General features: G+C 64.6%; 46 protein-coding genes. 26 read left to right on the plus strand and 20 right to left on the minus strand.

Going from position 1 to position 41,814, the window contains the following annotated elements; genetic code table 11:
- The 6 genes from BV95_RS24465 to BV95_RS24610 all read left to right on the plus strand — a co-directional run.
- Nucleotides 1-377 (plus strand): helix-turn-helix domain-containing protein (locus tag BV95_RS24465; protein WP_234703227.1); only part of this gene is annotated, 377 nt, incomplete at its 5' end.
- Nucleotides 378-389: 12 nt separating this feature from the next.
- Nucleotides 390-758, plus strand: coding sequence for a type II toxin-antitoxin system RelE/ParE family toxin (locus BV95_RS17345; protein ID WP_037454889.1), 369 nt, complete (start codon nt 390-392; stop codon nt 756-758).
- Between the two features lies 1 nt (nt 759).
- A complete protein-coding gene (locus tag BV95_RS17350) occupies nt 760-1,128 on the plus strand; it encodes an XRE family transcriptional regulator (protein ID WP_081873418.1) in 369 nt (122 codons plus the stop codon).
- Between the two features lie 46 nt (nt 1,129-1,174).
- Nucleotides 1,175-1,516 carry a hypothetical protein gene (locus BV95_RS17355; protein WP_037454892.1) on the plus strand — a complete coding sequence of 114 codons (342 nt, stop codon included), beginning with the start codon at nt 1,175-1,177 and terminating at the stop codon, nt 1,514-1,516.
- Entirely contained in the window at nt 1,513-2,010 is a 498-nt protein-coding gene (locus BV95_RS17360) for a hypothetical protein (protein WP_037454894.1), read from the plus strand. Before BV95_RS17355 ends, BV95_RS17360 begins: the two co-directional genes overlap by 4 nt.
- A gap of 190 nt (nt 2,011-2,200) precedes the next feature.
- Nucleotides 2,201-2,458 (plus strand): hypothetical protein, encoded by a 258-nt coding sequence (locus tag BV95_RS24610; protein ID WP_037454897.1) that lies wholly within the window; start codon nt 2,201-2,203, stop codon nt 2,456-2,458.
- Nucleotides 2,459-2,574: 116 nt separating this feature from the next.
- On the opposite strand, the gene BV95_RS17370 is transcribed toward BV95_RS24610, so the two are convergent.
- From BV95_RS17370 to BV95_RS17400, 7 genes are all read right to left on the minus strand, one after another.
- Nucleotides 2,575-3,108 carry an energy transducer TonB family protein gene (locus tag BV95_RS17370; RefSeq protein WP_037454955.1) on the minus strand — a complete coding sequence of 178 codons (534 nt, stop codon included), beginning with the start codon at nt 3,106-3,108 and terminating at the stop codon, nt 2,575-2,577.
- Between the two features lie 152 nt (nt 3,109-3,260).
- On the minus strand, nt 3,261-3,683 hold the full coding sequence (gene exbD, locus BV95_RS17375) for a TonB system transport protein ExbD (RefSeq protein WP_037454898.1): 423 nt from the start codon (nt 3,681-3,683) through the stop codon (nt 3,261-3,263).
- Nucleotides 3,684-3,687: 4 nt separating this feature from the next.
- The gene (gene exbB / locus BV95_RS17380; protein ID WP_081873419.1) at nt 3,688-4,476 is read right to left on the minus strand and encodes a tonB-system energizer ExbB; all 789 of its coding nucleotides are present in this window, start codon (nt 4,474-4,476) and stop codon (nt 3,688-3,690) included.
- A gap of 4 nt (nt 4,477-4,480) precedes the next feature.
- Nucleotides 4,481-5,716, minus strand: a complete 1,236-nt coding sequence (locus BV95_RS17385) for a PepSY-associated TM helix domain-containing protein (RefSeq protein WP_051749842.1) — start codon at nt 5,714-5,716, stop codon at nt 4,481-4,483.
- An 8-nt stretch (nt 5,717-5,724) separates the two neighbouring features.
- Nucleotides 5,725-8,193 carry a TonB-dependent siderophore receptor gene (locus BV95_RS17390; protein ID WP_051749843.1) on the minus strand — a complete coding sequence of 823 codons (2,469 nt, stop codon included), beginning with the start codon at nt 8,191-8,193 and terminating at the stop codon, nt 5,725-5,727.
- A 156-nt stretch (nt 8,194-8,349) separates the two neighbouring features.
- Nucleotides 8,350-9,342 (minus strand): FecR family protein, encoded by a 993-nt coding sequence (locus BV95_RS17395; RefSeq protein WP_162179761.1) that lies wholly within the window; start codon nt 9,340-9,342, stop codon nt 8,350-8,352.
- A 108-nt stretch (nt 9,343-9,450) separates the two neighbouring features.
- Nucleotides 9,451-10,020 (minus strand): sigma-70 family RNA polymerase sigma factor, encoded by a 570-nt coding sequence (locus BV95_RS17400; protein WP_081873421.1) that lies wholly within the window; start codon nt 10,018-10,020, stop codon nt 9,451-9,453.
- Between the two features lie 251 nt (nt 10,021-10,271).
- Here BV95_RS17400 and BV95_RS23260 point away from each other — a divergent pair, with 251 nt between their 5' ends.
- Genes BV95_RS23260 through BV95_RS17415 form a run of 3 tightly spaced genes read left to right on the plus strand, consistent with a single transcriptional unit; the run spans nt 10,272 to nt 15,701 of the window.
- Nucleotides 10,272-10,997 carry an ImuA family protein gene (locus BV95_RS23260; RefSeq protein WP_214442614.1) on the plus strand — a complete coding sequence of 242 codons (726 nt, stop codon included), beginning with the start codon at nt 10,272-10,274 and terminating at the stop codon, nt 10,995-10,997.
- On the plus strand, nt 10,912-12,432 hold the full coding sequence (locus BV95_RS17410) for a Y-family DNA polymerase (RefSeq protein ID WP_037454904.1): 1,521 nt from the start codon (nt 10,912-10,914) through the stop codon (nt 12,430-12,432). The genes BV95_RS23260 and BV95_RS17410 overlap by 86 nt, the downstream gene beginning before the upstream one ends.
- A complete protein-coding gene (locus tag BV95_RS17415; protein ID WP_037454906.1) occupies nt 12,429-15,701 on the plus strand; it encodes an error-prone DNA polymerase in 3,273 nt (1,090 codons plus the stop codon). Before BV95_RS17410 ends, BV95_RS17415 begins: the two co-directional genes overlap by 4 nt.
- A gap of 45 nt (nt 15,702-15,746) precedes the next feature.
- On the opposite strand, the gene BV95_RS17420 is transcribed toward BV95_RS17415, so the two are convergent.
- The 4 genes from BV95_RS17420 to BV95_RS17435 are packed head-to-tail and all read right to left on the minus strand — an operon-like array spanning nt 15,747 to nt 18,936.
- Entirely contained in the window at nt 15,747-16,523 is a 777-nt protein-coding gene (locus BV95_RS17420; protein ID WP_037454909.1) for an anti-sigma factor family protein, read from the minus strand.
- Entirely contained in the window at nt 16,520-17,050 is a 531-nt protein-coding gene (locus BV95_RS17425) for an RNA polymerase sigma factor (RefSeq protein WP_037454912.1), read from the minus strand. Before BV95_RS17425 ends, BV95_RS17420 begins: the two co-directional genes overlap by 4 nt.
- 18 nt (nt 17,051-17,068) lie before the next feature.
- Entirely contained in the window at nt 17,069-18,532 is a 1,464-nt protein-coding gene (locus tag BV95_RS17430; RefSeq protein WP_174544492.1) for a YncE family protein, read from the minus strand.
- 11 nt (nt 18,533-18,543) lie between these two features.
- Nucleotides 18,544-18,936, minus strand: a complete 393-nt coding sequence (locus tag BV95_RS17435) for a DUF305 domain-containing protein (RefSeq protein ID WP_081873423.1) — start codon at nt 18,934-18,936, stop codon at nt 18,544-18,546.
- Between the two features lie 167 nt (nt 18,937-19,103).
- Here BV95_RS17435 and BV95_RS17440 point away from each other — a divergent pair, with 167 nt between their 5' ends.
- Entirely contained in the window at nt 19,104-19,484 is a 381-nt protein-coding gene (locus tag BV95_RS17440; protein WP_234703228.1) for a COG4315 family predicted lipoprotein, read from the plus strand.
- Nucleotides 19,485-19,547: 63 nt separating this feature from the next.
- Here BV95_RS17440 and BV95_RS17445 read toward each other — a convergent pair whose 3' ends face one another.
- Both BV95_RS17445 and BV95_RS17450 read right to left on the minus strand, forming a co-directional pair.
- On the minus strand, nt 19,548-19,961 hold the full coding sequence (locus tag BV95_RS17445; RefSeq protein ID WP_062792097.1) for a DUF2177 family protein: 414 nt from the start codon (nt 19,959-19,961) through the stop codon (nt 19,548-19,550).
- 54 nt (nt 19,962-20,015) lie between these two features.
- Nucleotides 20,016-21,887 carry a putative bifunctional diguanylate cyclase/phosphodiesterase gene (locus BV95_RS17450; protein ID WP_081873424.1) on the minus strand — a complete coding sequence of 624 codons (1,872 nt, stop codon included), beginning with the start codon at nt 21,885-21,887 and terminating at the stop codon, nt 20,016-20,018.
- Nucleotides 21,888-22,187: 300 nt separating this feature from the next.
- Here BV95_RS17450 and BV95_RS17455 point away from each other — a divergent pair, with 300 nt between their 5' ends.
- Genes BV95_RS17455 through BV95_RS17465 form a run of 3 tightly spaced genes read left to right on the plus strand, consistent with a single transcriptional unit; the run spans nt 22,188 to nt 24,243 of the window.
- Nucleotides 22,188-23,150: an ArdC family protein gene (locus BV95_RS17455; RefSeq protein ID WP_037454916.1), complete on the plus strand. Its 963-nt coding sequence runs from the start codon at nt 22,188-22,190 to the stop codon at nt 23,148-23,150.
- Entirely contained in the window at nt 23,147-23,464 is a 318-nt protein-coding gene (locus BV95_RS17460) for a DUF5983 family protein (protein WP_051749847.1), read from the plus strand. The genes BV95_RS17455 and BV95_RS17460 overlap by 4 nt, the downstream gene beginning before the upstream one ends.
- Nucleotides 23,464-24,243, plus strand: coding sequence for a hypothetical protein (locus BV95_RS17465; protein WP_037454918.1), 780 nt, complete (start codon nt 23,464-23,466; stop codon nt 24,241-24,243). Before BV95_RS17460 ends, BV95_RS17465 begins: the two co-directional genes overlap by 1 nt.
- Nucleotides 24,244-24,292: 49 nt before the next feature.
- Here the strand turns inward: BV95_RS17465 and BV95_RS17470 are convergent, their stop codons facing one another.
- A complete protein-coding gene (locus BV95_RS17470) occupies nt 24,293-24,607 on the minus strand; it encodes a hypothetical protein (protein ID WP_051749848.1) in 315 nt (104 codons plus the stop codon).
- Nucleotides 24,608-24,860: 253 nt separating this feature from the next.
- Here BV95_RS17470 and BV95_RS17475 point away from each other — a divergent pair, with 253 nt between their 5' ends.
- From BV95_RS17475 to BV95_RS17490, 4 genes are all read left to right on the plus strand, one after another.
- Nucleotides 24,861-26,987, plus strand: coding sequence for a ParB/RepB/Spo0J family partition protein (locus BV95_RS17475; protein ID WP_037454920.1), 2,127 nt, complete (start codon nt 24,861-24,863; stop codon nt 26,985-26,987).
- Between the two features lie 59 nt (nt 26,988-27,046).
- Nucleotides 27,047-27,265, plus strand: a complete 219-nt coding sequence (locus BV95_RS17480; protein ID WP_037454922.1) for a hypothetical protein — start codon at nt 27,047-27,049, stop codon at nt 27,263-27,265.
- Between the two features lie 65 nt (nt 27,266-27,330).
- Nucleotides 27,331-27,744 (plus strand): hypothetical protein, encoded by a 414-nt coding sequence (locus tag BV95_RS17485; protein ID WP_037454924.1) that lies wholly within the window; start codon nt 27,331-27,333, stop codon nt 27,742-27,744.
- Nucleotides 27,741-27,965, plus strand: a complete 225-nt coding sequence (locus tag BV95_RS17490) for a DUF6117 family protein (protein WP_037454926.1) — start codon at nt 27,741-27,743, stop codon at nt 27,963-27,965. Before BV95_RS17485 ends, BV95_RS17490 begins: the two co-directional genes overlap by 4 nt.
- On the opposite strand, the gene BV95_RS22785 is transcribed toward BV95_RS17490, so the two are convergent.
- The 5 genes from BV95_RS22785 to BV95_RS17510 form a co-directional block, all read right to left on the minus strand.
- The gene (locus BV95_RS22785; protein WP_051749849.1) at nt 27,938-28,360 is read right to left on the minus strand and encodes a hypothetical protein; all 423 of its coding nucleotides are present in this window, start codon (nt 28,358-28,360) and stop codon (nt 27,938-27,940) included. The two genes, BV95_RS17490 and BV95_RS22785, sit on opposite strands and share 28 nt — an antisense overlap.
- A 91-nt stretch (nt 28,361-28,451) precedes the next feature.
- The gene (locus tag BV95_RS17500) at nt 28,452-29,102 is read right to left on the minus strand and encodes an imm11 family protein (RefSeq protein WP_156028700.1); all 651 of its coding nucleotides are present in this window, start codon (nt 29,100-29,102) and stop codon (nt 28,452-28,454) included.
- Entirely contained in the window at nt 29,099-29,365 is a 267-nt protein-coding gene (locus BV95_RS23855) for a hypothetical protein (RefSeq protein ID WP_156028701.1), read from the minus strand. The genes BV95_RS17500 and BV95_RS23855 overlap by 4 nt, the downstream gene beginning before the upstream one ends.
- Before the next feature lie 135 nt (nt 29,366-29,500).
- Nucleotides 29,501-29,860, minus strand: a complete 360-nt coding sequence (locus BV95_RS17505) for a hypothetical protein (protein WP_037454932.1) — start codon at nt 29,858-29,860, stop codon at nt 29,501-29,503.
- A gap of 153 nt (nt 29,861-30,013) precedes the next feature.
- Entirely contained in the window at nt 30,014-31,117 is a 1,104-nt protein-coding gene (locus BV95_RS17510) for a PAS domain S-box protein (protein ID WP_234703229.1), read from the minus strand.
- A 201-nt stretch (nt 31,118-31,318) separates the two neighbouring features.
- Here BV95_RS17510 and BV95_RS17515 point away from each other — a divergent pair, with 201 nt between their 5' ends.
- From BV95_RS17515 to BV95_RS17525, 3 genes are all read left to right on the plus strand, one after another.
- Nucleotides 31,319-35,641: a strawberry notch family protein gene (locus BV95_RS17515; protein ID WP_037454934.1), complete on the plus strand. Its 4,323-nt coding sequence runs from the start codon at nt 31,319-31,321 to the stop codon at nt 35,639-35,641.
- Nucleotides 35,641-36,678 carry a DUF7146 domain-containing protein gene (locus BV95_RS17520; RefSeq protein ID WP_037454937.1) on the plus strand — a complete coding sequence of 346 codons (1,038 nt, stop codon included), beginning with the start codon at nt 35,641-35,643 and terminating at the stop codon, nt 36,676-36,678. The genes BV95_RS17515 and BV95_RS17520 overlap by 1 nt, the downstream gene beginning before the upstream one ends.
- Before the next feature lie 314 nt (nt 36,679-36,992).
- Entirely contained in the window at nt 36,993-37,928 is a 936-nt protein-coding gene (locus BV95_RS17525) for a DUF2493 domain-containing protein (protein WP_037454991.1), read from the plus strand.
- Nucleotides 37,929-37,988: 60 nt separating this feature from the next.
- On the opposite strand, the gene BV95_RS17530 is transcribed toward BV95_RS17525, so the two are convergent.
- Entirely contained in the window at nt 37,989-38,594 is a 606-nt protein-coding gene (locus tag BV95_RS17530) for a class I SAM-dependent methyltransferase (protein WP_037454941.1), read from the minus strand.
- Between the two features lie 408 nt (nt 38,595-39,002).
- Between BV95_RS17530 and BV95_RS24385 the strand changes: the two genes are divergently transcribed.
- The 6 genes from BV95_RS24385 (at nt 39,003) to BV95_RS24615 (ending at nt 41,726) form a co-directional block, all read left to right on the plus strand.
- Complete coding sequence (locus tag BV95_RS24385) at nt 39,003-39,170, plus strand: hypothetical protein (RefSeq protein WP_169804668.1); 168 nt, start codon at nt 39,003-39,005, stop codon at nt 39,168-39,170.
- 139 nt (nt 39,171-39,309) lie between these two features.
- Nucleotides 39,310-39,753, plus strand: coding sequence for a hypothetical protein (locus BV95_RS17535; RefSeq protein ID WP_037454943.1), 444 nt, complete (start codon nt 39,310-39,312; stop codon nt 39,751-39,753).
- A gap of 563 nt (nt 39,754-40,316) precedes the next feature.
- A complete protein-coding gene (locus BV95_RS17540; RefSeq protein ID WP_037454946.1) occupies nt 40,317-40,643 on the plus strand; it encodes a DUF736 domain-containing protein in 327 nt (108 codons plus the stop codon).
- A 182-nt stretch (nt 40,644-40,825) separates the two neighbouring features.
- Nucleotides 40,826-41,068 (plus strand): helix-turn-helix domain-containing protein, encoded by a 243-nt coding sequence (locus BV95_RS17545; protein WP_037454949.1) that lies wholly within the window; start codon nt 40,826-40,828, stop codon nt 41,066-41,068.
- A 120-nt stretch (nt 41,069-41,188) separates the two neighbouring features.
- The gene (locus tag BV95_RS17550) at nt 41,189-41,452 is read left to right on the plus strand and encodes a DUF2285 domain-containing protein (RefSeq protein ID WP_037454993.1); all 264 of its coding nucleotides are present in this window, start codon (nt 41,189-41,191) and stop codon (nt 41,450-41,452) included.
- Between the two features lie 118 nt (nt 41,453-41,570).
- Nucleotides 41,571-41,726, plus strand: a complete 156-nt coding sequence (locus tag BV95_RS24615) for a transcriptional regulator domain-containing protein (protein WP_234703230.1) — start codon at nt 41,571-41,573, stop codon at nt 41,724-41,726.
- Nucleotides 41,727-41,814: the final 88 nt, after the last annotated feature.

Genomic DNA, 41,814 nt, shown 5'->3' on the forward strand with positions numbered 1-41,814 from the left:
GGAAAATACGGCTCGATCCGGCGCATCTGCGCCTCACTCAGCAGAAACGGAACATCCATCGGCAGCGCCTCCTAACGCTGCTATTGAATCAACCCATCACCCAATGCGCAAGCAATTTAACAGGTCCTGACCCTAGGTTTGTCGATGACGCTGGACCGATCCGGTTCGTCGATACCGAGGCGGCGGCCCGCTATCTCGCCCTCGAAGCACATACGCTGGAGTGCTACCGCTCCCTCGGCGGTGGACCCATTTTCCACAAGTTCGGAAAATGGGTCCGCTATGCGGTCGATGATCTCGATGCCTGGGCGGAAAGTTGTCGGCGCGCCACTACCGCATCACCGGCAGCTCCCCGCGTCCTTCCCCTTGACCCAACATAGCTCGGAGGCTATATGACTTGGGAAGTCATTTTGTACGCTGCCTTCGAGGACGAGCTACGGACTTTCGAGCCTAGCGTGCAAGACGCTTTGATCGTGGTCGCCAAGTTGCTCGCCGATTTCGGCCCGCAGCTCGGTCGCCCGCATGTCGATACGCTCAAGGGGTCGAAGCACGCCAACATGAAAGAGCTGCGCTTCGAAGCCGCCGATGGCGAATGGCGAGCAGCCTTCGCCTTCGATCCCGAAAGGCGAGCGGTGGTGTTGGTGGCCGGCGACAAGTCGGGCGGGAGCGAGAAGCGCTTTTACAAGCGGCTCATCGCAAAGGCGGATCTCAGGTTTTCCGACCATGTGGAAACCCTGAAATCAGGAAAGAAGGATAGCTAGCATGGCCCGCAACCTGAACGATTTCATTGCCGAGTTGCCGCCCGAGCGCCAAGCCGAGATCGAGGCCCGCTATCAGGTGCTGAAGCAGGAAGTCGAGGGCCTGCGCGAAATGCGTCAGATCGCAGGAAAGGCCCAAGAGGACATCGCCACGGCGCTGAACATCAAGCAGCCTTCGGTCTCGAAGATCGAAAAGCAGGCCGACATGTATCTGTCGACCCTGCGCAGCTATGTCGAGGCGATCGGCGGCAAACTCGAACTGACCGTGAAGCTGCCCGGGCGGCCAGCCCTTCGGCTCCAAGGCCTCAGCGATGGAACTGTCTCGGATGACAGGACGACGCGTACCGTCGCGCGGCGTCGCAAGCATGCCTAGCACTGCGCGTGGACGCGGATGTTGATCCGCGAAGATAGGGGGAAGAATGGCGATTACGGCTAAGGACGTCGAAGAACTGCACACCTATGCCGAGGGCGTCATGGGCCGCGCGGATCATCATGCAGGCAAGGTGAAGGGAATCGCTCTTGCCTTGCTCGGCGGCATTATCTGGCGTGGAGAACCGGACACAATCCGGATAAGGCGCTTCGCGGGCAGCCCCGCGAACATGCTCTGGGTGAATATCGGTGGGAAGACCTACGTCTTCGCCTACAACCACACGGCCGAGAAAATCGAGATCCGGGACCGCACGCAAACCGGAGCCGTCTTGCACAGCTTCGACGACGCCAACACTGCCGCCGACATCGAGGCGGCGTTTCGCGCGCTATGACCATGCTTGTGGCACGCGCGCAACTCAACTTCGTGACTGATCTTGTCGCTCGGTTTGAGCGCTACGACAGCATGATGCGGCCGGTAGCCGAATATCAGTCACAGTACATCGCGATCATCGCTTTGCTTAGGTCCATCGGGCACGTGTTCGACAAGGTCGATTGCGCGGATGACCAGCGCCGATCCTGGAGCGCAGCGAAATGGCGGGAGTGGAAGCAAGCTCCGATTTTCCGGGACTTTATTGAGCCCGCCCGCAATGTACTGCTCAAGGAGTTTCAGGGCGGACTCCAGCTTCGCAACAATGCCTTCGACACCATCGCAGTGGTAGCTGACCCCGGCGTGCCCGATGGCGTCTCGCATGTCGCTGCCTTCAACTCCGTTAAGCTGCGCGATGCCGAGGGACGACCAATCCTCCCGAAAATCCGCGAGGCCCTGACGTTTTGGGATCGCTGCCTGAAGGAAGCGGAAGCTCATCTGCCCGAAGCGACAGCCTAGTGACCGCTCGATGGACCCCTGTGTTCGTATTGCCGAATATCCCGCTCGAGGCGGCGATTGGCTGCGACATCGCCGCACTACCCCCGGCGAATGACCCGCGTTGCCGCAATCAAGCGCGCGCAGTCCATGTTCCGCCGCTTCCTCAATCGGTTCTCCGACAAATTTCGGGCAGAAGTTCGAGCCCTCCGTTTTGTTGGTGCATCCAGCAGCACCGCCGGCCTTTCTCGACATCTCCGCGCTGGCGAGCTTCCGTGATCTCATCGCGATCGCGACAACGACCTATGGTCGGGCGCTCGAACTGCGTCATCGTCGCGGACATCGGGTCATCTTCGGCGAGGCTTTCGCGATGAATCTAGGGCTCGATCTCGGCGAGAAGCTGACCCTTGGTGACGACATCGCCGGGCTGGACAAGCAGTCGCGTGAGCGGACCGGAATCTCGACCGTCTGATAGGCCGCGGGCGCGGCCACCGCCAGCCGGCGACGCCGATAGCGAGAACCGCCAGAGCGATGATGCAAACGCGGGTAAGCCTCACGGGCCGGACGGCAAGGCTGCGCGTTGCCGGCCTAGCGCAGGTAGAACTCGACGGGCACGACCAGCTCGATCGTGTCGCCGGTGACGTCCGCAGGCGGCTTGGGCAGCGGCTGCGCCCGGCGCGGCAGATTGACCGCCTCATTGTCGAGCATGGCGAAGCCCGAGCTGCGCTCGAGACGCGAGGAGACCACGCGACCGTTCCGGTCCATGACGAAGCGGATATAAGGGACGCCCTGCTGGCGGCGGGACTGCGCCGCAAAGGGATAGCGCTTCACCTTGTTGAGCGCGCCGAGCACCAGCCCCTGCCATGTCGGCACGCCGCTGGAGAGGACCGGCGCTGGCGGTGCTGGCCGTGCTGGCGGTGCGGTGGTCTGCGGCGCGGCCTGCTTCGCCTCCTCGCGCGGCGGCTCCGGTGGCTGCACGGGCAGCGCGACGGTTGGATTGGGAAGCGGCGGCGTCTTGACCGGATCGCGCACCAGCTTGGGCTGCGGCGTCTCGGCCTTGACTTGCTTCGGCCCCGGCGGCTGCTCGGAGGGCGGGACCGGCGGCGCAGCCGGGGGCGCCATGTCGATGAAGATGGCGGTCTCCTCGGCCGGAGTGCTGATGGTCGGCCCCAGCCAGTAGGCTGCGACCAGCGCCGGCACGGCATGGAATCCGAGTACCAGGGCCAAGGCACCGCCCCAACGGCGGGCCGCGCCTGGCTCGCCTTGATCGAGGGTCATTGGACCGTGCCGGCTTCGAGCCCGACCAGCGCCACCTTGAGATAGCCGGCCGCGCGAAGGTCGTTCATCGCCTTCATCAGCGTGTCGTAGTCGACTGTCTTGTCGGCGCGCAGGAAGATGCGCTGCTCCTTGTCGCCGCGCGTGCGCTGATCGAGTGCGCTTCCCAGCGCCTCGTGGGTCACGGGCTGGTTGTCGACCACGAGGCCGTGGTCCGCCTTGATGGTCAGGAACAACGGCTTGTCGGGCTTGGGCTGCGGCTGCGCCGTCGAGCTGGGCAGGTCGACCTTCACGTCCACAGTCGCGAGCGGAGCGGCGACCATGAAAATGATGAGCAAGACCAGCATCACGTCGATGAACGGCGTGACGTTGATCTCATGGTTCTCGACCAGCTCGTCATCGTGCTGGAGACGGGCGGCCATCGTCCTACTCCGCTACGCGCAGGTCGGCCTTGCCGACCACGCCGCGCGAAAGGTCGCGCGAGACCAGCCGCAGCACGGCCGCCGAGGTATCGCCGAGCAGAGCCTTGTAGGCTGCAATCTGGCGCGCGAAGTGGTTGTAGATAACCACAGCCGGGATCGCGGCGACGAGGCCGATCGCCGTCGCCAGCAGCGCCTCTGCGATGCCGGGGGCGACCACCGCGAGGTTGGTGGTCTGCTTGGCCGAGATGCCGATGAAGCTGTTCATGATACCCCAGACGGTGCCGAATAGGCCGACGAAGGGCGCGGTCGCGCCGATCGTCGCCAGCACGCTGGTCCCACGCGTCATGCGTCGGCCCAAGGCCGCTTCGATGCGATCGAAGCGGGAGACGATGCGCTCCTTGACGCCTTCGCGATCGTCCAGCGCATCGGCAGAAAGCTTCAGTTCCGCTACCGCCGCTGCAATCAGGATGGAATCTTTCGCGTCGGCTGCGATTCCCGCCTCAGCGAGCGTGCGTGCGGCATCGACCGCGCGAAACTCCGCCCGCTGCGCGGCTGTCCTCTTAGACAGCTCCAGCGATTTGGCGACCAGCACCGTCCAAGTGATGATCGATGCTATTGCCAGGCCGATGATAACGGCTTTGACCACCCAGTCGGCCGACACGAACATGCCCCAAGCAGTCAGATTGTCGGGCAACAAAGCAATGTCCTCCGCATGGGCAGGCGATGCAGCTGTGATCCCGATGCCAAACCATGCTGCTGGGGACCGTTTCAAAAAGTGTCTTTCCAAATGCATGTCGCTAACCCAATTCCGTTGGTAACCGGTGGGGCGAGACGGCCACGGGAAAGCGCTTGCGGGCGGTGCGACCGCGGCGTTTGACCCACCAAATGTAGATACCCGTGATGGACAACATAGCGACCACCAACCCCGAAATTGCGATCAGCAGCCGGTAACCAAAGCCGAAAACTGTGGCGGTGTGCAGTGCTCGAAGCCATTCGCTAACAACATCGCCCGCCGCACCCTTTCGTTCAAACTGAGCGCGGATCAGCCTGCCGGTCTGTGCATCGATCCAAAGATCGGTCCCTCCACCGGTTTCGCGAATATCAAGACTGGTATGTGTACGATAGAGGTAGGCGCCAAGTGCTGGCCGATACCAAAGGCTGTCTTCGTAGCGGATCGAGAAGTTTTCCCGAGCGGAAAGACCGGAGATCTCGCGACGACCTGCCGTAAGTGCAGCGCGCCAGTCGATCTTAGGATTATAATCCGGCGTCGGCAGTCGATCCGGCTGGCTGTCCTCGAATGGAAGCGCGATCGACATGATCGGCCGATAGATTACATCCCGGAGGTTCAGCATCACGCTTGACCAAGCCAGCACGAGAAGAAGCGCCCAAAGCCAGAGCCCGAAGGCGCGGTGCAGGTCGAGATACCGTCGGTACGGGGCGGCGCGAGCTTTGATCTGCCACGCCGGCTTCCACTTCTGAAGCAGGGGTCGTCCGCGTGGAAGGGTAAGGACAAATCCAATAAAGCAGTCGAATGTCCAAAGCAGCGCAATCAAGCCGAAGAAGATCTTGCCGTACGGATGCGGCAGGGCAAGCGCCTCATGCAGACGCCAGATGAAAGGCACGATATTGGCGCGCTGGAAGTGCCAGCCGTCGAAAAGCGCGCCCCATCGCCGCCCACCCAATATCGCCCCAGTCTGGGGATCGATGAAAACCTGATCGAATACGAGGGGTGGCGCCTTCCCGGTCGAGCGGTTTGGCTGCGGCATCAGATAGAACATTGCGGAGCGGCCTGGCCGCGGAAAAGGCATGTAATCGACCCGAGCCTGCGGAAACGCACGCTGGACGCGATCGCGAAGGGCTACCGGGTCCACCGCCGCGCCCGGTTGCCAGCCGACGACGAACAGTCGCGGATTGATTAAGGCCTCAAGCTCGTCGCGAAACGTAAGCGCGGTGCCGGTCAGTCCCGCCACTGCCAAGAAAAGCGCGGTGGCGAGACCTGTCCAGCGGTGCAGCAGGACGATGGTAGATCGCATCTTGCCGACTACCAGCTGTAGCCCAACGTCGCGATTATCGAGCGTGGAGCACCGTAGTCGCAACCGCCAGCAAAGGTCGTTCGGCAATTGTTGGGTATATAAACCTTGTCGGTGAGATTGCGAACGTTGACGGCCAATCTCCATGGTCCGGTCGAATAGCTCGCTACTGCATCAAACAGGGTATAAGCGGGAGCCGGCAGGCCGCCGGTCAGATCGCCTGGGCGCTCGGCGACGTAACGCACGCCGCCCCCAACGTTGAACCCTGCCAGCCCAACATCTCGGAAGTCATAATCAGCCCATAGCGAGGCCATATGGCGGGGCACGCCCAAGAATCGTGTGCCAAGTTGAGCGGGATTGTTGCTCTTAGTGACTTTGGTGTCAGTGTATGTGTATGCTGCGACCGCCTTCAGCCCCGGTAGCAGCTCTCCCTTGGCTTCCAATTCGAGGCCGCGGGAACGCACCTCACCGGTCTGAACCGAGAAGCTTGGATCAACTGGGTCGGGAGTTTGCACGTTAGTGCGGGTGAGTTGGTAGAGCGCGCCGGATAGCGAGATATCGCTACCGGGCGGCTGGTAGCGAAGGCCAGCCTCATATTGTTCGCCTTCGCTCGGGTCGTAGCGATTGCTCAACCGATCCCGGCCCGATGTCGGCTCGAACGACTGGCTGAAACTCAGGTAGGGAGCAAGGCCGTTGTCGGCGAGATAGACAAGTCCCGCCCGCCCTGTGAATGCGCGCTCCTTTTCTTGAACGCGCGCCGCCGGAGTATAGGGGGTCTGCGAGTCAATCGAAAACCAGTCGTAGCGCCCCCCAAGCAAGACAACGAGCTTGTCGCTGAGCTTCATCTGGTCCTGCAAATAAACGCCTGTGCGCTTGTCGGTATCGATGAACCAACGCCACGGCGGCGTAGACCAGGCCGCTCCGTAGACGGGCGCGAATATGTCAATCGACGGCAACGTGCCGCGATCCCGGACGCTGTTGTAACGCGTGCGGGAATAATCAATGCCAGCGAGCACAGTGTGGCTGAGCGGCCCGGTGTCGACCGTCCAAGTGAGATTGTTGTCGACCGTGAAAAGGTTCGTCTTTTCGACGAAGTGCCGGGGTTCGCGGCCAGCCCGCCGCTGAGTGGCGTCGAGCACGCCGCTCAGCAACGTGTATTCGTAGTCGAGATCGATGCGCATATAGCGCAGTTTCTGATTGAACGTCAGTGTATCGGTGAAGCTCTGGCGGAACTCGTAGCCGATCGACTTCGTCTCGCTGTCGTAATCGTTATGATCTGGCTCCCCGAGGTAACGGCTGCGCGGCAAGCGTCCGTTGGCGTTCGACCGGAGTGTTCCTACGACCGGCAGTGAACCGGGATCGCTGGCAAGTTGATGCTGATAATGCGCAAGCAGCGTCAGCGACGTATTGGCGGTCGGATTCCAGCTCAGCGACGGGGCAACGTAGATGCGATCGTCGCGCCCGTAGTCGATGAAAGTATCGCTATCACGGCCGAGCACCGTTAAGCGATATGCCCAGCGGCCGTCTGCGTCGAACGGGCCACTGAAGTCCGCCGACACCTGCTTTCGATTGAAGCTCCCATACTCCAGATTCACTTCTCGGATGGGCGTCAGCGTCGGACGTTTCGAAACCGTGTTGACAATGCCGCCCGGCGCAGTCGCTCCATAGAGGATTGAGGATGGTCCCTTGAGCACCTCGATGCGCTCCAGGCCGTAAGGCTCCTGCTTCCCGTTGAAGATCCGAGCACCAAAGCGAAGGCCGTCACGATAGAAGCTCGCAAACTGCGGATCGGCCTGGAAGCCCCGTATCCAGAAGCTGTCGGCGAGCGCCGGGTTCATGCCCGTCGTGCTCACCATCACGCCAGCGGTGTAGCCGAGCGCGTCCTGAAGAGTTTGAGCCTTTTGATCTCTAACTTGTTCGGCAGTCACGATAGAGATCGACTGTGGCGTCTCTTGGATCGGCGTGTCTGTTTTGGTCGCCGTCGCACTTCTGCGCGCAGCATATCCGGCTACCGGGCTCGTCGCGCTCTGCTCGACACCTCCTAAATCGCCGGCACTTGTGCCATTCGCTTCCACTCGGACCGGCCCGAGTTGCATGGCTCCATCCGAGACCTGCGGGGCGGCCTCGATTTGAACGCCGCCGTTCCCGACGAACCGATAGGTGAGACCCGTTCCTTGCAGAATACGGCTGAGCGCCTCGGCCGGCGAGAAATCGCCATTGATCGCCGCGCTTGTCCGCCCGGAAACCAACGGTCCCTCGGCCGTCACTTGCAGGCCGGCTTGCCGTCCGAAAATCATCAGCGCTTGGGCCAACGATTGAGACGGAATATCGAATCGGCGCTGCTCTGCGCGTGTCGTTTGAGCCGCTGCCGCTGACGGTGCCGCCCCCACGGTGACGATCGCAGTCGTCGCCATCAGGACCGCGCTGAACATCGCAGTTCGCTGACCGCGCCGCGCCGAAACCGTATTACCCCCGCCCATTCGGACCTCCAGATATGAGTGCGTTGGAGGCCACCTGCTAATGCGTCGCAAATACGCCCCTCACGAGGCAAGATGCTTGTGGACGAGTGTTTTCCAAAAAAAGTTTGCCGGACGTGCGGAGATCAAGGCTAACGGATTGGATATAAAGAAAACTTCTTATGCGCCGCTCACCACCATGAGCCACGGCGTAATGCGCGTCACCGTGCCGCCGTAAGGGTTCACGATCATCCTCAGCGCTTTCACCGGGTCGTGGACATTGTAAATCCCCGTAACCGCACGCGCCGCTAAGGCGCTGTCCGTCACGACGATCGCGCCGCGATACCAAGGCCGGATTTCGTCGATGACGCTGGCCACGGTGCGGTTTTCCGCCATGATGTCGCCGCGACGCCAGCCTCCCACCAATTCGGTTGCGATCTTGCCGGTCGTGCCCGTGTGGTCCTGGTTGATTCGCACCCAATCGCCCGCGAGGAGTTCGCGGCGCGAGGCTGGAGAGGCGTTCGCATCCTCAACGCGGACATGGCCGCGCCGAACCGCGACCTCCGTGTTGTCACCGAGCGTGCGAACCTCGAAGCTCGTCCCGAGAACTGTGGTGGTGATCGCGCCGGATTCGACGCGGAAAGGCCGCGAGGGGTCATGCACGACGTCGAACAACGCCTGGCCGGCGAGGAGGCGCACGGTCCTATTCTTGCCGTCAAAATCAACCGCGACAGCGCTGGCCGGGCCTAGCTGGATGCTGCTGCCATCCGCCAGTCGAACCTGCTCGACCTGCGCGACGCTCGTGCTGTGGTCCGCCTGAAAGTAGAGCTGTGCCTGCGGAAAGGCGAGCAACGCAGCACAGGCGGCCGCAGCTGCGGCCGCCGCGACGCGCGGCCGGGCCCGCCAACGCCATCCCGTCGATCGCGATCTACGGCGGGTTGGAATAGCGGCTGGATCGGCCCGGGGCGGGATCGTGTAGGTGCGCAACTCGGGCGGCGCCCGGCCGGCGGCCGCCACCGTCTCGCTCATGCTGACCCAAGCTTCGGCGTGCCGCACGTCGGCGGCAAGCCATTCTTCGAACGCGGCGTTCACCGCGTCGTCGTCAGGCTCTTCCCGGAGGCGGACATACCAGTGAGAGGCGCTTCGACGCGCTTCGCGCTCGTCAAACGTCACTGGCGATAGCCCGCCAACGGGAACGAGGCGCAAGTAAGGGGGCCCGGATCTCATGCTGACTAGATGCTCGGGCCAGCGCGTTTTCCAAAAGAATCTGATTTGCTCCCGTCATTGCGCGCTTCTTTTCCGCATTTCATCGCAAAGCTCCATCGCCTCAGTGATCAGCAGATGCGTCAGTGACACCGAAACGCCGAGCCGGATCGCGATCTCGCGCAGTTTCAACTCCTCAAAGTGATACATCTTGAACGCCGCGCTTTGCCGCGCGGGCAAGCCGTTCACGACCTGCATGACAAGCCGCATGTCATCCCGCGCGATCAGGTCGGCCTCGACGGACGGCCGATCGTCCATCAACATTTCGACGACCGCGCCCGCCTCCGGGGCGGCGAGAGACGGTTCACGGCGGCGGTGCCGCACCTGCGCGAAGACCAGGTTGCGCACGATGCGCTTCAGGTAGCTCAGGGGTTCTCGGATTTGGTCCGGCGCTGGCTGGCGGTCGAAGAGTAGCCAGGCGTCATGAACGATGTCTTCCGCGGCGGCCGGATCGCCCGACAACCTCCCGGCATAGGTCACGAGCGACTCGCGATGCGACTTATACAAGCGCAAAGCTACGCGATCAGACCCCAAGAAACCGCCATCCTTCAACACGCGACGCTCGCGCGCGGAGTGACGAAATGACACTTGTTGCGAGGCGTTCGCAAAACACCGTAGCGGATGGGCTGCCGCAGCGCAACATTGGTCGAACGCCTCGACCTGGGCGCGATTGTCGGAAAAGCGCTCACGCCGAGCACCTAGAGTCGATGAGTCACCGGGTCATGCGGATCGCCCCCTTGACTCCTGCGCCGATAAAGAAGAACAAATAGAGAACATGATGCCGAACCTGTTCCCGGAGGTCAACAAGCAGCTTGCGGCCCGAGCCCGCCATAGAGTCATTGCGCGCGCAGATCGTGAAGATCGAAGGCAGAAGCCGGCGCGCCAAATCGGTACTCCCTTTCGGGATCACCGAGGTAGACTCACGGCTCCCCGGCGGTGGCCTCGCACTCGGCGCGCTGCATGAAATCGCCGGCGGCGGTAACGGCGCCGTCGATGGCGCAGCTGCTGCGTCGTTCGGCGCAGGCCTTGCCGCCCGCACCAAGGGCAAAATCCTTTGGTGCATCACTCGCGCCGACCTGTTTGCGCCCGCCATTGCCCAGGCAGGCCTCGCAAGCGATCGCGTGATCTACCTCGAAGCCGGCGACGACAAGACCGTGCTCGCCTGCATGGAGGAAGGATTGCGCCACGGCGGCCTTGGCGCCGTCATCGGCGAGGTCGCTCGCCTTTCGATGACGGCGTCGAGACGCCTGCAGCTGGCAGCTGAAGGTAGCGGCTCGCTCGGAATCGCCCTGCGGCGCTGGCGACGACAAACGGAAGCGACGGATTTCGGCCAGCCGACCGCGGCGATGACGCGCTGGCGCGTCTCCGTGCTTCCCTCGACGCCGCTACCCGTTCCCGGCGTGGGTCGCGCACGCTGGCTAGTTGAACTTATCCGCGCGCGAGCGGGTGAAAGTGCAGATTTCGAGTTGGAGGCGTGCGATGACACGGGTCGTCTCGCTCTTCCTGCCGAACTGGTCCACGGACCGGCTTCGGCGGAAGGCTGGCGACGCGGCGCCTCCGGCTGAGGCGCCGCTCGTCCTGATTGGCCGCGATGGGAACAGGCGGGTGGTGCTGGCGGCGGATGCTGCGGCCCAGGCCGCCGGCCTGCGCGCCGGCATGCCCGTCACTAAGGCGCAAGTCCTGGTGCCTGGACTCATTGTGCAGGATGCCGATCCCGCTGCCGACGCCGAGGCGCTTGAGCGTCTCGCGGTATGGCTTCTCCGGTATGCGCCAATCGTCGCCCCCGATCCGCCCGACGGCCTCATCATTGACTCGACAGGCGCGGATCATCTCCACGGCGGGGAGACTGTCATGCTGGACGGCTTGATCGGGCGCCTCGCCATGTCGGGGATCGCCGCGAGAGGCGCGATCGCCGACACCTGGGGAGCAGCCCACGCGTTGGCCCGGTTCTCGGCGCAGCCGGCCGTCATAGCGCCAGAGGGCCACGGGCCGTCCGTCGTGGAGCGGTTGCCGCTTGAGGCGTTGCGCATTCCGGCTCGCACCATCGCGGCGCTGCGCACGCTCGGCTTCCGAACGGTCGGCGATCTTTTGGCGCAGCCGCGCGCGCCGCTCACCCTTCGCTTCGGCCCCGAACTTGGCAGACGCTTGGACCAGGCCTTGGGCATTGCGGCCGAAATCATCGAGCCGGTCCGTCCGGCCGATCTCATCGAGGTGCGCCGGGCCTTCGCCGAGCCGATCGGCGCGGCCGAGACCATCGCCCGTTACATCGGCAAGCTTGTCACCCAGCTTTGCGAACGTCTGGAGGAAGGCGGCCTCGGCGCACGCAGGCTCGATCTCATCTGCCACCGCGTCGATAGCCGGGCCCAGGCCGTGCGGGTCGGCATGGCCACGCCGGTCCGCGACGCGAAGCGGCTGACGCGCCTCCTGTGCGACAAGATCGAGGCCATCTCGCCCGGCTTCGGCATCGAGGTGATGACCCTCGCCGCAAGCGTCGCCGAGCCGCTTGAGCGCAAGCAGATCGTCAGCTCGCTGGTCGAGGAGAGCACCCCGGACGTCTCCGATCTCATCGACACCTTGATGAACCGCGTGGGCGAGCGTGCCCTCTATCGGCTTGCACCGGTCGCCAGCGATGTTCCGGAGCGGTCTGTCTGTCGTATCCCGGCGATGGCGGCCGACACGGGAGCGGGCTGGCCCGGCCATTGGCCGCGGCCCTCCCGCCTTCTGCCGGCCCCTGAGCCGGTCGAGACCGTGGCGTTGCTTCCCGACCATCCGCCGGTGTCGTTCACCTGGCGCGGCATCCGCCGCCGCCTTCGGCGTGGCGACGGGCCGGAGCGTGTGTTCGGCGAATGGTGGAAGCGCGATGCCGAGCTGGTTGCCGTCCGCGACTATTTCCGGGTCGAGGACGACGCCGGCGAACGCTACTGGCTGTTTCGCGCCGGCGACGGCGAGGACACCGCCACCGGCTCGCACCGCTGGTTCATCCACGGGGTCTTCGGATGAGCGAGCCCCGCTATGTCGAGCTTCAGGTCACCTCGCATTTCAGCTTTCTGCGAGGGGCCTCATCTTGCGAGGAGCTGTTCGCCCAGGCCGCGCTCGCCGGGATCGAAGCGTTGGCCGTGGTGGATCGAAACTCCCTCGCGGGCATCGTCCGGGCCCATGAGGCGGCGAAGACGACCGGGGTCCGCCTGATTGTCGGCTGCCGTCTCGACCTCGCCGACGGCATGTCGGTGCTGGTCTATCCGACCGACCGGCCTGCTTATTCCCGTCTCTGCCGGCTGCTGTCGCTCGGCAAGCGGCGCGGCGGAAAGGCGAAGTGCGTCCTCGAATGGCAGGACCTTGTCGCCTACGGCGAAGGCTTGATCGCCGTCCTCGTGCCGGATCTCACCGATGACGAATGCGCCCTTCGTCTGCGCCGCCTGCGCGATGCGTTTGGCGATCGGGCCTACCTGGCTCTGACGCTGCGCCGTCGGCCCAACGATCAGCTCCGCCTTCACGAGCTGTCGAACCTGGCCGCCCAGATGCGGGTTGCGACCGTGGTGACGAACGACGTCCTCTTCCACGAGCCCGCCCGCCGCATCCTTCAGGACGTCGTGTCCTGCATCCGGCACAATGTCACGATCGACACGATCGGCGACCGCCGGGAGCGTCACGCCGATCGGTACATCAAGCCGCCCGAGGAGATGCACCGTCTCTTCAGCCGATATCCCGAAGCGCTCGCCCGAACCCTGCATATCGCAGACCGATGCCGCTTCAGACTCGACGAGCTGGCCTATCAGTATCCCGAGGAACGCGACGATCCTGCGCTTACGCCGCAGGAGACGCTGGCGAAGCTCACCTGGGAAGGCGCCACCGAGCGTTATCCGGAGGGCGTGCCTGACAGTGTGACTGCCGCGCTTCAGCATGAGCTGCGGTTGATCGAGAAGCTCGACTACGCGCCGTATTTCTTGACCGTGAATTCGATCGTCCGCTTCGCGCGATCGAAGGACATTCTTTGCCAGGGCCGTGGATCCGCCGCCAACTCTGCGGTCTGCTACGTCCTCGGCATCACGTCGATCGATCCCGGCCGTAACGATCTTCTCTTCGAGCGCTTCGTCAGCGAGGAGCGGCGCGAGCCGCCCGACATTGACGTCGATTTCGAGCACGAGCGGCGCGAGATCGTCATGCAGTGGGTGTTCGACACCTACGGCCGCGACCACGCCGCGCTCTGCTCGACCGTGATCCGCTATCGCACCAAGGGCGCGCTGCGGGATGTCGGTAAGGCGCTCGGCTTGCCAGAGGACCTGATCGGCACCCTGTCGTCGCAGGTCTGGGCCTGGTCAGAGGAAGGCGTTGAACAGAAACACGTCGAAGAGCTGAACCTCAATCTGGCCGATCGCCGCCTTCGCCTGACGCTCGATCTCGCGCGCCAACTCATGGGCGCGCCGCGCCATCTGAGCCAGCACCCCGGCGGCTTCGTCCTGACCCATGATAGGCTCGACGATCTCGTTCCGATCGAGCCGGCCGCGATGAAGGACCGGCAGGTCATCGAATGGGACAAAGACGATATCGACGCCCTGACGTTCATGAAGGTCGACGTCCTGGCGCTCGGGATGCTGACCTGCATGAAGAAGGGGCTGGATCTCCTGGCCGAGCACAAGGGTGTCAATCTCGATCTCGCCTCCATCCCGGCCGAGGACCCGCGCACCTACGCGATGATCCGCAAGGCGGACACGCTCGGCACCTTCCAGATCGAGAGCCGGGCTCAAATGTCGATGCTGCCGCGCCTGAAGCCGCGCACCTATTACGATCTCGTCGTGCAGGTCGCGATCGTCAGGCCCGGTCCGATTCAGGGCGACATGGTGCATCCCTATCTTCGTCGCCGGGAGGGCCTTGAGCCCGTCCACTACCCGAAGCCCGAGCTGGAGAAAGTGCTCGGCAAGACGCTCGGCGTTCCGCTCTTTCAGGAGCAGGCAATGCGTGTCGCCATCGAATGCGCCGGCTTCACTCCCGGCGAGGCCGATATGCTTCGCAAGTCGATGGCCACCTTCAAGTTCACCGGCGGCGTCTCGCATTTCCGCGACAAGCTGATCGCCGGCATGGTCTCAAACGGCTACGAGCAGGCGTTCGCCGAGCAGACCTTCAAGCAGCTTGAGGGGTTCGGCAGTTACGGATTTCCGGAAAGCCACGCAGCCTCTTTTGCGCTGATCGCCTACGCCTCGGCCTGGCTGAAATGCTGGCACCCGGAAATCTTCTGCACCGCATTGCTGAACAGCCAGCCGATGGGCTTCTACGCGCCGGCCCAGATCGTCCGCGACGCGCGCGATCATGGCGTCGAGATCCGCCCGGTCTGCGCCAACGCCTCCCGATGGGACTGCACGCTCGAGCCCACCGGCAGCGAGGAGCGGTTCGCCGTTCGGCTGGGTCTGCGCATGGTCAAAGGGCTCGCCAACGCCCACGGCGGGGCGATCGTCACGGCCAGGGCGGACCAGCCCTTCCGCTCAGTGGACGATCTCTGGCGCCGTGCCGGCGTCCCCGTCGCGGCGCTCACCCAAATCGCCGAAGCGGACGGGTTTCGCCCGCCCTTCGGTCTGGCACGCCGTGAGGCGCTATGGGCGATCAAGGCGCTGCGCGACGAGCCGCTTCCGCTCTTCGCCGCCGCCTCGGCCCGCGAGACGGAAATCGTGCCCGAGGTCGCCGAACCGGCCGTCATCCTGCGCCCGATGACGGCGGGCGGTGAAGTCGTCGAGGACTATCGTCATGTCAGCCTGTCGCTGCGGGACCATCCGGTCTCGTTCCTGCGCAAGGATCTGCGCCGCCTTCGCATGGTTTCCTGCCAGGACGCGATGGACGCAAAGGACGGCCGATGGCTGGAGGCGGCCGGCATCGTGCTGGTGCGGCAGCGGCCCGGCAGCGCCAAGGGCGTCATGTTCATCACGCTCGAAGACGAGAGCGGGATCGCCAACCTCGTGGTCTGGCCCAAGGTCTTCGAGCAAAACCGCCGCACGATTCTGTCGGCCGGCATGATCGCGGTGCGCGGCCGCGTCCAGCGCGAGGGCGAAGTGGTCCATCTCGTCGCACAGCGGCTTACAGATCTTTCGGCGGAGCTGGCCAGCGTCGGTGAACGCGACACCGCCTTTCCGTTGCCCCATGGACGGGGCGACGAGTTTCATCACGGCTCACCGACGCCCGATCCGCGCGGCCAGCCATCGAGGACCGTGCGGACCCGCGACATCTTCATCCCCGACCTGCACATCGACACGATCAAGGTCAAAACGCGCGATTTCCGCTGAGCCTGCAAACCTCACGCTACTCACCGGCGCCGTCAGGCGCCGTGATTAAGTCCGCGAGCGCATCTGTCGCCGCGCTTCGTCAGCGACTGGATGAAGAAGACTAGCAGCTGAGTTTCCTCCGACGAGACTATATCCCATTCCATTGTCCGCCCAGGCGTAGCCGACAACATCCCCTTCACGGTGCTCCGCCATCGGGGCGTTCTGGTCGCGCATCATGGGACGCATCAGGATCGCGATGCGCGCGCCCTGTGCGTCATCGTACATGAGAAGCCCAGCGGCGCCGTTCGGGGTCGCGACAACCCGCCCGCCCATGAAGCGATAGCCGGCCTGCGAGAGGTCAGGAACCGAGATCTGGCGCGACAACCGGTTCTCGACCCAGCGCACTAGCGCGGTGCTGTCGGCCGCATTGATCTCGACGGGCCGGCCCTTGTCCTGCCCGAATACCGCATAGGCGTAGGAGGCTTCCTGGGCGAGCGCATTGATCCCGACGCCCGGCTCGACGCCGATGCTGCGCAGCGACCAGCCTCCAGCACCGCCGACGAGCAGAAGCAGACAGGCCGCGACCGCGGCGCGCCAGGCGGTCCAGCTCGACTGGCGCCGCGCAGCCACCAAGTGCGCGAGGTTGAGCTGCGGCGGCACCGGTTCGGCGGCGATCGGCCCAAGTGCAGCGCGCAACGTCTCCCGCTGCCGGCCGAAGCGCGCATATTGCTCCGCCACCTCGGGGTTGCGTTCGAGATAGGCTTCCACGTCCGCGCGGCGGGCGCCGGACAAGGCCCCGTCGACATAGGCGTGAAGATCGTCCTCACTGATCGGACGGCTCATTTTACCCTCCTCAGGCCAGGTCCCGTCGTTGCCGAGCGCGCCGGTCCTTCTTCGATCAATTGCGCGAGCCGCTGCCGGGCGCGCGACAGGCGCGACATCACCGTGCCGAGCGGAACGCCGAGCACCGCGGCCGCCTCGGCGTAGGACAGGTCCTCGACGCCGATAAGCAGCAGCACGCTGCGCTGGTCTTCAGGAAGCGCCGCGAGCGCCGTCAGCGCCGCCTGATGGTGGAGCTGATCCTCCTGCGTCGGCGGCGTGGCGAAGGCGGTCTCGCTGGTATCGTCCACCGGCACATGCACGCCCCGCCGTGCCGTTTGCCGCATCCGGTTGATGGCCAGGTTATGCAGGATGGTAAAGACCCAGGTCCGCGCATCGCCATCGGCCCGCCGCTGATGCCAACGGCCGATTACCCGCTCGAGGCAGTCCTGCACCAGGTCGTCGGCCGAGACCTGATCCCGAAGCAGGCTGCGCGCGTAGCGCCGCAGCGACGGGATCAGTGGTTCGACGATGGCCATCATGTCCTGCATGCCGCCTCCTTACGCCGCTCAGGATGCGCGAGACTGTACCTGAACCGGCGCTCCATATTCCGACGCCGTGCCGGGCACGATGACGAGATAGCGGCGGCGATCGTCTGCGGCGTTGCCGACCACCTGCCGGATCGGACCGACCGCGTTGACCACAGCCGAGCCCGCCGGGTTGGTCATGAAGGCCGCGAGCGGCTCTATCTGTCCGGAGCCGTCCGGCTTGTCAGCGAGCGCCAGCACATAGGGCTTACGCGGCTCTAGCCCGGCGACGGCCGCCTGCAGCACCTGTGTGAGACCCTGGTCGAACAGCGAAACACTGGTCCCCCGCTCCGTGGCGGAGGGCCTGACCGCTGTGAGCGACAGCAGGCTCGCCTTGCCCGCAACGCCGAGTGGCTGAAGGCCCGACGTGCCCTCATCCGCCGCGACGGCGCGCGGCACATAGACCAGCGCCTGGGGTGCCTGTCCGACCGAAATCTCGGCGATGACTCGGTTCGTCGCCGTGTCGATCGCCGCCACCTTGTCGGCGTTCTCGATGCCGACATAGATCCGCGTGCCGTCGCCCGAGGGCCAGAGGCCATGCGGCAGCTTGCCCACGGGGATCAGCGCCGTCTGCTCGAACGTATCGGTACGGAAGACCTTGATCGCATCGAGGCCGCCAACCGTGACATAGGCGAAGGTGCCCGCCATGGTCTTTGCGAAGTTGACGTGGTTGGTGAGTGGGCCTGTGTCGATGGTCCGCAGCACCGAGAATGGCGGCTTGGCATCGAACACCATCACACGCCCGATATCCTTCAGCGTCAGCCAGACCTGCCGTCCGTCCGGGCTTGCAGCGATGTTCGGGCAGAACGGCGAGTCCTGCTTGATATGTCCGACGATCTGATGATCGGCTCGGCGGATCACCACGGTCTCGGCCGTGAAGGAAGAGCAGACATAGCCGTATTCGCCGTCCGGCGAGAATATCTGCATGCCGGGGCCGGCCGGCACGCGGATGCGGGTCTTCTCGGCGAATGTCGTCGGGTCAATGACCGAGATATAGTCTTCGCCGCGCACCGTGACCCAGAGCTCGCGACCATCGGGCGTGAAGAACGCCTCATGCGGTGAGCGGCCGAGATAGGTGGTCGCCTTCACGGCATTGGTGGCGGTATCGATGAAGGTCACCGAGTTGGAGCCGATCGACACGACGGCGAGCGTCTTGCCATCAGGCGAGAAACCGAGCCCGTGCACCAGCACTTGCCCGCGATAGAGCGGACTGAGATTTGCCGGCTGCGGATCGCCGAGCCGGATGACGCCGAGCAGCGCATTGTTTGCCGGATCGATCACCGAGACAGTGTTCGAGAACTGCTCGGCGGCGTAAACGCGGTCACGGTGGCTCACCGGAATGTCTTCCGTGGCCGATGCGCGCGGCGCCTGGCCGGCGAACGCCTGACTCGCTGGGACAGGCGCGGTGCCCAGGAGCAGTGTCAGTGCGAGAAGGTGATGTTTCATAGTCGAGCGCCTCATGGTTGGATCCCCGCGTTCTTCTGGTCGGCCAGCGCCATGCGCATTGCCCGGATCTCGTCTTTCTGAGTGACGATGATTTCCTGCGCGAGACGGCGGACCGTCTCATTGCGGCCGGAGCGCAGCAGCGCCTTGGCCATGTCGATTGCGCCCTGATGATGCGGGATCATCATCACGAGGAAGTCGCGGTCGACGTCGCCGGTAGGCTCGACATGCATGGCCGCCATCATTCGCGCCATGGCTGTGTCGTTGTCGGCTTGGAAGGCCTGCGCTTCCTGTGAGCGCTCGCTGGTCGCCGCGCCAGGATGATGTTGCTGCGCCATCGCCGGGTTTCCAGCCATGGCAAAGGTGCAGATCGCGAGAACGATCGCACCGCCTTTGTTGATCTTCATTGCTATGGTCGCTCCGTGCTCAGTGCCTTGGAGCGGTAGACAGCACAGCCTCTCCTTTATTCCATTCCCCTCGAATTTTCTTGGCTGTCTGAAAAAGCTACTGCCGCTCGGAATAAATCGGCGACGTCGTTGTCTCACTACGGTCACCACCTCAGTAGGAGCACATCGTGATCACCAAGACACTATTCGCAGCAGCCATCATCCTTTCGGCTTCCACCGCGGCGTTCGCCGCCGATCCCGCCATGGTCGGCGACACAGCGAAGGGGCGGACCCTCATCGACGCACACGGAATGACGCTCTACACCTTTGACAAGGACTCCGACGGCAAGTCGGCCTGCAACGGTCCGTGCGCCGTCAACTGGCCTCCGCTTGCGGCCGCCGCCGACGCACAATCAGCGGCCAGCTACACTGTCGTCGTGCGCGATGACGGCTCGCGTCAGTGGGCCTACAAGGGCCATCCGCTCTACACTTGGACGAAGGACAAGAAGCCGGGCGACATCACTGGCGACGGATTCCTCAACGGCGCCTGGCACATCGCCCAGCCCTGATCCGCCCGAATTTGACTTCACTGCCGGCGGCCCGCTCGCCGGCAGTTTCAGCCCCCGGTTGACCTAAACTCTGATCCGCGCGGCGCCAAGATAAGCGAACAGCGCGACAGCGGCGCCAATCAGCGTGCCCCCGCAAATGTCCGTCAAGGCAAGCTGGAGGCTCCAGTTGCGGATCGCGGCGTAACACGTCAGCGCATAGGTGCCGTAGGTACAAAGGCCGTAGATTGCGCCGTTGCTGGCGGCGACGGTCCTATTTCGGGCCCGCAACGCGGGAAAAACCGCGAAGTGGCAAAGTCCGAAGATGAAAAGCGGATAAAATACGAGAACCGGCCAGATATGAGGTTGCTCGGCGAGCACGTCGCCCAATGTGGTCTTGTAGGACCGGGCTCCGAACGAAAAGATGATTGCGGCGTCAAGAACGCCGAACGCAACGAGAGCGATTATGTAGGCGGCAACGCGCTGTCTCATCGTCAACATGTCCACGCCTCTGCGCTCGCGAAGAACCACACCTCATGCCACGTGCGGCAATCATTAGCCGACAGATGCGCGACGATGTGGACTCGCCAGCTTCTGTTCGGGCACCGAGCCATTCGAGCTCGCGGGGGCCTGTAGGGAAACCGGATAGAGAGGAACCGTTCCACCCATTCCCTGCGCGTGCCGGCGCAGAAGCCGCTCCGTCGTCACGCGGTCTCCAGGCCTGGCAAAGGCGAAACCTTGGCCGAGATGGCAGCCCATCGACCAGAGTTGGCTTGCCTGCACCTCGGTCTCAATACCTTCGGCTACAACCCGAATATCGAGGCGTCTGGCGATATCGATCAAACCCTCGACGATCACCATGCTCGGATCCTCCGGCCACAAGCGAGCGACGAAGGTCTGATCAATCTTGATGATATCGACGGGAACACTCAGCAGATGCGTCAGAGAGGCGTATCCCGTCCCAAAATCATCGAGCGCGACGAGGACGCCAGCCGCGCGCAGGGATTCAATCTCCTTCGCGACGACGCGATCGCGCCGTCCGAGATACACATCTTCGCTAACCTCAAGCACCAAGTGCTTCAACGAAACACCCGCGCGATCAAATGCGCTCTCGAGCTTCTTTCCGATGCTCCCAGTGTAGAAATCCGCCGTCGACACGTTGATGCCGACGTGCTGGACCGGAATCCCACTATCCAGCCAATGGCGGATATCTCCAGCTACGGCCGCGAGCATCTGTTCTGTCAGTTCTGCGGCGACATGGGCGTCCGTCGTCGCCTCATGGAAATCGGCCGCGGTGATCAAGTCACCATCGACCGTACGCATTCTGCAAAGCGCCTCGAGGCCGATGATCTCGCCTGTGTCCAAGCGCACCACGGGCTGGTAGTGCGCCTCGATACGATCGTCCTTAAGCGCCCCCGCAACATCTCGAATGGCATCCCGCCTCCGCGTGATGCGGCTACCGATGCCCGGCCAATAGCGGACGAAACCGCCGCGCCCGGTCTCCTTCGCGTGGTAAAGCGCGAAATCGGCGGCTTCGCTCACCGCGATCGCCGTCGCCTCTCCTTGCGCGAGAACCGCCCCCCCGATCGTCGCGCGGGGGACGACCATGTGGCCCTCGCAAGGCGCTGGCAGTTCGAGCGCCGCGAAGATACGCGCGGCCGCCGCGTCGAGATCGCTCAGCAGCTCGGGCGACTGCATGATGACCGCGAACTCATCTCCGCCAAGCCGAAAGGTGATGTCAGGCGCCATCACATGGGAGATCCGACTTGCGGCGGTGCGTATCAGGGCGTCGCCGGCGAGATGGCCGAAGGTGTCGTTGACGACCTTGAGGTTGTCCAGGTCCAGGATGAACAGTCCCCACGATCCGATCTCGTCGCAGGGTATGTTCGCCATGGCGGTTTCGAAGGCAGATCGATTTGGAAGACCCGTCAGGGCGTCGATGTTCGCACGACGCTCCCGATCGGCGATCCGCTCGTTGCGACGGAGCGCGATGGCGCAGAGGTCCACGCACGCTTCCGCGAGCTCGCGCTCAGCTTTACCCGGGTAATGCCTGTCGCGGTGATAGAGCCCGAGGACTGCGACCGTGTTCCTTTCATCGTTTAGGATCGGCAGCGACCAACATGCCGTCACGCCAAGGCCGTCGATCCGCGACGCAAACTTCGCGCAACGGGGATCAACGGTCATGTCTTCGATAATCACGACTTCCCGAAGATATGCCGCAGTTCCACAGGCGCCGACCTCAGGGCCGATCACCATTCCGTCGAGAGCGTCGGAGTAGTCGTCGGGGAGACTCGGGGCCGCAAGCGGGTGGAGCAGTCCGGCGCGGTCCACGACCAGGATCGAGCAGATCGTGCCCGGCAGTTCGGCCTCGACGAGAACGCAGATCTGCCGCGCAGTGTCATCGAGCGGTTCGCCGTCTGCGATCATCCGTAGTATTTCATTCTGGATGCGCAGCAACGAACACCCGCCTGACAACTCATTTATACGAGAGGTGCGACTATAATAGTCGTGGCCGGTAAACGGCGTGGTAATCGAGATGCTAAAAGTCGAATTAATCACGTCGATATGAGGGGAAAGCCTTCCCCTGCGGCCGAGCCTCGCGTCTCGGCCGACCCCTTCTGCGGGGAGATCCCCGCAACGCCCCCTAGAGTGAGAGTGCGGACCGGCTTTGCCGTGACGGGTTGAGAGCGGGGAGAGAGCTTCCGGCGCCCGTCGCGGAGATCCGCGATGTCCAGAAAGACCGCAACCGTTCGCGCCGGCCAGGACCGGACGAGCCTCTACGACGAAATCACCGGCAAGATCATCGGCGAGCTGGAAGCCGGACGCGTCCCATGGGTCCAGCCATGGGGGACCGCCGCGGCGAAGGCGCCCCTCGCCATGCCGAGGAACGCCGCCACCAGCCGGCACTATTCGGGGATCAATGTCCTGATCCTATGGGGCGCCGTCGTCGAACACGGCTTCCCGGGCCAGAGCTGGCTCACCTTCCGCCAGGCGCTGGCTCTCGGCGGTAATGTCCGCAAGGGCGAGCGCGGCACGACCGTCGTCTATGCCGATCGCTTCGTGCCGGACGGCGAGAAGCGCCGAGCCCGCGAGACCGGCGAGGACGCCCAGGCGATCCCGTTCCTGAAGCGCTTCACGGTGTTCAACGCCGCGCAGTGCGAGAACCTGCCGGACGATATCGCCACGGTCGCGCCGCCACCGCCGCCGGGGCTGGTCGAGCCGCAGGTCGAGGTTCTGATCCGCTCGACGGCCATCGACTTCCGCATCGGCGGCAACCGGGCCTTCTATGTCCCGGCGCTCGATTACGTCCAAGTCCCACCGCCCCAGGCCTATTTCGATCCCATCAACTGGCACCGCACGGCGCTGCACGAGCTCGGCCACGCAACGGGCCATCCATCCCGGCTCGGCCGCGACATGACCGGCGCCTTCGGCACCAAGAAATACGCCTTCGAGGAGCTGGTCGCGGAGATGAACGCGGCCTTCTGCTGCGCCTCGCTCGGCATCGTTCCGACCGTACGGCACGCGGACTATCTCGGATCGTGGCTGGAGGTTCTGCGCGAGGACAATCGCGCTATCGTCCGCGCCGCCAGCCAAGCGAGCAAGGCAGCCGACTGGCTGCTCGCCCATGCGCCCGAGACCGGCGCGCCAGCGCTGGCCGCCGATATCGAGCTTAAACGGAGGGCGGCATGACCACGATCGCTTATCCTCTACGGCCTTTTCTCGACTGCTCGACTATCCACCTGTCCTCCGCTTCGCGCGTCTATCTCGAACGGCATGCCGAACGCGGCGAGGAGCTGATCTCATCGACACCCTACGGCTGGTTCGTCTGGGTGGATGAAGGCGAGCTTGAGGACCAACCTGGCGATCTCCAGGCGATCAAAGCCTATGCTCGGCGCCTCGGCGCCGAGTACATCCTCTTCGACCGCGATGCGCCTGAAACCGACGCGCTGGAGATCTTCGACGATTCCGAAAGCTCCATTCGCGAAGCGCGGGAGGCGATCTGATGCGCTTCCGTCGCTGGCCCCGGCCTACCGCCTATCGGGAGACGCCGCGCAAACGCGCGGCGTTCCTCCGCAAGCAGCACCTCGAGCGGGAGGCGCTGCCGCTCTTCGCCGACGCCATCGCCGCGCGGCAGCACGGCGTCGACGAGGAGATGGCCCGCCGCCATGTCTGGTGGGACGAACGCGAGCATGACCAGCGCGACGCCCGCGCCAGGCGCTGGCGCGAGGCGCGGGCCAGGCTCTTCGCGTTGCCCGATCTGCTGCGCGCCAAGGTGCGGGGGCTATGGCGGACATGCCCATATCCGGCTGATCCGGCGAGCTTCGCGGACTTCCTCCATCAGATCGCAGTCGGCCGCCTTGATCCAGACCGGCCGCCCTGGGTATTCCATCAGAGATCCCAGGCGCGGATCACCGCCAATCCCGCCACGTTCAACGAGGCCTTCCGCCAGATCGGACGCAAGCTGGTCGGCGGCGGTCCCGACACCAGCCCGACCGACGAGTTGCTGTTCTGCGGCAACCTCGGCTCGGGCATCCTCTTCCTCACCTCGCGCGCCCGGCTGATCGGCCAGAACGAGAGCTTCTACACATCGTCCCATCACCGCCTGCGCGACTTCGACGTCGCCCGCAGCGATCATTGGGTTGAGATCGATGTCCGCGGCGAATGCTCCGAATCGGACCTTTCGCTGATCGAGCAGCTTGCCCAGGCCGCCAACACGCGTCCCGTCATTGTCCGCCGCATCGATCCGCTCGCCGGTCAAGGCGGTCAGCTCCGCGCCTCGTGACGACCGTAGAACCGGCGATACGCTGATCCGACTTTACGGCCTTACGCCTCTACGGATCGACGGGCGATGTCGGTCCCCTCAGACTCTCCTTCAGCGTCGCAGCCCAGATGGCGAGGATCGCGCCTTCCAGATCGTCGTCGTCTCCAACGACCACGCTGAAGATCCCGAGCAGGTTGGAGAATTCCTCCACTTCCAAGTGGCCGCGCGCCTGCAACGCGGTGACCAGCATGGTCAGCGCCTTGCCATTGGCACCGACCAGGGCGCGCTCGACGGCGGAGAGCTTCGGCTGTGAACGTCGTAGGCCGAGCGTCGCGATCCAGCTGCGCAAGGATGCCGGTTTCTTCGTTTTGTTCATCGCCTCCATCCGATCGATCCGAGCGCCCGGCCGATCCGACGCACGTGAACATTGCGGAGGCCGATAGCGCCGCCACGGTAGGGCGACTATTATGGTCGCCCCAGGTCAAAGCCAGCGGAGATTGTCTCGACCGTATCCGGATCGGTTCGGTTGTCGCGGGCGTCCGCGCCGAAAGCAGAGAGTAAGAGGGGGGACGGGATTTTCGTGACGGGTTGGAGGTCGAGAGAGAGGCTCTCGGCCGCCCGTCGCGGAGTACATCCCGATGGCTACTGCAGCTCAAAAGATCGTCCTGTCGTCCTCGCGCGACATTCCCTTCAACAAGCTGGTCCTGAGCCAGTCGAACGTCCGGCGCGTGAAGGCCGGCGTCTCGATCGACGACCTGGCGGCCTCGATCGCACGACGCGGCCTGATCCAGAGCCTCAGCGTCGTTCCCGTCGCTGACGCCGAGGGCAACGAGACCGGCATGTTCGAGGTGCCCGCCGGCGGCCGCCGTTTCCGGGCGCTGGAGATGCTGGTCAAGCAGAAGCGCCTCGCCAAGATCGCGCCGGTGCCCTGCGTGGTGCGCGAGCGCGACAGCGCCATCCTCGCCGAGGAGGTCTCGCTTGCCGAGAATATCGAGCGCGCGCCGCTCCATCCCCTCGACCAGTATCGCGCCTTCCAGGACATGCGCGACAAGGGCATGAGCGAGGAGGAGATCGCCGCGGCCTTCTTCGTGCCGGCCCAGGTCGTGAAGCAGCGACTGCGGCTGGCGTCCGCGTCGCCCGCGCTGCTCGACGTCTATGCCGAGGACGGCATGACGCTGGAGCAGCTCATGGCCTTCACCGTGTCCAACGACCATGCCCGCCAGGAACAGGTCTGGGACGCGATCAAGGATGCGTGGTCGAAGGAGCCCTACCAAATCCGGCGCATGCTCACCGAGACCACCGTGCGCGCCTCGGACAAGCGGGCCGTTTTCCTAGGCGTCGACGCCTATGAGGCGGCCGGCGGCGTCACCATGCGCGATCTCTTCCAGTCCGACGATGGCGGCTGGCTCAAGGACGCAGGCCTGCTCGACCGACTGGTCGCGGAGAAACTGAAGGCCACGGCCGAGACGATCGCCGCCGAAGGGTGGAAGTGGATCGAGGTCGCGGTCAGCTTCCCCTATGACGCCACGCGGGGCCTGCGCGAGCTGCAGGGCGAACCGCTCGACCTCTCGGCCGAGGAACAGGCGACCATCGAGGCGCTCAACGCCGAATATCAGAAGCTCGAGGCCGAATATGAAGGCGCCGACGAGCTGCCGGATGAGGTCGATCAGCGCCTCGGCGAGATCGAGACGGCGATCGCCGCCTTCGAGACCAGGCCGGTACGCTTCGAGGCGGACGACATCCCCCGCGCGGGCGTCTTCATCAGCATCGCCCACGACGGCAGCCTCGACATCGACCGCGGCTATGTGCGGGCCGAGGACGAAGCGCCGATCGAGGCTGAGGGCGAGACCGACGTGGACGCCGGCGGCGATCCGGCCGAGCCCGTGGTGCAGCGGGCGGTCATCACCATCGGTGGCCAGCCTGCCGAGCCCGAGGACGACGAGGACGACGGCGTCATCAAGCCGCTGCCGGAGCGCCTTGTGGTCGAGCTGACGGCGTACCGCACGCTCGCGCTTCGGAACGCCGTCGCGGAGAATCCGCACGTCGCCATGACGGCGCTGCTCCACAAACTTGTCTCGGACACCTTCATGACCCGCATGTATACGGGCGCCATGGAAGCCGGGGTGAAGCACGTCTTCTTCCCGGCCCAGGACGATGCGCTGAAGGACAGCCCGTCCGCACGCGCGGTGCAGGACCGCCACGCCGCTTGGGCGGGCGACATCCCGAAGGAGGACGTCGCCCTGTGGGACTGGCTCGCGGGCCTGGACGACGCCAGCCGGATGGCACTCCTGGCACATTGCGTCAGCTATGGCGTGAACGCGCTCTACGAGCGTCCGAATCCGCATAGCGCTGGCGGCGTGTCGCAGCACACGCTCGAGATGCGGCTCGCCCAGGCCGACCGCCTGACTCTGGCGACCGGGCTCGATCTGGTCGAAGCCGGCTGGCGTCCGACCTTCGGCAACTACCTCAACCGGGTCACCAAACCCCGCATCCTTCAGGCCGTCCGCGAGGGAGCCGGCGAACAGGCCGCGCAGCTTATCGACCATCTGAAGAAGGGCGACATGGCCAAGGAGGCCGAGCGCCTGCTGGCCGACACCGGCTGGCTGCCGGAACCGCTGCGCCTGGTGGCCGAGGCCGACACGTCCACGCCGGAAACCCAGACCGGCGGCGAGGATGACGGCGCGGAGCTGCCCGACTTCCTCGCGGGCGATGACGAGGAGCCGGCCGGCGAAGACGACGAACGCCAACTCGTCGCGGCCGAGTGATCGCGCAGGCGGGGCGGCTTCGGCCGCTCCGCCTATCCCTCCAACCAAGGAGCTGCGCCATGTCGCAATCCAGCCCAGCGCCCCGGCGCGTCGTCTTCCGATATCTCGTGCCCGTGCATGTCGAGGTCGAAGACGGGCTCGTTGCCCGCGTCACCGTTATCGACGAGACGCCAGTCCGCGATCCCACCGTCGTCGAGGGTGACCCCGCCTACCTCGACGATGCCGTGCGAGCCGCCGACGACGGCCAGGCCTGGCCGTCCTGGCAGTTCGGCTACTAGCCCGAGCACGTTCGATCCCCCCGAGCCCGGCCCAGCGCCGGGCTTTTTCGTTGCAGGAGCCCGCCATGACCGATTTTCTCACCCGCTTTTCCTGCCTGCTCGACATCGGCACCGCCGCCAACGCGGCGCGCGCCTTCGACATCTACACTGCGCTGATCGCCGAAAACGCCCGCGAAGACCCGCCGGCCGAACCGTTCCTGCTCTCGCTTTCACCCGAGTACGGACCGGCCCGCCTGTGGCTGCGCGATGTCGGCAGCGCAGACCAGCAGCTCGCCATCACCTTCGTGACGCGCTGCGCCGATGCCTTCGGCCTGACAGGGCGCTGGGGATTCCAATGGGCGAGCATCGCTTCGGACCCCGTCGTCGACGGCTTCTCGGGCGGCGCCCATGTCCTTGATCTATCGACGGGCCAGACGCTCGAATGGATCAGCACCGGGCGCTGGCTCGCCGATAGGCTTCCCGACGGAGGGGCGCGATGAGCATTCCCGATCACGCTCGCACCAACTTCCAAACCTTGCTGAGCGCCGCGACGAGCGGCGATCTGGCGCTGATGGAATGCACCGAAATCGCAACGGGCGAGACCCGTTACGTTATCTGCGCCGTCGGGCGCGATGACGGCGACTACGTGTTCACCCCGTTTGGCCATCTGGCCGACGGTAATCCCTTCGAACTTTACCGCCCGCCGGAGGCCTTGACCTGAGGGCGGACACTCTCAAAGAGGTCCGCAACAATCGCGTGCGCCCTGGACGGAAACGCGGTGTCGCCCGCCGGAACGACGAAGCTGTCGAAGGCATGCTTCGGATAATAGGCGTTCAGCACGGTGACGATCCCGTCCAACCCGGCCACCGTCTTGAGGCCTGCGGCCTCGGCAAAGGCCAGCGCCTTTTGCAGATCGTGGCGGACATCACGGCGACAGCGATCGTCGCTCCAGCCCTGTGCGACGAGGAATGCCTTCAGCGCCAGCTCGGTGGCGATGGCGATCGCGTAGCAGATCTCCCCCGCACCCTCGCGATCGGCCCTGTCCGCGCCCGTCAGAAAACCTTCGCCATTTGCGAGGAATACAGCCGCCAGTTCGCGATCGATGTCGCCCGCCACACGCCTCCGTCCGCACTTAACAGCCGCCGCGGTCTACGCCAGCATATCCGCAATGACAGCGATAGCGGTGAGCGAACTCGCGTGATTGACGTTATGTCGCCGTCCCCGTTGCGCTATCGACTATCTTGCACCTCTTGAACCCGAAAGCGCGGGCTACACCTGCATCCTTCAATCCCTTCGCCAAGCGACCGCTAACGAAGAAAGTGTCCCGGATTTGCGGATCGACCCAAATGTCGGGACCTTCCAGCGCGTCGGCACTCACCATCAGCATGTTATCCTGCACCGGATAAGGCATGGCGTGTCGAATAGTTGGGGCCTCGATGTAGGGAGTAGGGTCTCTTCCGCCCCCCAAATAGGCTGTTTTTACATTACCGAAATTGATGCAGAGCCATTCCCCCGGTATCGGCGTCTTTCGATCTTTCTTCAACACACGGATAGGAAAGAATTGGCCTTGACCGATGTCAAACTGCTGTATCACGTCGGCCGCCGCCCTAGATACTATCCAGGGACCATAGCCCATGAAAATATCAGGTAGGGACTCGTAATCTTTGCGACCGCGCACGCCCCAGATTTCCGGTGGAAAGCTTTCGGCGGAAAGCACTTCACCCGCTTCATTGCGGCGGCCGGAGCCCTGCAACCTGGGATCGACGGGGCCTTCGTCGAAGTCTAGAGCATTTCGGAAAAACATCTTTCCGTAGATACTTACCATCACGCTGCTTGCCCACACCGTTGGCTTGCTCATGCTGATTCTGCCTTCGTTTTGTAGAGGAACGCCGCCAGGGCGACGCCAGCCAGAACCAACACGGCCGCAGCAAGCGATCGGCCTAACGGCTGTACCAATAATTCCCGCGTGAAAGAGTCGAGTGCTCTCACGATCGCAGAGGTCCGCCCACTGGGTGCAGCAGCAATCAGGCGGTCGAGCAAACCGGTCGCCACATGGGCCGCCCATATCCAAAACCATGCGAGCGCAAACAGCGCTCCGAAAACCCTGCCATTCAGCGCCACGTTTCACCCCACATTCTATCGCCACCTTGCGCCGACCGGGCATGTTGGCTGCGGCGTTCACGGCAAGCATGTTCGGCTACGACTGGAGTGCTACAGCGTAGGTGTAGTGCCCACATCATCGGGTCTGGCCCGCCGCTACCAGACCGCGACTTCCCACTGGCCGTTGATCCGCGCAAAGCCGATCGGGCGGTTCTGCGGAGCCGCTCCGGCCTTCGTCGGGTCCATGACGAGCTGCGTCATGCAGGTCACGCCGGGTCCCACGCCGCCTGGCGAACAATCACCGAGCTTCAGAGTGGCGTTCGCGAGCGATGTCCCAGTGAACAGCCGATGACGTCGTACCGCCGCCGTGGCCTCGTCTTCACTCGGCTGGGCCACTCCGGCGGCGACAGCTGGCGATGCCGACACCGGAGAAATGACCGGGCGCAGGACAAAGCCAGCCCCAAAGCCGATCACTAAACAGACGGCCGCAACCGTGCCGATCGCTCTTCCGCTCATCACTCTCGCCTCGCTTTCTTCACTGGCCCAACGAACTCGGTGTCACGCGACACGCCGCGACCTTTAGGGAGTGTTGCGACGTCCAGCCCGGGCCGCTGCGCAATGCACCCAGCAGAGGTGTCGGACACGCCAGGCCAAGGCCGCTCCGAGAGATCATCCCTCGAGCCCTTTCTTTGGCACCGTAATGACGATGCAAAGCCCATTTGCGCGCCAATCTCGATCGACGGTCGCTCCAAGGGCTGCGCATAGGCTCCGTTCGAGGCGACTGCCGAACCCCTCCGCGGCGGGACGCGATATCTCTCGCCCGCACGTCTCCGCCCATGTCAGCTTTATCTCGCCTTCATGTTCGGCGATGCCAACATCGAGACGTCCTTCCGGACCAGACAGTGCGCCATATTTTGCAGCGTTGGTGGCGAGTTCATGAAGCACCAGCGCCATGTTCGTCAGCGCTTTGCCGTGGACGGTGGCGGCGATCCCCTCGATGGCGATCTGACCTTCGCCGTCATAGGGCTCGAGAATTGCCCGAACCAAATTTCGCAAGTCAGCAGCCTGCTCGCGGATCGTCTCGCTTGCCCAATCGGAAATCGTCAGATCGTGAGCACGAGCAAGCGCGCCGAGCCGCTCATGAATCGTGCGTACCACCTCGTCAGTGCTTGCGTTCGATCTTCCGCTGAGGGTGACGATGCCAGCGGTTAACGCGAACAGATTCTTGATACGGTGCTGCATTTCTCCGAACAGGAGGCGTTGCGTCTCCTGGGCGCGTCGCCGCTCGGTGACGTCGCGGGCGAATTTCGATGCCCCGACAATCACACCGCGCTCGTTGTGAATTGGAGAAATTGTCAACGACAGATCTATCAGGGCGCCATCCTTACGCCGGCGTTGCGTCTCGAATTGTTCGACGCGCCGCCCATGTCGGATTTCGTCCAAAATCTTTGGCTCTTCCCCGAGTCGCTCATCGGGGATGAGGATGGTAATTGGCCGGCCGACAGCTTCTTCGGACGTATAACCGAACAGCCGAGCGGCGCCACGATTCCAGCTGCGGATATTGCCCTCTAGATCCTTGCTGATGATTGCGTCGTCCGATCCCGCGATAATTGCCGCGAGCCAATCACGTGGATCGGGATCGATCTCCGCAGCATCGGCAACCGCCAGCGCTGGCGCAGACGCTTCATGTCCGGACGTCAACGCGGAAGGCCCCGTGGCAAGCGGCGTATCTCGAACACCCAGATGAAGCTTGCTGTCATTCTCACTACTCACGGGAGCGGCCTTTCGCTTTGCCGCACAGATTCGCAGCGCTGTTTCCTGGTTTTGTCCTTAGGGGTACGGACCATTACCAGAGATGTGACGCAAGGGCCACATCTTAGAGGAAGAGGTCGGCCGGGACGGGTTTGAGCCCGTCCGGTCGAGAGAGAGCGCCGGGCCGGCTCGTCCGTCTCCCGCTCTTTCGAGGTATCCTCCATGCTTCGCGCTTCCGCCTCCCGAGCCGCTCCGGCGGCCACGCTTTCGCTCGCGCCCTACGCGCCTCCGGCATCCGCAATCCTCGCCGCAGCCGGCGATCTTCTTCCTCATCTCGAACAGGGCCGCGCGATCGACGCCGCGATCCTGCGCTCCGTCATGGAGCAGGCCTTCGGCGCCTCCGATGCCGCCGGCGCCTGGGACTGGAAGACAGCCTACGACGCCTGCGAAGCGGCCACCGTCCTGTTCCTGCGCAAATACGGAAAGCCGCTTTTCCGCAAAGCCGCGTCTCCGGCCGCGCGGCTCGCCGCACTGACCAAGATCGCCGGTCTGCTGCCGACCCACACGCGCAGGTCCGAGGAAGCTCAGGCGCTTCAACAGTTCTCGACCCCGACAACGCTCGGCCTGACGGCTTTGACCGCCGCGTCGCTCACGCCCGCCGACCGGGTGCTGGAGCCTTCGGCCGGCACGGGCCTGCTCGCGGTTCTCGCGGAGATGGTCGGCTGCGACCTCATCCTCAACGAGCTGGCCGAGACCCGCGCCGATCTTCTCGCCTCGCTCTTTCCGGCCATCGCCGTCAGGCGCTTCGACGCCGCTCAGATCGACGATCATCTGGATCGCGCCGCCATCCCCAGCGTCGTCATCATGAACCCGCCGTTTTCGGTCATGGCGAACGTCTCAGGGCGCGTCGCGGACGCCGCCTATCGCCACATCGCTTCGGCGCTGGCACGGCTCGCGCCCGGCGGCCGGCTGGTCGCAATCACCGGCGCGAACTTCTCGCCCGAGCTGCCAGCCTGGCGCGACAGCTTCGTCCGGCTGCAGGAGCGCGGCCGCGTCGTGTTCACCGCGGCGATCGCGGGCTCGGTCTATGCCAAGCACGGCACCACGATCGAAACCCGCCTAACCGTCATCGACAAGGCGCCTGCCGAGGACGTGGCTCGCTTCCCCGCATCCCCCGGCATCGCCCCCGACGTGGCGACACTGCTCGCCTGGATCGAGCGGGACTTGCCCCCGCGCATGGCCGTCGCGCTCCCGAAAGCCGCTCCAGACGCCGCGCCGCGCACCGTTCGCGGCTATCTCGCCCGGGTCGCAGCCGCCACGCCCGCCCGGCGCACGGCTGAGATCGAAGCTGTGCCGCTGGACTACGAGACGGTCGAGTGGACGCCGCCCGAGGGTCGCCGCCTGTCGGACTCGATCTACGAGGCCTTTTCGCTCCAGTCGATCCGCATCCCCGGCGCGCAGGCCCATCCCACCAAATTGGTGCAATCGGCCGCCATGGCGTCGGTCGCGCCGCCCAAGCCGAGTTATCGCCCGACCCTTCCGGCCGCGATCGTCGCCGATGGCCTGCTGTCCGACGCCCAGCTCGAGACGGTGATCTATGCCGGTGAGGCCCATGGCGAATATCTCGCCGGCGCATGGACCGTGGACGAAACCGGCGATCTCGTCACCGCCGCGCCGGACGATGCGCCGAACGCCGTCCGCTTCCGCCGGGGCTTCATGCTTGGCGACGGCACCGGCGCCGGCAAAGGCCGCCAATCGGCCGGTGTGATCCTCGACAACTGGCTCCAGGGTCGCCGCAAAGCGGTCTGGATTTCGAAATCTGACAAGCTGCTGGAGGACGCGCAACGCGACTGGTCGGCGCTCGGCATGGAGCGCCTGCTGGTCACGCCGCTGTCGCGCTTCCCGCAAGGCACGCCCATCCGGCTGAACGAAGGCGTCCTATTCACCACCTACGCTACGCTACGGTCCGACGACCGTGGGGAGAAGCTTTCGCGCGTCAAGCAGATCGTCGAATGGTTGGGCTCCGATTTCGATGGAGTGATCATTTTCGACGAGTCCCACGCGATGCAGAACGCCGGCGGCGGCAAGGGAGAACGGGGCGATGTTGCCCCCTCACAACAGGGTCGTGCCGGGCTCAGGCTCCAGCACGCGCTGCCGAACGCCCGCGTCGTCTACGTCTCTGCGACTGGCGCGACTACCGTCCACAACCTCGCCTATGCCCAGCGGCTCGGCCTCTGGGGTGGCGACGATTTTCCCTTCGCCAATCGCGCCGAGTTCGTCGAAGCCGTGGAAAACGGCGGCGTCGCGGCCATGGAGGTGCTCGCCCGCGACCTGCGCGCGCTCGGCCTCTACACGGCCCGGTCGCTCTCCTATGACGGCGTCGCATACGAACTGGTCGAACACCAGCTCACGCCCGAGCAGACCCGCATCTACGACGCCTATGCCGGCGCCTTCGCCATCATCCACAATCATCTCGACGCGGCGATGCAGGCCGCCAACATCACCGGCGACAGCGGCACGCTGAACCGGCAGGCGAAGGCGGCCGCGCGGTCGGCCTTCGAGAGCGCCAAGCAGCGTTTCTTCGGCCATCTCCTGACCAGCATGAAGACGCCGACGCTGATCCGCTCGATCGAGCAGGACCTGGCCGCCGGGCACACCGCCGTCATCCAGATCGTCTCGACCGGCGAGGCGCTGATGGAACGGCGCCTGGCCGAGATCCCGACCGAGGAATGGAACGACGTGCGCGTCGACATCACGCCGCGCGAATATGTCCTCGACTATCTCGCCCATTCCTTCCCGGTGCAGCTCTACGAGCCGTTCTCGGACAGCGAGGGCAATCTGTCGTCGCGGCCGGTTTACCGGGACGGCCAGCCTGTCGAGAGCCGGGAAGCCGTCGCCCGTCGCGACGAACTGATCGAGCGGCTCGCATCGCTGGAGCCCGTTCCCGGCGCCCTCGACCAGATCGTCCAACGGTTTGGGACCGATGTCGTCGCAGAAGTCACCGGCCGCTCGCGGCGCGTGGTGCGAAAGGGCGAGCGCCTCGCCGTCGAGAACCGGGCGGGTGCGGCAAATCTCGCCGAGGCAGCCGCCTTCATGGACGACCAGAAGCGCATCCTCGTCTTCTCGGACGCCGGCGGCACCGGCCGCAGTTACCATGCCGATCTTGCGGCAAAGAACCAGCGCCTCCGCATCCATTATCTCCTGGAGCCGGGCTGGAAGGCTGACGCGGCGATCCAGGGGCTCGGCCGCACCAACCGCACCAACCAGGCGCAGCCGCCGCTCTTTCGGCCGATCGCCAGCGACGTGAAGGCCGAGAAGCGCTTCCTCTCGACGATCGCGCGCCGGCTCGACACGCTCGGCGCCATCACGCGCGGGCAGCGCCAGACCGGTGGCCAAGGCTTGTTCCGGCCGGAGGACAATCTGGAAAGTCCCTATGCCCGCGATGCGCTGCGCCAGCTCTATCTGCTGCTCGTCCGTGGCAAGGTGGAGGGCTGCTCGCTCGACCGCTTCGAGTCCGCCACCGGGCTGAAACTCATGGACGACAACGGCATCAAGGACGAGCTGCCGCCGATCACCACCTTCCTCAACCGGCTGCTGGCGCTCACCATCGAACTGCAGGGCGTGCTGTTCACGGCGTTCGAGCAGCTGCTGACCGCCAAGGTCGAAGGCGCGATCCGTAGCGGCGTCTATGACCTCGGTCTGGAGACGCTTCAGGCCGAGAGCTTCATCGTCACCGACGCTCAGGTGATCCACACGCACCCGGGCACCGGCGCGGAAACGCGGCTGCTCACCATCACCCGCCGGGAGCGCAATCGGCCGACGAGCCTGGCCGATGCGCTCGACCATCTCTCCGATCCCTGCGCACGGCTCCTGGTCAATGGCCGCTCCGGCCGCGCCGCCGTCCAGATACCGGCACCGTCGATGATGCTCGACGATGGCGAGATCGAGCGCCGCGTCAGCCTGATCCGGCCGATGGAGCAACACTATGCCCCGCTGCGCATGATGGACGAGAGCCATTGGGAGGAAGCCGATCGCGCCGCCTTCGCCGCCGCGTGGTGGGCCGAACTGAATGACGTGCCCGAGTTCTCGGACAGCACGATCCACATCGTCGCCGGGCTGCTGCTGCCGATCTGGAAGCGCCTGCCGAACGAGTCGACCCGCGTCTACCGGCTCCAGACCGATGCCGGCGAGCGCATCATCGGCCGGCGCGTGTCGCCAGCGTGGGCGTCGAACGCCGTCACCACGGGCGCCGCGTCGCTGACCCCGGAACAAGCCTTCACTGCGCTGATGGACGGCACGACGATCCTCGATCTCGCCGATGGCCTTCAGCTCCGCCGCGCGCGTGTCATGAGCGCCCAGCGGCTGGAGCTGGCTGGCTTCACCGATGCGATGCGGGACCGGCTGCGGGCCTATGGTCTCTTCAGCGAGATCATCTCGTGGAAGCTCCGCTTCTTCGTGCCGGTCGACGCCACCGGGCCAAGCATCCTCGCCAAGCTGCTCGACACCTTCCCGGTGGCGCGCATCTCCGAGCGGGAGGCCGCGTGATGGCACGTCAGGACGCTTCCGATCTCGCGCAAAGTCTCGGCCGCCAGGCCGAGGCGGTGTGCCGGCATTATCTCTCCAGCGGCCGCCGCGAGGGCGGCTATTGGCTGGTCGGCGACGCACGCAACACGCCCGGCCGCTCGATGTACGTCCGGCTCAAGGACTCGCCCAAAGGTCCAGCCGGCAAATGGACCGACGCGGCGACAGGCGAACATGGCGATCTTCTCGACGTCATCCGGGAAAGCTGCGGCCTGGTCGATTTCAAGGACGTCGCCGACGAGGCCCGGACCTTCCTGTCGATGCCTCAACCGGAACCGGAGGCCCGCCAGCACCAGCGGCAAAGCCCGGCCCCGCATGGCTCCCCCGAAGCGGCACGCCGGCTGGTTCACATGGCGCAGCCAATCTACGGTACGCTCGTACAGGCGTATTTGCGGGAACGCGGCATTACGGATTTACGCGGAACCGGAAGCCTGCATTTCCACCCGCGCTGCTACTATCGGCCCGACGAGCATTCTCCGACCGAGACCTGGCCGGCGATGATCGCTGAAGTCACCGACCTCGACGGCAAGATCACCGGGGCGCATCGCACCTGGCTCGATCCCCGCCGCAGGGACAAGGCGCCGATCGATACGCCGAGGCGGGCAATGGGAGATCTTCTCGGCAACGCTGTGCGCTTCGGCATCGGTGGCGAGGTGATGGCGGCCGGCGAAGGCATCGAAACGGTGCTGTCGCTCCGCCAGGTCCTTCCCGACATGCCGATGTTGGCCGCGCTCTCGGCGGCTCATCTCGCCGCCTTCCTTTTCCCCGACACGCTGCGGCGGCTCTACATCGTCCGCGACAACGATCCGGCCGGTGACGGGGCGCGCGATACTCTTATCGAACGGGCGAACGAAGCCGGGATCGAGGCGATCGTCATCTCGCCGGAGCTGGGCGATTTCAACGAGGATCTCCGCTTGGCGGGTTTGGACAGCCTCCGGGCAGCGGCCCAGCCGCAGATCGCGCCACGGGACGTCGCACGCTTCATGGCGCTGGCGACATAGGCCGGCAGGAGAACGCAGACGGCGGGAGCGCCGTTGTCGGCGTCGCTCGGATAATCCCCAGGTCGGAGAGAACCGCGCCCCGGCCTTCGAGAGGGCGATCGGCCAGCAAACGGCCCGGACCCGCAATGCCTGCGGTGGACTATTTTCCGGCGCGGCCAGAGGCCGCTTTCCATCGCGAGGCAAAATAGCCCGCCTTCGTCATCCTCCGCTGCGCTCCGGCCCTCCGCTTCGCTGCGGGTGCAGGCCCGGCCCGCCCGCCGGCTTTCGTCGCCATGAAGGCCGCGAGGGTCGTGGTCGAACCGACGGAGCATCCCATGAGCGAGCACGACGACTACGAACCGCACCACGCCTCTTCCCCCACCGACCATGTCCTGAGCGAACTCCAGCTTTACGGCTACCGTCCCTTCACGGATGAACCCGATCCACGACCGCTTCCGGAGGGCGACCTTGTCGCTGGCGCCATCGCCGACATCTTCGACGCCCTGATCGCCACGCTGGAAGACACCCGCCTCGAGCCCGACCTCGACGATCTCCTCTGGTCGACCGTCAACGTTTTCCACCGGGCCAACGAACGGATCGAGCGCGAGTTGGACGACAATGAGCAGGCGCAGCGCCGCGGCCAGCGCGAACAGGACGGCAGCGAAGTGAAGGCCGTCGAGCTAGAACGCCTGACGGCCGAGGGCCAGACCATGATCGAACGGCGCAACGCCTTCGAGCTGATGCGCGACCAGGCCGCCGAACACTACGAGCGCCACACCGGATCGAACTGGCGACCGCGCAGCGGATCAATGGTCAGCCATCGCAACATGACCTCGGCGATGATCGACAGCCGCGACTTCCTCGCAGCCAAGAAGCGCGCCGACAATCAGGTGCTGCTGCCCGCAGGTCCAAAGATCGCGTTCACTGGCGGGCTCGACTTCAACGATCACCACCTAATCTGGGCCAAGCTCGATCAGGTCCACGCCAAGCACCCCGACATGGTGCTGCTCCACGGCAAGTCGCCCAAAGGCGCCGAGAAGATCGCGGCGAAATGGGCTGACGCCCGCAAGGTGCCGCAGGTCGGCTTCGCCCCCGACTGGACGAAACACGCCAAGGCTGCACCATTCAAGCGCAACGATCAGATGCTCGACATCCTGCCGATCGGAGTGATCATCTTCCCCGGCACCGGCATTCAGGACAATCTCGCCGACAAGGCGAGGAAGCTCGGCATCCCGCTGTTCGACTTCCGCCCGAAGGGAGGCGGCGCCTGAGCGCCGTCCCCCCGTAGGAATGACCACAAAGGCACCAATCGATCCGAACGCAGATCGGATCTAGACCTTCTCGACAAAGTAATAGTGGTTCCCACCCTCGTCTTCAGTATCGGCCACCCACATGAGTCCAGCATCGCGTAGCAGTTGCTCATATGTGCGCCCACCAAGGGATTCCGACGGGCGCCCGGTCATGCCGTCCAGCCATTTAAGGGGCTCCCGGGGCGCGGTGAAGAGAAAGCGCCCCTCCGGCTTTAGCGCGCGCGCCACCTTTTCAATGACGAGCGCTTGGCTTGCCGGGTCGAGCAAGAACAACAGACCCCAGGCAAGCACGCCGCTAAAGGTCCGGTTGAAGAACTCCGAGGCCTCTACGGTGTTTCGCTCGATCGGCACACCCGGGTACCGCTCGCGGAACGCAGCGACCATGGTCGGTGACGCATCGACAGCATAGGTGGTGAGACCGGCCTCCTGCAAAATTCTCGTGCTCGGTTCACCGGGGCCGGAGCCGAGGTCGAGCACCGTCGCGTCGCGTGGAAAGCCGTTCGCCCAAGCTCTCACGACCGCGGCACCGACCGAGTCGCCTACGGGAGAACGGGTGCCTCGTCCTGCAACGTAGATGTCTGCGACAGCCTCATATCCGTTAGAGCCGTCCTCGGTTGCCGTACTCATATCACCTCGAGAAGCGTGCAGCTTACGCTCGCGCAATCACTGTGCGCTTCAGACGTAACAAAGTCACTATCTGTGGACCATGGGCGCTTGCTCTAATTCTATCGCTGGCCTGGCAAGGCCGAGCCCGCCACGAGCAATAGTGTCTCAAGCAAAGCACTGTTACAGAACTAAAGCATTGAACGGGGGTTTCATCGAGGCCCAGTCATGGCGTGAAACCATCACCCGCGTCCATTGCGCTAATCCTTGGTCCAGCCGCTGGCCTGACGCCATCAACCCGTAAAGGGTCGGCTATGCGAGCATGCCGCCGCTCCAGCTTCGCCTGCGCGGTGATTGCGGCCCCCGGCCGGACACATCGGGCGCCTGTCGCGCGGGAGATGGCCTCCCGCCTCCAAGACAGGAGCCGGTCAGATGTCCCTCAATCAAGCTCAAGCTTTCGCATTCAGCCTCGCCACCACGCTGATGGCAGCGATTATCATCTTCCAGGCTGGCGACGGGACGCTGTCGGTCACGCCCGCCAGCGAATACGACGGCGACATCGCCGCGATCGTTCATGAGATCGATCCTTTCGCCCCATGACCGGGGCGAACCGGCGCCGCCGCGCGGAAGTCGCACGCGATTTCCGCTCCCGGCGCAGTCAATTTTCAGCTATAGTTCGGGCGCGCCGTGGTGGTGGTGGTGGCGCAACCGTCAGACCTTTCTTACGGAGTCCACCACTATGATCATCCTCGCAATACTTGCATCCCTCGCGGCCATCGGCATGCTTTGCTGGCTGCTGTTCACGCTGGCTGTCTTCGCACTGCCGGCGTTCGTCGGCGTGACCGCGGGCGCCTGGGCGCACGGAACGGGCGCTGGAATCCCGGGCGCCATTCTAGTCGGCTCCATAGCGGCGGCGGCCACGCTCGCCGTCGGGCATCTGCTCATCACCTTCGTGCGGCCCATGTGGCTGAAGCTGATCGTCGCCACTGCCTTCGTTGCGCCGGCGGCGATCGCCGGCTTTCACGCCACCCATGGCATCGTGAAGCACCTGATGCCGTCCGACGCGTGGCAGATTGCGTTCTCCGTCATTGGCGCGGTCGCGGTCGGCATCACCGCGTTCGTGCGGGTCGCTGGAATGGCGGCGGCTCCGGCCCTGTCCGGCCGGGACCTTGCCCGGGCCTAACCTGCGTCATTGCCGGCAGTAGGATCAAGGCAGCCGTGATCGCGGTCGCCCCCATCGTCTCATGTCGGAGCGATGGGCGTGTGCGGCGCGGATCTGCGCTGGGCCCGGAAGGGCGGTCTTCGCTGAGGCGCTGCAGGGATAGAGTCATCTCTCAGCGGCCGCCGGACATCCGACGGCGCGATCTCCGTGGTGGCGCGGGGGGGCAGGATGCAGCCGCGTCGGCCTGGTGGGAGGAGACGACGCCTGTGAGCATGGCGTGACGCCGGCTTGCCGATGCGGGTTGGCCGCCATCTTCTCCGTTATCTGACCGTACCTCGACCGCTCCAAACGGCCTCTTCAATGGCCTGATCTGGCCGAAGGCCGGCTGCGCCTCGATCGCCTATGACGCAACAGCCGCGTCAAACTTTCTTCCCCTGCCGGCTGCGCCGCCATTCCTCGCGAGACAAGAAAGCCCTCCTTAGCTGTCAGGCCCCTTCGGGGTGCGCCGTCGATCGCCTCCGGCCTGCCGATCGCCATCGAGGCCGCAATGGTGCGGGCTCGGGAACGGAAAACGGAGACTTACAATGGCGACCATCGGCACCTTCAAGAAGACCGGCTCGAACGAGTTCACCGGCGAAATCGTCACCCTCAGCGTCCAGGCCAAGAACGTGCGCATCGTCCCCGACCAGCGCGCCACCGGCGAGAACGCCCCCAGCCACCGGGTCCTGGTCGGCCGCGCCGAGATCGGCGCCGCATGGTCCAAGCGCTCCAACGAAGGCCGCGACTATCTGGGCCTCAAGCTCGACGATCCGAGCTTCAACGCCCCGATCTACGCCAACCTCTTCGATGACGAGGGCGAAGAAACCTTCTCGCTGATCTGGTCCCGTCCCAACGGTCGGCGCGGCGACTAAGGCCCGAAGGGCCCCGGCCGAAAGGGCCGGGGCCCTTCCAACGCGCTAAACCGAATCAGATAGCTCGGCTTTGGCCGCCCGCTTGATCAAACAGCCGCTTTTGAGTGGCCAGCCCGAGCGAGGGCGACTATTATAGTCGTAGTTCTGGCGTGCGCGTAGGTCCGAGTGGGAGGTGATCATGCATGATCACCGCCCGACAATCACGGGCCGCACGCGCGTTGCTGGGCTGGACGCAGGAGACGCTCGCTGACAAGGCCCGAGTATCATTGACCGCGCTCAAGCGCCTCGAATCCTCCAGTGGCCTGGAGGTCTATGAGAGCACGCGTGATGAGGTGAGACGGGCGTTCGAACGCGCTGGCATCGTCTTCCTGAGTTCCGATCAGGGCAAGGGAGTGCTGCTCGTTGAGGGGAAGAAGGAAGCCTGAGGTTCGACAGGTCGCGGCGTCGCCACGCCTTCTCGCATCATGGGCTTGCGTCATCATTCCGATCAAATCACGGTTAACAATTCCCTCCAATTTGGATACATCTCGCGACCGGGGGATGTGGTGACGAAAGACGATTTCCTGGATCAGCCGCCGGCGGGGGCCGCACTGACCGCCTATGACGAGGCGCACCTCAAACTATACGCCCGCCTGCTCGACGCGGACGCGGCAAGCGCAGACTGGCGCGAAGTCGTCGAAGTTCTCTTCGGTCTCGACGCGAAAGCGGATCCTGAACGCGCTCTGCGCATCTACACGAACCATCTCGATCGCGCGAAATGGATGACGACCAGCGGCTTTTGCCAACTTCTACAAGGCCGCTTGCACTGAGGTGATGCACAATCCGCATCACGTAATGGCGACTCGGTTCTTCCCGCCATCCATTCAACCGGGAATCGTATCCGCCGCATAACTCGCGTTGTAAAACAGTGCGCGGAGGTCGCGGAGGATGTCCGAGGATGAGAGTTGGCGGTCTGATGCCGCCTATGACTATATCGACAAATTGACTCCGGGCGATCTTGCCTGGGAGTTCCTGCGCCGAAATCCCGATTACAGAGTAAGCGGTAAAAATCCCCCACATTTTCATGATTTGGCGATCTGGTAGATGGTGATCCTTGCATTTGCGAGGTGACGATGAGTGACAATGTCGAAACCAGTTTCGAAACTGAAAGGGGTGAGAGGACAGGCAAGGT

It is taken from the genome of Sphingobium chlorophenolicum, assembly GCF_000722875.1.
In the GTDB taxonomy this organism is placed as follows: Bacteria; Pseudomonadota; Alphaproteobacteria; order Sphingomonadales; family Sphingomonadaceae; genus Sphingobium; species Sphingobium chlorophenolicum.

What these genes read in the sequence shown, in the direction of transcription:
- BV95_RS17525 (WP_037454991.1), top strand. Translation starts at nt 36,993, where the DNA reads ATGAGCGAGCACGACGACTACGAACCGCACCACGCCTCTTCCCCCACC.
- BV95_RS17490 (WP_037454926.1), top strand. Translation starts at nt 27,741, where the DNA reads ATGAGCATTCCCGATCACGCTCGCACCAACTTCCAAACCTTGCTGAGC.
- BV95_RS17355 (WP_037454892.1), top strand. Translation starts at nt 1,175, where the DNA reads ATGGCGATTACGGCTAAGGACGTCGAAGAACTGCACACCTATGCCGAG.
- BV95_RS17450 (WP_081873424.1), bottom strand. Translation starts at nt 21,887, where the DNA reads ATGATCGCAGACGGCGAACCGCTCGATGACACTGCGCGGCAGATCTGC.
- BV95_RS17515 (WP_037454934.1), top strand. Translation starts at nt 31,319, where the DNA reads ATGCTTCGCGCTTCCGCCTCCCGAGCCGCTCCGGCGGCCACGCTTTCG.
- BV95_RS17370 (WP_037454955.1), bottom strand. Translation starts at nt 3,108, where the DNA reads ATGGCGCCCCCGGCTGCGCCGCCGGTCCCGCCCTCCGAGCAGCCGCCG.
- BV95_RS17360 (WP_037454894.1), top strand. Translation starts at nt 1,513, where the DNA reads ATGACCATGCTTGTGGCACGCGCGCAACTCAACTTCGTGACTGATCTT.
- BV95_RS17545 (WP_037454949.1), top strand. Translation starts at nt 40,826, where the DNA reads ATGATCACCGCCCGACAATCACGGGCCGCACGCGCGTTGCTGGGCTGG.
- BV95_RS24615 (WP_234703230.1), top strand. Translation starts at nt 41,571, where the DNA reads ATGTCCGAGGATGAGAGTTGGCGGTCTGATGCCGCCTATGACTATATC.
- BV95_RS17430 (WP_174544492.1), bottom strand. Translation starts at nt 18,532, where the DNA reads ATGAAACATCACCTTCTCGCACTGACACTGCTCCTGGGCACCGCGCCT.
- BV95_RS17385 (WP_051749842.1), bottom strand. Translation starts at nt 5,716, where the DNA reads ATGCGATCTACCATCGTCCTGCTGCACCGCTGGACAGGTCTCGCCACC.
- BV95_RS17470 (WP_051749848.1), bottom strand. Translation starts at nt 24,607, where the DNA reads ATGGAGGCGATGAACAAAACGAAGAAACCGGCATCCTTGCGCAGCTGG.
- BV95_RS17345 (WP_037454889.1), top strand. Translation starts at nt 390, where the DNA reads ATGACTTGGGAAGTCATTTTGTACGCTGCCTTCGAGGACGAGCTACGG.
- BV95_RS17505 (WP_037454932.1), bottom strand. Translation starts at nt 29,860, where the DNA reads ATGAGCGGAAGAGCGATCGGCACGGTTGCGGCCGTCTGTTTAGTGATC.
- BV95_RS17415 (WP_037454906.1), top strand. Translation starts at nt 12,429, where the DNA reads ATGAGCGAGCCCCGCTATGTCGAGCTTCAGGTCACCTCGCATTTCAGC.
- BV95_RS17465 (WP_037454918.1), top strand. Translation starts at nt 23,464, where the DNA reads ATGCGCTTCCGTCGCTGGCCCCGGCCTACCGCCTATCGGGAGACGCCG.
- BV95_RS17485 (WP_037454924.1), top strand. Translation starts at nt 27,331, where the DNA reads ATGACCGATTTTCTCACCCGCTTTTCCTGCCTGCTCGACATCGGCACC.
- BV95_RS17350 (WP_081873418.1), top strand. Translation starts at nt 760, where the DNA reads ATGGCCCGCAACCTGAACGATTTCATTGCCGAGTTGCCGCCCGAGCGC.
- BV95_RS17445 (WP_062792097.1), bottom strand. Translation starts at nt 19,961, where the DNA reads ATGTTGACGATGAGACAGCGCGTTGCCGCCTACATAATCGCTCTCGTT.
- BV95_RS17455 (WP_037454916.1), top strand. Translation starts at nt 22,188, where the DNA reads ATGTCCAGAAAGACCGCAACCGTTCGCGCCGGCCAGGACCGGACGAGC.
- BV95_RS17530 (WP_037454941.1), bottom strand. Translation starts at nt 38,594, where the DNA reads ATGAGTACGGCAACCGAGGACGGCTCTAACGGATATGAGGCTGTCGCA.
- BV95_RS17540 (WP_037454946.1), top strand. Translation starts at nt 40,317, where the DNA reads ATGGCGACCATCGGCACCTTCAAGAAGACCGGCTCGAACGAGTTCACC.
- BV95_RS17390 (WP_051749843.1), bottom strand. Translation starts at nt 8,193, where the DNA reads ATGGGCGGGGGTAATACGGTTTCGGCGCGGCGCGGTCAGCGAACTGCG.
- BV95_RS17460 (WP_051749847.1), top strand. Translation starts at nt 23,147, where the DNA reads ATGACCACGATCGCTTATCCTCTACGGCCTTTTCTCGACTGCTCGACT.
- exbD (WP_037454898.1), bottom strand. Translation starts at nt 3,683, where the DNA reads ATGGCCGCCCGTCTCCAGCACGATGACGAGCTGGTCGAGAACCATGAG.
- BV95_RS17520 (WP_037454937.1), top strand. Translation starts at nt 35,641, where the DNA reads ATGGCACGTCAGGACGCTTCCGATCTCGCGCAAAGTCTCGGCCGCCAG.
- BV95_RS17535 (WP_037454943.1), top strand. Translation starts at nt 39,310, where the DNA reads ATGATCATCCTCGCAATACTTGCATCCCTCGCGGCCATCGGCATGCTT.
- BV95_RS17500 (WP_156028700.1), bottom strand. Translation starts at nt 29,102, where the DNA reads ATGAGCAAGCCAACGGTGTGGGCAAGCAGCGTGATGGTAAGTATCTAC.
- BV95_RS17435 (WP_081873423.1), bottom strand. Translation starts at nt 18,936, where the DNA reads ATGAAGATCAACAAAGGCGGTGCGATCGTTCTCGCGATCTGCACCTTT.
- exbB (WP_081873419.1), bottom strand. Translation starts at nt 4,476, where the DNA reads ATGCATTTGGAAAGACACTTTTTGAAACGGTCCCCAGCAGCATGGTTT.
- BV95_RS17475 (WP_037454920.1), top strand. Translation starts at nt 24,861, where the DNA reads ATGGCTACTGCAGCTCAAAAGATCGTCCTGTCGTCCTCGCGCGACATT.
- BV95_RS17420 (WP_037454909.1), bottom strand. Translation starts at nt 16,523, where the DNA reads ATGAGCCGTCCGATCAGTGAGGACGATCTTCACGCCTATGTCGACGGG.
- BV95_RS17480 (WP_037454922.1), top strand. Translation starts at nt 27,047, where the DNA reads ATGTCGCAATCCAGCCCAGCGCCCCGGCGCGTCGTCTTCCGATATCTC.
- BV95_RS17410 (WP_037454904.1), top strand. Translation starts at nt 10,912, where the DNA reads ATGACACGGGTCGTCTCGCTCTTCCTGCCGAACTGGTCCACGGACCGG.
- BV95_RS17425 (WP_037454912.1), bottom strand. Translation starts at nt 17,050, where the DNA reads ATGCAGGACATGATGGCCATCGTCGAACCACTGATCCCGTCGCTGCGG.
- BV95_RS24385 (WP_169804668.1), top strand. Translation starts at nt 39,003, where the DNA reads ATGTCCCTCAATCAAGCTCAAGCTTTCGCATTCAGCCTCGCCACCACG.